This is a genomic window from Paenibacillus campi, assembly GCF_034659835.1.
GTDB classification, from domain to species: Bacteria; Bacillota; Bacilli; order Paenibacillales; family Paenibacillaceae; genus Saccharibacillus; species Saccharibacillus campi.
In genome coordinates this window covers 115,344-173,014 of the sequence record NZ_JAXSQZ010000002.1, presented here as the reverse complement: position 1 = coordinate 173,014, position 57,671 = coordinate 115,344, and the positions used below count along the sequence as shown (strand labels likewise).

Here is a 57,671-nt window from a genome sequence, read left to right as displayed (position 1 = left end):
AACGTTTGCGCTCTCGCTTTTCGAAGGATTCGATTGTAGCGACGACTCACATGCCGCTGATGAGGCACATTATGCGGCTGCAATCGCTCCATAGCGCGCAATCGCTCCATAGCGCGCAATCGCTCCATAGCGCGCAATCGCTCCATAGCGCGCAATCGCTCCATACAAAAACCCTCTTTCTTTTATAAAAAGAAAGAGGGTTTTTTCATACGATCATAAAGACATCCATTTGCTTCACTACCAAAATAGTAGCGTATGCCAGCAACAAACAGTCGTTTTAGTTGCTCAATGTTTAACAACGCGTGTATTGCTCACACTAGCTTCCGATAGCCCAATGTTTTGCTTCGTGGAAGCTGGAGTTGCCGTTACCGCAGACAGCTCGGTTGGCGCGGCTGTAGCGTCCATCGTATAACGAAACGCCAGGAAATAAGCCAAACCGACGAAAATCGCCCCGCCAACTACATTACCCAAAAATACAGGCACAAAGTTTTCAACATATTGCAGCCACGTAATGTCCGAACCGGCAAAAATCGCTGCCGGAATAACAAACATATTGGCGACAACGTGCTGAAAGCCGATCGCGACAAACGCCATAATCGGGAAAAAGATACCGGCATATTTGCCAAATGAATCTTTGCTACCATAAGCGATCCAGACCGCCAGACAGACGAGCCAGTTACAACCGATCGCTGATATAAACGCTTCGACAAAACTATCGTGTACTTTCGCATGCGCGATCGCCAGCGTTTTCGCCAGGAAATCGCCTTCTGTCAGTCCAACTACATGCCCGAAAAAGTAAGCGACCGCAACCGCACCGACAAAATTCGAGATCAGCACAAGCGCCCAGTTTTTCAGCAACTGCATAATCCCGATCTTTTTGGAAAATAAAGCCGCTGCCATCGTCATCATATTACCGGTCAACAGTTCAGCTCCTGCCAATAGGGTTAACATCAAGCCAACCGGGAAAATTGCCGCCCCAAAAAATCCAGCTAGCGATCCCATTTCCTTCGGCGCAGTGCCGATTACGCGGATATCCGCCAAAAATCCAAGTGAAATAAAGGCACCGCCCAGAAAACCAAGAATCAGTACCGTCCATACAGGCAGCTTCGACTTTTTGAAACCAACTTCAGCGGACATCTTCATAATTTCCTGCGGTGTATAATAAGCCATTGTAAATCCTCCATCCATATCATCTTCGTTGTTAGCATACGGTTGTGTGCAGACAGGAATTCGCTTGTTGTTATTACAGTTCCGGCGCCAGATTGCAATGTCGAACAGCGAATCATTACAACACAAAAAACCACCATAACAAGCCCTCATCCTGCTGACATAAGACATGTGTCACAACATGCAGAGGAACTGGTAATGCTGGTTAACTCCCTTACATTTCCCTATAAGGTCATCAATCAACGGTATTGCATTTACGCTTAAAGCACAAACATCACATGAGTATGCTCCAAGCCAGCTTAAGCTGCTTTCTAAGATTACTGGACAGCCTATTGTTTGTCAATCTTGTGACAAAAAAATAGAAGGCAGCTCGCCTTCTATTTCTATTTCTATTTCTATTTCTATTTCTACTTCTGTTGGCGTCTTATCTTATTTTATCTTCATTCTATCGCTGTACGCTTTTCTCGTCGTTTGCGCAGCAGCTTATATTTCCATTCACGCGCAGTCGTTAACTTTTAGGCTGGCAAAATTGCGCAAATTAACCGCCGATATGCGACATTTCCACTTTGGCACCAGTGTGCCGATCCGGCGCGGCTTCCGTACCACGATCAAGCGAATATCGATCATGACGACCGTTCCAAATGTCCGACACTTGTTGGGCAATTTCTCCATCGCTTTGATCAGAGCGCAGCAATGCCCGTAGATCATGCCCACGTGTCGCAAACAGACATGTATACAGCTTGCCTTCCGCCGACAAACGCGCCCGTGTACAAGAGCCGCAAAACGCTTCTGTCACCGATGAAATAAAGCCGATCTCCCCTTTACCATCGCTAAATCGATACCGTGTCGCCACTTCGCCATCATAGTTTGGCGCCACCGCTTCAAGCTGCCAATGCTCGCCAATTCGATCAAGCAGCTCCTGCTTGCTGACCACATGCTCACGGTTCCAGCCATTCGTATTGCCCACATCCATATATTCAACCAGGCGCAAAATATGTCCGCGCTCCCTGAAATAATCGACCATCGGTACGACCGCATCTTCATTGGCGCCGCGCTGTACGACCATATTCACCTTGACCGACAACCCTGCGGCTGCCGCTGCATCAATGCCTTCCAATACCGGTTTCACCCGGCTGCGCCCGCCATTCATTTGCAAAAATAGATCGTCTTCCAAACTGTCCAAACTTACCGTAATCCGGTGCAAACCGGCTGCTTTCAGCTCGGTTGCTTTGCGTGCGAGCAGACTGCCATTGGTCGTAAGCGACAGATCGTCCGCCCCAAGCGCAGACAGACGCTCAATAATGCTGGCAAGGTCTTTGCGCAATAATGGCTCACCACCGGTAATGCGTAGCTTTTGCGTCCCTAACCCGACAAAGATCGCGGCAATACGCCCTATCTCCGCTTCACTTAGTACATTGTCATTGGACAAAAACGCATAATCTTTGCCAAAAATCTCCTCCGGCATACAATACCGGCAGCGGAAATTGCAGCGGTCTGTGACGGAGATGCGTAAATCCCGCATAATACGGTTATGCTGATCATAGATAGCCATGCGTCTCTCCTCCAATCCTCGCTTCATAATCCAATATATAATAAGGCGCCTACCGTTCCCCCTACCCGCACGCGCCATTGCGCCGGACAAAAGAAACGGTATCGCCTGAAAGTGATTCCTTTTAGGATAGCACAGAGTTTTCGTGCTTGTCCGCATATTCTTTCATACGCTGTGGATGGGTATACACATTACAGCTTTCCCCACGAATAAAACCGACAGTCGTAATGCCCAGATGATCCGCCAAATCAAGCGCCAGTTCGGTTGGAGCGGACTTGGACAAAATAATTTCACAACCGATCTTCGACACTTTAGTCAAAATTTCCGATGAAATGCGCCCGCTAAAGGCGATGATTTTCCCTTGCAAATTCAGTTCGTTTTTCAGACACCAGCCATAGATTTTGTCGAGTGCATTATGACGACCGATATCGCTGCGCGCCAGCAGCACACCATCCGCATCGCATAATGCAGCCGTATGCACCCCACCGGTTTGTCGGAACAGCTCGCTTTGCTGCTGCACCTCATCCATCAGCTTAAAACATTGCTGAAACGTCAGCTGCACATGGATTTCATCCATTCGTTTTGCCGTCCGTGCATCATTAAAAAAAACGAACCCCTGGCGGCTTGTGCCACAACAGGACGTAATATAGCGCTTGGTAAACAGTTGCCGATGCTGCGGTTTCCAGCGCTCGGTACGCACATGTACAAAGCCTTCCTCCTCCTGTACCCATAACTCGCCAATATCGTCATACCGCTGAATAACCCCTTCTGAAGCGAGGAAACCGATCGTCATATCTTCCACATACTGGGGCGTACAAACAAGGGTCACAAATTCCTCGCCATTCACCTTTACAGTAATCGGTTGTTCGGACACGACCACATCTTGTTTTTCCTCCAGTTGTCCGCGTTCATAGCGGATCATCGTCCGTTGCTGTTTAAACTCCGCGTTCATCATATCATCCCTGTTCAATATTTTTGTCAAACACAAACACGGAGATGGCAAAGTCATCTTCCACTTTTATATCGGTAAACAGATGCTGCAGCTTTGAACCGCACAGCTCCTCCATTCCGTCCGGCACATGTTGCTCATACAGCTTTTGTACCATCTGCGTACGAGCGCGATGTACCATCTCTTTGCCCTCTGCCGTCCTGGCAATAAATTTCTCGGTTGGCGTAAAATTGCCCCACATTTTCGTAATCGCCATATTGTCAACAAAGGTCGTATGAATGCGTTCTGGTCCTTTGCCAAATGTATCTTTGCGCACTTTACGTACGATTTCGTTAAATGCTGCCTCTTTTTTCATCGTTATTCCTCCCTGCCTGTCGTTGCCTAGCGGTACGTTAATGATCATACACTTCATATTTTGAAATTCAAGTGCCGCTGTATTTCCCTTAAGTTTACAGATTACGCCATTCCTTGTCATGTTAAGTTTGAACAAGTTGTGTCTTGAATTTCCATTCAGGAGGAGTATAATGTGTTTAGTCACATGATTGTCAATCATTTCGGATTGATTGGTTAGTATGTCATTGCTAACGAATTACTCCACTTTAAACTTGCTGCCTGATCCAGGCGGCGACTTTAAGGTGGAGTTTTTTTATGCCCTGTTCCGTATGATCACAGTGTTCAGGATGACCGACCTATGCTGGCTCTGTACGCATCGGTGCGATCGATCCGTTTACAACAAAACGCTTGATTACATCAAATAAGCAAATTAATTACAAAGGAGTTTCCCTATGAATGAATCCTCATCCGTCCAATTAACGATTAATGGACAACATTACGAAGCACAGCCCGGCATGACCGTGCTGCAAGCGATTAATCTCGCCCAAATCGAGCATCCGCAAATATGTTATGTGCCGGAAGTCGATCCGATCCAAACCTGTGATACGTGTATCGTCGAAATTGACGGCAAGCTGACCCGTGCCTGCTCGACTCCAGTTACGGCAGGCATGAGCGTACAGACTGATTCGCTGTCCGCCAAAGCCGCACAGACCGAAGGCATGGATCGTCTGCTCGAAAATCATATGCTGTACTGCACGGTCTGTGACAATAATAACGGCAACTGTACATTGCACAATACCGTTGAAGCGATGGGCATCGAACATCAGAAATATCCGTACAAACCGAAAGCGCCAGCGACTGAGGTCGATATGTCGCATCCGTTTTACCGTTATGATCCGAACCAGTGTATCGCCTGCGGACAATGTGTAGAAGTGTGCCAAAATTTGCAAGTTAACGAAACATTGTCGATCGATTGGGAAGCGGATCGTCCGCGTGTCGTCTGGGATGACGGCGTCGCCATCAATGAATCATCCTGTGTCAGCTGCGGACAATGTGTCACGATTTGCCCATGTAATGCGCTGATGGAAAAATCGATGCTCGGTCAAGCTGGTTTTATGTCCGGTATCGGTGACAATATGCTCAACCCGATGATCGATGTGATCAAAGAAGTGGAGCCGGGTTATAGCGGCATTTTTGCCATTTCGGAAGTGGAAGCGGCGATGCGGCATACACGCACACGCAAAACGAAAACCGTCTGTACCTTTTGCGGCGTCGGTTGTTCATTTGAAGTATGGACAAAAGGACGCGAAATTCTTAAAGTACAGCCGACTCATGATGCACCGGTCAACGCCATTTCCACTTGTGTCAAAGGTAAATTCGGCTGGGATTTTGTAAATAGCGAGCAGCGTTTGACGACACCGCTTATTCGTCAAGGCGCGGAATTTGTAGAAGCAACATGGGATGAAGCATTAACGTATGTCGCTGACCGTATGCAGGCGATTCGCAATGAACATGGCAGCGACAAAATCGGCTTGATCTCCTCCTCCAAAATTACAAATGAAGAAAACTATGTGATCCAAAAGCTTGCGCGCCAAGTGTTCCAAACGAACAATGTCGATAACTGTTCCCGTTATTGCCAATCCCCGGCATCGGACGGTTTGATGTCGACAGTCGGTATTGGCGGTGATGCCGGTACGATCAAAGATATCGCGGCGGCTGGATTAGTCATCCTGATCGGCTGTGCACCAGCGGACGGTCACCCGGTACTTGCCACACGTATAAAACGTGCACATAAACTACATGGACAAAAGCTAATCGTTGCCGATCTGCGTAAACATGAAATGGCAGAACGTTCCGATCTGTTTATCCGTCCGCAGCAAGGCACCGACTTTGTGTGGATTACAGCGATCACTAACTATATGATCGAACAAGGTTGGCATCAGCCGGCATTTATCGAGCAACATGTCAATCAATACGACGATTATTTGAAGTTAATTGCGCCGTATACACTCGCTTATGCAGAACAAATCACCGGCATTTCCGAAACCGAACTGATTGCTATTGCAGAAATGATTCGGGATGCCGACGGCACAGCGATCTGCTGGGGCATGGGTGTAACACAAAATATCGCCGGTTCCCACACATCGGCAGCGATTTCCAATCTGCTGCTAGCAACCGGTAACTATATGCGTCCAGGTGCAGGTGCATATCCGCTGCGCGGACATAATAACGTACAAGGCGCTTGTGATATGGGTACATTGCCACCGTGGTTGCCGGGCTATCAGCACGTCTCCAATGACGAAGCGCGCGCCAAGTTTGAACAAGCGTACGGCGTACCGATTTCGCCGGTGCCAGGCAAAGACAATATCGCAATGGTCGATGGCATCGCTCGCGGCGAGACGAAGGCGATGTATCTCGTTGGTGAAGATATGGCATGGATCGATTCCAACGTTAACCATGTGCATGAAATGCTGTCACAGCTTGAATTTTTCGTCGTACAAGATGTGTTTCTGTCCAAAACAGCACAATTTGCCGATGTGATCCTACCTGCTGCACCATCGCTGGAAAAAGACGGTACATTTTCCAATACCGAACGCCGTGTACAGCGTTTGTATCAAGTGCTGGAACCGCTTGGCGATTCCAAACCGGACTGGTGGATCACTACCGAGCTGGCAAAAAAATTAGGCTTTGATTGGGGTTATACTCACCCAGCCGAAATTTTTGCGGAAATGGCTAGCCTGACACCATTTTTCGCGCAATGTGATTACGACGTACTGGAAGGCTGGGGTAGCTTCCATTGGGGCGCAGCAGATGGTGCCAACACGCCGCTGCTATATACGGATGGCTTCCATTTTCCGGACAAAAAAGCTCGTTTCTCGCTCGTCGACTATGTGCCACCGGTTGAATATCCTGCCGAATTTGATCTGACACTCAACAACGGTCGTCTGCTGGAACATTTCCATGAAGGCAATATGACGAACAAATCACAAGGCATTAATCGCAAACTGCCGGAAGTGTTCGTCGAAGTATCGCCTGAGCTTGCCGGCGAGCGTGGCGTTGAAGATGGCACACTCGTACGGCTAGAATCGCCATATGGCGCGATCAAGTTGCGCGCGGTCATTACAGATCGTGTACGCGGTCACGAAATTTATGTGCCGATGCATTCGACCAGTCACGAAACCGCCGTCAACTTGCTCACCGGTTCGGCAGTCGATGTGCGTACTCATACACCAGCGTACAAACAGACCAAAGTACGGATGCAAATTTTAAATGTAAAAGGCGTCAACCCATTGCCGGAAATTAACCCCCGCTACAAACAACGCCACCCGCAAAATGGTGTCGAAGTACAGCGTAAATGGGATCGCCCTGATTATGTATCACTTGTCGATCTGTAATTGAAATGCTTATTTTTATAAAAGAAAGGAAGCAACGCATATGGCTGCACCTATTACAGCAATCCGCAAACAGACGCTGACCGAACAGCAATTACAGCAACAAACGATCGAACGTCTGCAACAGCAACTAAGCGCATCAAACGCTGCCTTGGAACGCTCGCTGTCCATTTTATGCGAGTTGGAAAGCAGCGGTATGTTGGAAGCGGCGGAATCGATGCTCAAAGCGAAAGCCGATATCGCTGAAATCGTACTCGCTCAAGTATCGCGCAAAGAAATTACTAATCTAATCAACAATGGCATGGCAGCGGCAGGCGCATTAACTGCCGTCGACCCGGCACAGACCGCACAATTAATGAATAGTGTACAACAAGGACTACAAGAAGCAGCCCATCCACAAACCGAAAAAATCGGCATAATGACGATACTACGTGCCCTCAAAGACCCGGATATACAACGTGCGCTCGGCTTCGGGCTGCGTTTTATGAAAGGATTAGGTAAAGGGCTGAAAAAAGATACACCATCCGAGCATTAACAAATAGCTGACCAGGCATTATACAAGCCAGCACGATACAGTAACCCTGTATAGGTAACTGCGTCGTGCTGGCTTTCGTTTTGCATAAACGCACGCTTGAGTCGTCATGCATCAACTACTCATTCCAATCGCATACGAAAAGCTATCCTGATCACCATATCCCGCTAAAATCGCCATATACTCACACAGATCAAAGCGCCACAGCGGTAATTGACAATTATAGTCTATTTATGCAACTATGAAGTTATCTGACTTACTGCTTTTTACATACAACTAACAACATATTCTCTCTATGCGCTGCACATACTCCCTCATCGATGGCGCGCTTTGGCTCCAGTATCGTTGCTACTCTACGTTTTGGCAGCTAAGTCTGAATTCCAATCGTTTAAGGAGGAAAGATGATGATTAAAAAAGGAACTGTGCTTCTCATTACTGCTACATTGACGTTAGGCATTGGAACAGGGGCGATTGCTGCAACTGGCTTGCAACCAATTCGCGCGTATTTGAACAGTACGCTCTCGTTTAAAGTGAATGGTACTGCCGCCCAGCTTACCGATAGCAGCGGCAAAGCCGTTTTACCGATTACGTACAATGGCACCACGTATTTGCCGGTACGTGCGGTCGGTCAACTGATGGATATTCCGGTTAACTACGATAGCGCCAATGCTTCGATCAGTATCGGTAATGGCAGTACGACAGGCGGCACAGGTGGCGGTAGTTCCACGACGACACCATCGTCCAGCAAGCAATCGCTAAGCGAGCTCGGTTCATCGGCAATGGAAAGTTCTGCACTACGTACGAAAGACCCTGCCCAAACGGTTTACAAAGGCAAAGACTACAAAGAAGTATACCGGAACGATCAACCAGGATCGTATCGCGACTTCCAAGTGATGACCGACAACAAATACAGCACATTGCATCTGGAAATGGCTGTACTAAGCGGTAATCAGAAAATTACGATTTACGATGGCGATCGCACCGTACTCAAAACAGTATCACTCTCTGCCGACGCCGGAATGACTGGTGTTGATGTCGATGTAAAAGGCGTAAAAGCCGTCTTTGTTGAAAGTACCGATTATGATCCAGGTTCGGTATTGTTTGTTCCATTGACCACATCATATCTCGTTCGTTAATGATAAAGTTCTACATTAGTGCAGATCAGTTATCCTACCAAAATAAGCTTGCCCACGTGCAGATGCACTAGCTAGCGGCACACAAAAGGGATCATATACACCAGCATAGCTGCCCAAACGTCACAAAGATGAGCAACCGTTTCAACGATTGCGATCATGTACAACACCGCAAGCTGCCAAACCGATGAACAGATAACGATTATAATGTAGGCGCTTTATTTGATCCGATCCATCTGCAACTTTCACACAATCATATAAACGCAAAAAAAGCTGACGTTCAGGGGAGGACGTCAGCTTTTTATGTGAACTGTCTCATCGCATTTGGCAGAAGCAATGGACAAGGTGTTTTGGATGGGTGACCATGTGGAACAGATCACATCGAACAGCAAAACATGTTGTTTACTAGTTTTGTTTTATAAAAGGATAGGCTGCCATAGCAAGGGTACTCCGGTCAGCCTATGTTTAATGTCGTTTCGTGCTTATTACTTTTGTGGAATTTTCAATTCAAAACCAACCGGCAGCAAGTTGTTGGCAGCAACTAGCTCGTCTACAGTTACACCATATTGAGCAGCAAGTTGAGTCAGGCTGGCACCTTGTGGAACGACAACAGTGATCGTTTTGTTCGTTGCATTAGCGGCTGGCGCTTGGGAGTTGGCAGGCTCCTGTGTCGTCGTTGCACTGTCTTGTTGTTCTCCTGTACCGAACATCGCTTGGAATTGAGCTTCTTGTGCAGCTAAGAAAGCGGCATTGTTAGCGATCCGTTCTGCTTTGTCTTTATTTTTCTGATGGTTCGATTCGTCGGTTGCCGCGTACGCGTGGCCGCCTCCGATTGGGGCGATGGCAACGGCACCCAGACTTGCAGCTAAAGTGGCAGACAACAGGATTTTGTTAAATTTTGTGTTCATTTGTAATGGCTCCTCTTCACTTTTTATATTTGTAATAAACTTTAATTAGGTGACTTATAGTCATTTTGTAACATCATGACTATAATATACTACTAACTAAAGAATATTGCAATACTATCTAATAGAAATTTTGATTGATTTTGCAAAATCAATCTCTCCGATATATAGTTAACCAACCTATCTACATTTTAAACGCTGCCTATATGATTTGCAAAGTTGGTGGAGGATTGAGCAATGATCCAAATAGCGGCGCAAATTGTCCGTATACAACGAGATTTGGTACCAGGTGCCATATGACATAAAAAATGCTACAATAAGCGAGTATGGATAACGATAATTTCAAGCAACGGATTGATAGGAAAGCGAGGCATACTAGTTATGATTATTAAACCAAGAACACGCGGTTTCATCTGTACGACTGCGCATCCGGTTGGATGTGCGCGCCAGGTACAGGAACAGATCGAATATGTAAAATCACAACCAGCGATTAAAGGCCCACGCAATGTGCTCGTCATCGGCGCTTCAACCGGATATGGTCTGTCCGCACGGATAGTCGCGGCATTTGGTGCCGGTGCTAATACGATTGGCGTATACCGTGACGGTAGCTCGGTCAAAGGTCGCACCGCGTCTGCGGGCTGGTACAATTCGGCTGCTTTTGAACAGGCTGCTGAGGAAGCTGGCTTGAAATCGTATAGCGTAATCGGTGATGCGTTTACGAACGAGCTGAAAGCTAACACTGTAGCAGCGATCCGGCAGCAATTCGGCAAAGTCGATATGGTTATCTATAGTGTAGCTGCGCCACGTCGTACCGATCCGAATACTGGCGAAACGTACACTTCCACCTTGAAGCCGATTGGCGAAACGTACACAAACAAAACCGTAAACTTCCATACTGGTGAAGTAAGTGAGATTAGCATTGAACCGGCAACACCGGAAGAAATCGAAGCTACTGTACGTGTGATGGGCGGCGAGGATTGGAAAGCATGGATCGATGCCTTAAGCGCAGGCGATGTACTGACTGACGATGTTGTTACCGTTGCCTTTTCGTATATCGGTTCTACGATTACACAAGCGATTTACCGCCAAGGCTCCATCGGTCAAGCGAAAGACCACCTGGAAGCAACCGCTCGTGAGATGAACGAACAGCTTAGCGTCAAAGGCGGTCATGCGTATGTGGCGGTATGTAAAGCGCTCGTCACCCAATCTAGCTCAGCGATTCCAGTCGTACCGCTGTATATGTCGGCATTGTACAAAGTAATGAAAGCAAAAGACATTCACGAAGGCTGTATCGAGCAAATGTACCGTATGTTTGCCGATCGTCTGTACAATGGCGGGGATACACCTGTCGATGAGAAAGACCGCCTACGTCTGGACGACTGGGAAATGCGCGATGATGTACAGGCAGAGGTTGCGACGATCTGGAATCAACTGTCTACCGAAAATGTATACGAGCTGACTGATCTGGAAGGCTATCGCCAAGAGTTTTTCCAACTGTTTGGCTTTGAGACCGATGGTGTCGATTATGAAGCCGACGTCGATCCGGACGTGAAGATGCTACACACAAGCTAATCAATCTCCATCCGTTCTGGCGTACAATGCCTATGAATGAGCACAGCATGCCTTACCTATACTCATTGATCTTCATAGCCGAATGCTTAGCTGCCCACCTTGTACATGTGGCTAAGCGTTCGGCTTTATTCGTTTGTACCGCCAAATAAGCTGTATGCTTCGCAGCGGCAAAAACCTAAGCGGTTGATTTTATTTATTGCCATCTTTATTTGTGTTCATTGTAGATAGCACCAACGATCCGTTTGACATTGCAAAAACAACACATCGCATATTCACATACTTTTATATGAATCGCCATATATTCGTATAACAACGAAAAAACTCTATAATTAATCGCTTACAGGTTCAAAATATTGTAACTTTACTCCCCTCTCTAACAGCAACATTTACGATATATTTAAATTATACAAATTGTCATCCATTTACTTTATTCAGCAGTCGCTTTATGCAAGCAGAACCAAACGAAAGTTGCGCATTACTGCATATTAGCAGCCGATGCAAAATCGCAGTTTGCCAAACGGTTCATTGCTTGCCCAATCGGACTGTACAAAGGAGTTTTCAGATGGGAAATATGCTCAAAACACTTCGCACAGTAGGTCATGTCGAAGCGATCTCGTATTTGCTGCTCGTATTGGTGGCGATGCCGCTGAAATATTTGGCGAATCAGCCGCTGATGGTTACATATGTAGGTATGATGCATGGTGTATTGTTTGTTGCTTATGTAGCGGCAATCGCCGTTACGCTAATGATGCGCAAACTGACGTTTAAGCAGGCGGTACTCGCATTTATCGCGTCGCTATTGCCGTTTGGCCCGTTTCTGTTTGATCGTTATTTGCAGCGTCACACAACGCCAGAGCTGCCGGTGACCGAGGTACAAAAAGGTTAATATGTCGTATCCTGTACAGCGTGAAGCGACCCAAAATATTAATCTCTGCATTTGCGAACACCTTGCACCTTACATTGCCAGTTGACCTTTTGACTGTATTAGGGACTTGAGACAGCATAGTCGTCAATTCTAAAATGACATCCGTTGAAAGCTTGCTCTACATTGTGAAGCGCACGTCTACACGATAAGCTCCTTCCCGTCTTAGGGAAAGGGGCTTTTGGGCGTAAAGGATTGTTTGAAGCGGTTCGGCGCGGTAAAATGCAGTCAGTACATAATGATACGAAATAAGCGTGAACAACACTAATTAACATGCACAAGACATGTAAGGAGGCATTATGCAAAACGATAGCTACACCCGTACCGCTAACGAATTACCTGCCAGCTCTGCGCTGGCAAAGCTGATCTCCCCCATCCGGCAATCTAAAGCGTTTACGTATTTATGGCTTGGACAATGGATTGCGATGCTAGGTAGCTCGGTTACGATGGTTATTTTGCCACTCGTTATTTATAATCTGACCGGTTCGTCTACAATGATGGGTTTGGCGATGACGTTCTATATGCTGCCCAATGTGTTGATTTTGCCGATATCCGGCTGGATCGTCGATCGTACCGACCGGCTGCGGTTAATTTGGCTAACTAATACGATTCGTTTTTTGATTATGCTGACGGCGGCTGTGCTGATGTTTGCAGGCGAGCTAACATTGCCGCTTTTGTATATCGGGCTTGCTTTGTATGGGCTGATGGACGGCATTTTTGTACCGGCATATTCGGCGTTACGGGCGGAAATTTTCACCGCCGATATTCGCAATGCAGCCAACGCGCTCAGTCAGATGAGCATTCAAGCGGTTCGTCTACTTGGGCCTGCGCTAGGTGGATTGATCGTGACGTTCACTTCACCGGGAAATGGATTTGCACTCGACTCGCTTACTTATCTAATCTCGCTTTTCTGCTTTGTTATGCTCGGTAAATTTTATGTTTCTTCCCGGCGTAAGCAAGTGAAACAAGCACAGACTGAAGCTGCCTCTGCAAAAAGCTCTATCGCCGCCGATTTGTTAGAAGGCTTGCTCGTTTTAAAAGCACATCCGTGGCTCTGGATTACGATCGTCGTATTTTCACTGCTTAACATTTGTTATCAGGGCATTGTCGTTGTGCTTGTGCCGTGGTTGTTCAAAATCCATTACGGCTTCTCTCCCGTTGTATACGGGCTAGCGATGGCTGGCTCAGGTGCGGGGGCTGTGTTGGCGGCGCTGTTATTCGGTTCTCGCAGCCGCTGGCGGTATCGCGGCTGGATCGGTTATGGTGGCGCGCTGTTAAGCGGGGCGGCACTGCTGTTGCTCGCTTTTGTATCATGGGCACCAGGGCTTGTGCTCGTGATGGTACTGGAAGGCTTTGGCATTATGATGTTTGCACTTATTTGGGAAACGAGTTTGCAGGAGCTCGTTCCGATTGAAAGCTTTGGGCGTGTGGCAAGCCTTGATCTGCTCGGTTCATTTGCCTTATTGCCGCTCGGTTATTTGCTTGTCGGCTGGCTGGCAGATCATGCGGGCGGTATGTGGACAATCAGTTTGTTTGCGATCATCGGCATGCTGTTGCTCCTGGGCGGATTATGTACAAAAGGTGTGCGGCAATTTGATTAATACAGCTACTCGGTAAAAATAAACAATAAAAAAAGAAGCATCATCTCGTAGACTCCGCTTCTTATGTTTAAGCTTTTGCAGTTTTTCGTGTTTGTTAGGGGTGATGCGTGTGTGCTGGGATATTGCGCTATACGCATCATTCGTTTTACGACCAAAATCGGGGGCTAGCTTGCCACTACGCTGTGCTTTACGCACGGCTTTTTGCGTTCGGGTACGTGTCATAATTAATATGCTCCTGTCTATCGTGTAATCGATATTTATTTAAACTACGCAATCGTTTTATAAATTAACAGATCGTGTTAGCATTGCGCGTTATGTACAATATTTTACCATAATACGCTTGTTTTATCTAGTATTCTTCCTCTTATACTTAGCAATTAACGAACGATTTGTAATTAAATTTTACATGTCGTTCGTTATTTTTTTGTTTTTAGTTTCAATTTTTGCAATCTCAGTTGTGCATTGTATTAAAAGATGTTAAATGTTCTGTTATGCACATTGTAATCATGTTATAAAAAGCTACATAGGGTTTTGAATTTGTATCGATGTATAACAAACCTGCCTTACACAGTAAAAATTGTACTTGCGATTCACTATTACGGGCGATCATTCCGTTTAACTAGTGTCCATGATATAGCGTGCAGTCCATATGCTGTCATATACACGGTTTGGATGCTATCTCGTACCGACAATGATGATTGTTTGCAGCCAGCCAAGCTTTTTGTATGACCATTATGAAGGAGGTTGAATATGTCATTTTTCAAATCGTTATTTTTTCAAATTATCGTAGCGGTCATTATCGGGATCGGAGTCGGAATCATTTGGCCGAACTTTGGTGAGCTGTTACAGCCGCTCGGCACCGGCTTTATTAAGCTGATCAAAATGTTAATTGCACCGCTTATCTTCGTCGTTGTCGTCGCTGGCATCGCCAAAGCAGGCGATTTAAAGGCGGTTGGACGAATCGGACTGAAAGCGATCATCTGGTTTGAAATTGCCACCACGGTTGCGCTCGTACTTGGACTTGTCGCAGCACGCTGGATGCAGCCGGGCGTTGGCATGAACATTAATGCCGCTACACTCGATCCAAACGCCATCGCTGCCAAAACCGGCGGTGCTGAGTTGCCTGGCGCAGTACAGTTCATTTTGAATATTATCCCAACAAGCGCGATCGATGCGTTTGCGCAAAATGCACTGCTGCAAGTGCTGTTGCTAGCATGTCTATTCGGTACGGCACTGGCGGCAAGCCAAGGGGCAGCCAAACAAAATATATTAACCCTGATCGACAACATTATGGAGCTAATCTTCAAAGTGATCGGTTATATTATGAAACTGGCTCCAATCGGCGCTTTTGGTGCGATCGCTTATACGGTAGGCGCGTATGGAGCAGCTACGCTCGCTTCTTATGGGATGCTCATTATCGCCTGTTATGTGTCCGCACTCGTCTTTCTCGTCTGCCTCGGCTTGGCAGCATGGTGGATTACCGGCATGAATTTGTGGCAATTTGTACGTTATACCCGTGCCGAAGTGATGCTCGCCATCGGCACTGCTTCTTCTGAAGTCGTTATGCCGCGTATGATGGATAAGCTGACACGCGCCGGTTGCAATCGCGCAGTCGTCGGGCTAGTCGTGCCGACCGGGTATTCGTTTAATCTGGATGGCGCATCGATCTATTTGTCACTGTCCACCGTCTTTCTCGCCCAAGCGGTCGGCATTGAGCTGACATTGATGCAGGAAATTACGATTTTGGCAGTATTGATGCTTAGCTCAAAAGGGATGGCGGGTGTGCCAGGTTCAGCGTTCCTCGCCCTCTCTGCTACCGCTGCCGCGCTAAATGCATTCCCTGTTGCCGTCGTTGCGCTGCTGCTCGGAGCTGATCGTTTTATGGATACGATGCGTGTGTTCACCAACTTGATGGGGAACTGTGTCGCTACATTTGTCGTCGCCAAATGGGAAGGTATGCTCGATACCGAGCGCATGAAAGCGGTACTGTCCGGCGCGATCCGTGATGATGAAATGTTGCCTGATGCTGATCGTACAGAGCCACTGTTTGAATCCGCTGCTGATCATATTATGGCAACGACCGATGCGAAGACGGCGGTGTATCGTACGCCTGCGATTCATAAGTCTTAACTTGCCAAGCTAGACGTAGACGATAATCGTTGGAAAATAAATCTTAACATCGTCCCCTGCCTCCATTGCATTGATGATAGGTCATATGATGATCGCTTATGAATCAAATAAATAAACAGCCGCCAGGAATCGTACCTGTCGGCTGTTTTTATAATGCTGAAATAGGTGACAACTTATCATTCGTTTCCTTACACCGTTCAATCTTTACTTTATACCGAGATCGCCTTCGTGCCAAATGATACACGATACAGCGCTTCATTGCTGACATCGAGTTCGATCCCGTTCCATACTTGTATTGTCGCCAGCCAGTCACCGCTCAGCTTACAAATCGATCGTACGACCTTCCTCCTGCGAACGGAATGCTGCCAGGATGACAGCGAGCGAACGGCGGCCTTCTTCACCGGAAATGATTGGTGCTACATTGTTCTGGATACAGCTAATAAATTCATCCATCACACCGCTCGTTACTTGTTTGTCGTTCGTAGCGATGGCGCCGACTTGATAGCGCTCGATCGAACCGTTTGTCAGTTCAACGATCACTTGATCAACCGGATCGGTACCGATCTTCATTACGCCATGTTCACACCATAATACTGTACCGTTATCTTCGCCACGATACGACGTCCAGCTTGCTACGAGTGAGCCGATCGCACCGCTTGCCATACGCAGCAGGCAAATGGCGTTATCATCCACATCTGTATCTTTTTTATCAAGTGTTCCAATAAATGCGCTTACGCTAACTACTTCATCATCTAGCAGCCAGCGGATCATATCGGACTTATGTACGCCGAGATCGCCCATCGCGCCCATGACCGCTTCGCCCTTGCGGAAGAACCAGCTATTTTTACCGTCAATACTCCAACCTTCTGGTCCACTATGACCAAATGCGGTACGGAATGTAAGCACACGACCGAGATGACCTTGTTTCAAAATTTCTTTGGCTTTCACATGTGGAGGCATTAAACGTTGATTGTGAGCGACCATCAGAAACACATTGTTTTGCTCTGCTGCTGCAATCATTTGCAATGCTTCTTCATCTGAAACTGCCATCGGCTTCTCGACTAGCACATGAGCGCCCGCATTTGCCGCTGCAATCGCTACTTCAGCATGCAGCGCATTCGGTGTGCATACGCTTACAGCATCGAACCCACCAGCCGCCAGCAGCTCTTTATAATCGCTGTATGCTTTGGCGTTGTACAGCTTAGCATAACCTTCTGCACGCTCTACAATCGGATCGGCAAAAGCGACCAATTCTACATCCGGATGTGCTGCATATTCAGGAATGTGGCGACGCTCCGAAATACTGCCGCATCCCACTACTGCCACTCTAACTTTACCCATAAATCCCATTCCTCCCAAGATTGAAGTTGGTAAAAGCGATATGTTCCACAGTTATCTTAACGAAAATGAAACCAATTATCCAGCTTTTGTCTGCATAACGATAACAAGAAATGGATAATAAAGTGTGTCCAGACTACTTCAGTCTATAAAATTCAACCTATATATGGACAATTATTAATACAACCGACCTACATATAGGCTGAATCAGGCGAAATAAATGAACATTTTATTCAAAATAGTTCTATTATTTTTTTACAAAATGATGGGCGAAATCAATGCAAAGCTATATCCACCGTTGTAATTAAGCCGTAATTGACACGAAACATGCGAGATGGAAGCTAATATACGAATCCTTTCGACAAAAACGCTGCATAAGATTGGTAGTCCGCCTTCTATAAAAAAGGACAACCTTAAAGGTTGCCTTTTTTATAATTAAATATTGTTAGAAAAAGGGGCCTCTGTCCAGACCGCATTTCCTCTTTTATAAGTCGTTGTAATCGTTACTCCTAGTGCAGTACTCATCGCACCGCCAGCACCTGTATTGGCTACAGGTTTCCAATCACTAGGTAACGTATAATCAAACGAGGTTGCTGTTATGTCCCATGTTTGATTTTTGCTATATCCTATACCACCAAAAGTAGGTCCTGCTTGACCCGCAGTTATTTTACCGGAGATCGTTACGTTATTTTCCAAATCCCAATGTCCTTTTACACGCACTAACCGTAAATATTCTGCTCCTCTTGAATCGTAAGATTTATCTACATAAATCGTTGAATATACGACATTACCTAACGTTTTATCCACTTGTTTTTGTGTTTTTTCAATATCAGGGGCTACAGCAGTAACCGCTAGTCGTTCAACTTTAGTTCCATCTTTACTTTGAGAAGTTTGTAATAATTGAGCGGTTTTAAAAACAGGTGCCTTATGATTAACCGCATTCGTATCTTTTATTTGCAAGCTAGGCAGTTGATTCGTTTCAGCTTGACTTAGGTCGCTTACGCCTGCTTTGGCACGTTTGGCTAATTCTTTTACATCTGTTATTTCGTTGGCTTTATAAGTAACTACCATATCATCTTTATGCAAATTAGATTGTTGCTGACTTGGAGCAGCATTCAAACTAGCTGCATACGAACTAGGCAAGGTTGGAGAAACACCTAAAGATGCTAAACCTAGTGAAGTTACAATCGAGACTGCCGCAATTTTTTTCATCAAAGACATCAAATCATTCCTTTCTTTAGAGCTTAATTTTAAAACATGTAAAAGGTACCATATTTGATTTATTAATGTCAAATTAAGCGAATACAGCATTATTCCATTTTCTAATCAGCGGTTAATAATTTAGAAATGATATATGGAGGCGATCTTTTTGCTTGTCTGGATTACAATCGAGCATATTTTCCGTGGTGTCATTGCCGGTTTATGTGGCGCCATGATCGGTTATGAACGGCGAAGTCGGCATAAAGAAGCCGGTATTCGTACGCATTTTATCGTATCGGTCGGGGCAGCGCTTATGATGGTCATTTCCAAGTACGGTTTTATAGATATGAGCAATTGGGAAAATGTATCGCTCGACCCTTCCCGGATCGCGGCGCAGATTGTTAGCGGTGTCGGCTTCCTCGGTGCAGGCACGATCTTTATGAGCAAGCAGCGCATTAAAGGGCTGACGACCGCTGCTGGCATTTGGGCGACCGCAGGTGTTGGTATGGCAGTTGGTGCAGGGATGTATGCGGTCGGGATCGGTGTGGCGGCACTCATTCTGATCGTGCAATTTGCGATGCACGGACATTCCTCTCCGGTGATGAGCGCTCGTATGCACAAACTGACCGTGCATCTAGTCAATCATACCGATCCAGTCGAAAATTTGCTGGAAGTGCTGGATGAAAACTCCGTTCAGGTGCTTAGCATTCAGTCACGCACCGAACAGGCGACACAGAGTTATGACCATATTCATAGTGCTGAGCTACATTCCGAAATTGTAATTGTGCTTGATATTAAATTCCCGGCGGCGATGAAGATCGCTGACGTGCTGCTGATCGTACAAGCACAGCCGGATGTACGCCGTGTGCATCTGGAATGATTACACGCTTTGCTGTAAACGATGCTAACTGAAACATAATTGTGTTCGTTGGCAATAAGCTGGCAAGCGGACACAGTTATGTTTATGAACGGCATAGTAGTGAACATATCATTTTCGCATATGAATGCGTGAGCCGTTTTGTTCTTTATTTTTATATATCATCCCATATTTACTTATATTCCATAAACAGGAATAATTGATACAATAGTTCCATAGGAAGATGAATATGCTGCTTCTATAAACGGATTGTCGAGTTCAGGAGTTACATATTGCTACTTCCGCTTCAATTATGTAAGCGCTTTATATTATATGAACAGAGGTGTATGTATGATGAAGTCATTAATGAACAACAATTCTGTAACACGCATCGTTCATCATTTGAGCAAAGGCTTGATCGCTTTGCTGCTGCTGCAAATGATCGGCACTTTGTTGCTGCCCGCACAGCAGACGGCTGCCGCGCCAGTGACGATTACGAATGGCACGCAGTTTAAGGATACGAATGTCAATATTATTCATGCACATGGCGGCGGAATGATCAAAGTTGGGAATTTCTATTACTGGTTTGGCGAGAATCGCAATCAGGACGGCACGTTCAAAGCGGTCTCCGTGTATCGTTCTTCCGATTTGAAAAACTGGGAATTTCGCAATGATGTATTAACTAGCAATTCTGCTACCGAACTGAATATATCGAATATCGAACGCCCTAAAGTCATTTACAACAGCACGACGCAAAAATACGTGCTCTGGATGCACAAGGAAAATGGCAAAGATTACGGCGAAGCTCGTGTTGCTGTCGCCACCTCGGATACAGTGGACGGCAATTACGATTATCAAGGCAGTTTCCGACCGCTTGGTTACGATTCGCGTGATATGACGGTTTATAACGACAATGGCACTGCCTATCTAATCTCAGCGACACGCGTTAATGCCGATCTGAACATTTACAAGTTAACCCCTGACTTTCTCGGTGTCGACTCGCTCGTAACGACGCTATGGCCTGGTCAATATCGTGAAGCGCCGGCAATGTTCAAAAAGGATGGCGTCTACTTCCTCATCACCTCCGGTGCGACTGGCTGGAATCCGAACCAGGCGAAATACGCCACCGCAACGAGCATTACCGGGACATGGAGCGGTCTAAGCAATTTTGCTGACAATACAACGTACGGCTCACAATCCGCTTATGTCGTGCCTGTAGAAGGTACACAAGGCACATCTTATTTGTATATGGGCGATCGCTGGGCAGGTGCTTGGAATGGTCCTGTACAAGATTCCAAATATGTATGGCTTCCACTTGTTTTTCCAAGCGCAACGAGCTTGGCGATGAACTGGTATGATACGATTACGATCGATGCCGCAGCAGGCACCATTACCGGTACTACCAATACGAACAGTTGGGATGCAAACGCCTCGTATCAGCTAATTAGCCGTAAAAGCAATAAATTGCTTAGCGTAATCGACAATTCATCCGCGAATGGCGCTGATCTGGAACAACGTGCTGATGGCGGTACGACGAGCCAACAATGGCAAATCGTCGATGCAGGCAACGGATATGTGAAGATCGTGAACCGCGCATCCGGCAAGCCGATCGGCGTTGAAAATGGCAGCACCGCCGATGGTGCAACGATCGAGCAATGGAGTGACGGCGGCTGGACAAGCCAGCAATGGCAGCCGATTAGCGTAGGCGGTGGTTACTACAAATTAAAAAATCGTGAAACAGGCAAACTGATCGATATTTCCAGCCAATCACTCAGCGATGGAGCGAAAGCGATTCAGTGGACCGACAACGGCGGTACGAACCAGCATTTCCAAATCGTTAAGGTAGATTAAACGTTATCCAAATCAAATGAACCCCGTCGCTTGTTACAAGCTGCGGGGTTCAATGGTGTCGTTCATGATCGGCGGCAGATCGCCGCTGCCGATTGTATTCATTTAACGTTTGATCAAGCTGTTGCGACTTAATTAATACACGCGCATCGGAAAATCCGTACAATTCCACTAACAGATGCAATTCTTCACGCTCTTGTTCGATGCGGCGCAAGCACCAGACCATATCCAGACGCCATCCCTTCTTCATTGTAAATTTTTTCTATTTTAATATTATATACCCTGTTTGTACAGACGATGAATTCCAATTTCAGGGAGTTTGTAAAATATTTATTATAGCGACAATCAACTGTTGAACGATAATATTACGGTATCATCGTTCCTTTGTATGTCTTTTCTTCTATTTATTAGTATGTAAGTATATATATCGGTAGTAATTACGCTCATTATAAGCTTCAAAACAACTGATATCGAAGTGAAAAAGCAAAACGCTACTTATCAAACATATGTACACGGTATTTAAGTATGTTAACCACCTCCTACCTATATAATAAAAATTCCGGAGCGATCATCAGCATCTATTGCCTGACAATTGCCCCGGAAAAAGGATCGATTGTTGTTTCTTCCATCTATCTATTAGATTCGATCTGTAGCGCCCTAACTATACATATGGCAATATAACGCTCCCGCTGTTACTCCGTTACAGTTCCGTAGACGAGTGTCGGTGCATCAGCATGATCAGCGATACGAATATTTTCATACAGCTTTTCCATTACATCGTCCACATTTTTACGGTTCGCATGGATCGTAACGAGCGATTCGCCAGCTTTGACAGCATCGCCTACTTTTTTGTTCAGCATCAGACCGACTGCCAGATCGATCTCAGACTCTTTGGTTGCGCGGCCGGCACCGAGCAGCATCGCTGCCGTACCGATTTCGTCTGCAACCAGTTCAGCGACAACACCATCTTGCTTAGCAGGCAATTCAATTCGATATTGCGCTTGTGGCAAACGTTCGGGGTGATCAACAACCGAGGCATCGCCGCCTTGACTGGATAGGAATAATTTGAATTTTTCCAGTGCTTTACCGTTTTGGATCACTTCTTGCAGCTTGATTTTGGCGTCTTCAAGCGAATCGGCTTTCCCGGCAAGGTAAACCATCTGGCTGCCTAGTGCGTAACAAAGTTGTTCCAAATCTTTGGGTCCTTGTCCTTTCAACGTATCGATCGCTTCTTGAATTTCGAGCGAATTGCCGATTGCCAGACCAAGTGGCTGGCTCATATCAGAAATAACCGCCATCGTTTTGCGACCGACATTGTTACCGATGCTCACCATCGCATGTGCCAGTTCTTTGGCGGCTTCCGGTGTTTTCATAAATGCGCCTGCACCTGTTTTCACATCAAGTACGATCGCATCGGCACCGGCGGCGATCTTTTTGCTCATAATCGAGCTGGCGATCAATGGAATTGAGTTGACGGTTGCTGTGACATCGCGCAGTGCATACAGCTTTTTGTCGGCTGGCGTCAGATTGCCGCTTTGACCGATAACTGCGATTTTGTTTTCGTTAACGAGCTTAATAAATTCGTCTTTCGTAATTTCAACGTGAAAGCCGGCAACCGATTCCAGTTTATCCACTGTACCGCCAGTATGTCCAAGCCCGCGACCGGACATTTTCGCGACTGGAATATCCAGTGCAGCGACGAGCGGAGCCAGTACGAGTGTCGTCGTATCGCCCACACCACCGGTGGAGTGCTTGTCAACTTTTACACCTTCAATGGCGGACAGATCGATCGTTTCACCAGAGTTGACCATTGCCATCGTCAGATCGGCACGCTCACGATCGGTCATATCTTTGAAAAAGGTTGCCATTGCAAACGCACTGACTTGGTAATCCGGAATATCGCCATCGGTATAACCGCGAATAATAAAATTAATTTCAGCTGTGCTCAACTCTTTGCCATCCCGTTTTTTCTCAATTAAGTCGACCATTCTCATCTCGATCATCTCCCACGTTTAAATTTAACACAAACCTGACATGTACATTTGGCAGCACCCGTCTCCACTTCACTTGGCAGCAATTACAGCTTTGTCGGTTATGCCGTCTATGCTGCTCGTAAGTTGGAGATGGTAAGGGATAGGCTGTTAGGCAACAATGCGGTTACAGCCTATCCGGGTAGGCATGAATGGATGTGAATCACCTAATTTTAGCTTGACTAGTAGCTTGTCTCAAATTTATCCAGGGATTACATCTTCCTGAGACAAGTCACTAGCTTTCTTGTATAGAAATCGCTCCTAATTGTGGATGTGTCAGCAGGCGATTAACGAACAAGTCGGATCAGATTCACTTACAGCGAGATCGCTGCATCCAGCGCCACTTCCATCATATCGTTAAATGTCATTTGACGTTCCTCAGCAGTCGTTTCTTCACCTGTCAGCAGATGATCACTTACGGTCAAAATCGTCAGTGCATTCACGCCAAATTTAGCAGCAAGTGTGTACAATGCGCTCGTCTCCATCTCGACACCGAGCACGCCGTAGTCCATCAGACGACCGGTAATCGTTTTATCGTCACGATAGAACGAATCGGAGCTGAAAATATTACCAACATGCAAATTCAGACCTTTGTCCACACCGCGATCATAGGCTGCTTTGAGCAGCGGAAAGCTCGCAACTGGTGCAAATGTATAGCCGCCAAAAATATGGTTATTCATGCTGGAATCCGTACTCGCTGCCTGTGCCAAAATAACATCACGCACACGTACATGTTCCTGCATACCACCGCATGTACCGACACGAATCAAGTTTTTCACACCGTATTCGCTAATCAATTCGTTTACATAAATGCTGATCGAAGGCAGACCCATTCCTGTACCTTGCACAGAAATACGCTGTCCTTTGTACGTACCGGTAAAGCCGAGCATACCGCGTACTTCGTTATAACAAGTTACATTTTCCAGATACGTATCCGCAATGTATTTGGCACGCAGCGGATCACCTGGCAACAAAATCGTTTCGGCAATATCGCCGGGTTTGGCTCCAATATGAACACTCATGATCTAAACCTCCACAATATAGAAATTAAAGTAGCTACATGATCGATGTAGCATCTTCTGCTTATGTGTAACGCCCCATCTGCTGTTAATCCGACAGCAGATGGAACAATGCCTTTCTTTTGCCAGCTAGACTGCAATGTTCACGCCAGCGTTTACTTCAGTTCAGCTAGAAAGCTTGTGCCATATTTCGGCATCGTTACACCAAAGTTGTCGGCTACCGTTGCTGCAATATCGGCAAATGTAGTGCGCAGCGGCAATGGCTTGCCTCCATCAGCAAAACGTTTGGAGTAGACGAGCAGCGGTACATATTCACGTGTATGATCTGTACCGATGTAAGTCGGGTCATTGCCGTGATCGGCAGTGATGATCAACAGATCGTCATCGCCCAGCTGCTGCAACACTTCTGGCAGACGTGTATCATATTGTTCCAGCGCCTCCGCATAGCCTTGCGGATCGCGGCGGTGACCGTACAATGCGTCAAAGTCGACTAAGTTAAGGAAGCTTAAGCCGTGAAATGGCTTGGAAGCTACTTCAACGAGCTTGTCCATACCGTCCATATTGGACTTCGTGCGAATCGCTTCGGTTACACCTTCACCATCGTAAATGTCCGAAATTTTGCCGATGGCGATTACATCCAAACCGGCAGCTTGCAATGCGTTCATCGTCGTCGGTCCAAATGGCTTGAGCGCATAGTCATGGCGGTTGGGCGTACGGGAGAAATTGCCTGGCTCACCGACAAATGGACGCGCAATAATACGGCCCAGCATATACGGATCATCCAATGTGATCTCACGGCAAAACTCGCAAATTTCGTACAGTTCCTTCAGCGGTACGACTTCTTCATGCGCGGCAATTTGCAGCACCGAATCAGCCGATGTGTAGATGATTAGTGCGCCTGTGTTCACATGCTGCTCGCCTAACTCATCGATAATCTCCGTGCCACTAGCTGGCTTGTTACCGATCACTTTACGCCCGGTTTTGTCTTCAATACGCTGAATAAGCTCATCCGGGAACCCATCTGGAAAAACGCGGAACGGTGTATCAATATACAGCCCCATCATTTCCCAGTGACCTGTCATCGTGTCTTTGCCACGGGAAGCTTCCTGCATTTTTGTATAATAGGCAAGCGGTTTGTCCGCTACCGGCACGCCCTCGATCTCACGGATGTTGGACAGTCCCAGCTTCGCCATATTCGGCATATGTAACCCGCCATGTTCACGGGCGATATGACCGAATGTATCCACATTCACATCTCCAAATTCCGCCGCATCAGGCGCTTCACCGATACCGACCGAATCCATTACAACTAAGTGTACACGTTTAAATGCTGTCATTGATGTATAGCTCCTTCCATTCGAGCAACCGTCTGCACAGTCGCCCGGCAAAATAATGCAAAAACCTATTTTACAACAAATCGGCACAGCTTGGAAATAAAGCTGCTCCGCCTTATTTTACAGGAACAAACCAGCGATCGTTGCGGACAATACGCTAACTAATGTCGCACCATACAACAAGCGCAGACCGAACTTGGCAACTTCGTTCCCTTTCTTTTCATGCAAACCTTTCACCGCACCGGAAATAATACCGATCGATGAGAAGTTGGCAAACGACACGAGGAATACGGATACGATACCGATCGCACGCGCGCTTAGCTCAGGATGTTTGCCCAGCTCTAACATCGCTACAAATTCGTTCGATACGAGCTTTGTTGCCATCAGGCTACCCGCTGTAACCGCATCTGCCCACGGCACACCCATCATAAATGCAAATGGAGCAAACGCATAACCAAGCACATCTTGGAATGTAATACCAAAGATCAGATCAAACAAACCGTTAATCATCGCAATCAAAGCGACAAAACCGATCAGCATCGCTGCGACGGTAATCGCCACTTTAAAGCCGTCCATAATGTACTCGCCCAACATTTCGAAAAAGCTTTGCTTTTCTTCTTCTTGCACTTCCAATATATCTTCTTCCGCGGTCACGCGGTACGGATTAATAATCGACGCAATAATAAAACCACCAAACAAGTTCAGCACAAGTGCAGTAACGACATAACGCGGTTCCAGCATTTGCATATACGAGCCGACAATCGACATCGATACCGTTGACATCGCTGATGCACATAGCGTATATAGACGATGTTTAGGTAGCAGACCGATCTGCTTTTTCACCGAAATGAACACTTCAGATTGACCGAGTACCGCCGACGCCACCGCATTATACGATTCCAGCTTACCCATACCGTTCACTTTGCTCAGTATCAAGCCAATAATACGAATAATAAACGGCAATACTTTAATATATTGCAAAATACCGATCAATGCTGAAATAAATACGATTGGCATTAATACGTTAAAGAAAAACGGAATCGAGCCTTCACCATTAACGAGACCGCCAAATACAAAATCGGTACCAACTTTGGCATAGCCAAGCAAATGCTCAAATATAGCTGAAAATCCGCCAACGAGCGTTGAACCGACAGTCGTATACAAAAGAATAAAAGTGAGCACAATCTGAATGATGACCATCGTAATTAGTGGACGATAGCGAATATTTTTACGGTCATTGCTGGCGAGATAAGCCAGACCGAAGACGATCAAAATGCCGATAATAGCGATAATATACTTCATACGTGTTTAGCTCCTGTTCTGTTTTGCCGTCTGAACGCTTTGCACTCCATCCTTCCTGTCCACACGATCATGCCAAACGTGCAAACGGCAGCAAAAATAGTCATGAAAATGTACGAGTGATATCCATAAAGCGCTTACAATATTTTCTTAAAATGATTAATAATGCTAATTCACATTTTAAAAACGGAGTTTATGTTTCATAGCACGGAAGATGTGTACTATGATTTTGTCTCCGGCTCTCGTTTGTGACGACTGCACCACATTCGGGTTTGCATTAGCCCTTGTCCATATCTTTTGCTTGAAAATAACCCGGCAAAATTTCGGACATGCTCCATTCACTAACATCGCCCTTCAAGTTAGTCAAATAGATGCGTGTATGCTCATCGCTAAATTCGGCAATAACTTGTCGACATGCTCCACATGGTGATACCGGCCCTTCAGTGTCAGCGACGATCGCAATCGCTTCGATCCGGCGCACCCCTTCCGAAGCCGCTTTAAAGATCGCTGTCCGTTCTGCACAATTGGTCAGCCCGTACGATGCGTTCTCGATGTTGGCGCCACCATAGATGTTACCGTCATCAGCGAGCAGCGCAGCGCCCACCTGAAAATGGGAATATGGCACATAGGCATGGCGTCTCGCTTCGATCGCCGCCTGAATTAATTGTTGTTTCATACTATATATGCCTCCCTTGATAATCATACTTGCCATCTATAATGTGGATAATTTGAAAAGCGCACCTATCGTTTGTGTATAATGGGGTCGCATGTATTCGTGTTACATGTATTGGCGTTGCCTTTATTTACGTAACGTATAGATGCAGAAGCACAAAGCGTATCGACTGTCTTGCCTGCACTTCCGCAACCGATGCAACGATCATCCTCAGTAAGAGGATGACGATTGTCCACCTTCCATAATCTTCACACCGGAGCTTGCGCCAATGCGCGTGGCACCCGCAGCGACCATTGCGTTTAAGTCTGCTTCACTGCGCACACCGCCAGAAGCTTTGACGCCGATGTCAGGACCTACCGTTTTGCGCATAAGTGCTACATCTTCAGCCGTTGCGCCACCAGTGGAAAAGCCGGTCGATGTTTTTACGAAATCCGCACCTGCTTGTACCGCTAGCTTGGATGCACGCACCTTCTCCTCGTCAGTTAGCAGACATGTTTCGATAATGACTTTAACGAGTGCTTTGCCTTTAGCTGCATCGACAACCGCTTGCATGTCGCGCAATACAAGCTCGTCGTCGCCATCTTTTAAGGCGCCGATATTAATGACCATATCGACCTCGGTTGCACCGTTGGCGATCGCATTGGAAGCTTCAAATGCTTTCACTTCAGGCGTGTTTGCGCCGAGCGGGAAACCGATTACCGTACATACATCTACACCCGTACCTTTTAACTGTTCCGCGCAAAAGGACACCCAGGTCGGATTCACACAAACCGACGCAAATTCATATTTCTTCGCTTCGTCTACCAGCTTCGCAACTTCAGCTTGGGTCGCATCTGCTTTCAGCAGCGTATGATCGATCAGCTTTGCTACATTCATCTATGCTCGCTCCTTTTATATGCATTCATGCTACACTTTTGTATTACCCTGACGGCGATCAACAGAACTAAGTAGACACTGCCTGCTCAGCTCGAATCGATCAAGGCGAGTCAGTCTGTAAACTTATCATAGCACCCGTTTGAACAAATGTAAAATCGTTTTTGAACTTTTGTTCATGAATATTCATATGAAAAAGTAGACAGCAAAAAGTGGAAAACGAATCCATATTATCATAAACCGTGCTCATTGTAACATCCTACTTCTTCATATAATATAAAATAGTGGAAAATATAACGAAGGAGCACGATTCATGAACAAAATTGCCCTCATTTCAGGCGCGAGTCAAGGCATCGGCAAAGCTGCCGCGCTCGCTCTAGCCAAACAAGGAGTTACATTATGTTTAAATGCACGCAGACCGGATCAACTACAACATGTATTGGAAGAAGTACGACAGATTGTCCCTGGTGATCACAGTTTGTTTATCGGTGATCTGACCGAGCCGCATCTGCGTGAGCAATGTTTTGACCAGATCGAACAGCGATACGGTCGGTTGGACATATTGGTCAACAATATTCCTGGTGGCGTACCGGATACATTTGATTCATTTGACACCGAACAGGCGGTTTCCATTTTCACCGGCAAAACGGTCACTTATGTGCACTGTATGCAGCGTGCGGTTACTTTAATGAAACAAAACCAATGGGGTCGCATCGTCAATGTGGTCGGCAACTTTTGGAAAGAACCGGGAGCGACGATGTTTACGAACGGGATGATGAATGCAGCGATCGTTAATGCTAGCAAAAATATTTCGATCCAGCTGGCGGCTGCGCAAATTACGGTCAATTGCCTAAACCCCGGTACGATTGTAACCGATCGCTATGAGCAGTACATAAACAATTTGCAAAAAAACAAACAAATCAGCAAAGCCGAAGCGATTCAATCGGTCAATGCCTCCATTCCTGCCCAACGTCCGGGTACAGCGCAAGAAGCCGCTTCTTTGATCGCTTATTTATGTAGCGAAGATGCGGGCTATGTGACCGGACAGCAAATATCGGTGGACGGAGGCGCATTGCGCAGTCTATAAAACGTTCGTCTGTGCCGCATTTATATTTTTATTTTAACGCCAAATAGCCCGTCATTGCCAAGTTATGGCATGACGGGTCAGTTGGCGTTTAAAATGCTCGTTTGGCTGTAGCTATACTAGCTTCCCGCTTAAAGCGAACCGAACGATGATTTATTCCACTGTGACCGATTTCGCCAGATTACGCGGTTTATCGATATCGCAACCTCTTGCCAGCGCAGCATAATAAGAAATGATCTGCATCGGAATGACCGACAATAACGGGGTTAATTGTTCATGTACCGCCGGAATGAGCAATTGATCATCATGCCGTGCTAAGCCTTCCATCGCAATCGTACACACATGCGCGCCACGTGCGGCAACTTCTTTGGCATTGCTGCGAATGCCCAGATTCGTACCCGACTGTGTCGTTAATACGATAACCGGCGTATCGGTTTCGATCAATGCGATCGTGCCGTGTTTAAGCTCACCGCCGGCAAATCCTTCCGCCTGAATATACGAAATTTCCTTTAACTTTAATGCGCCTTCCAAAATCACGTAATAATCCATATGTCTGCCGATAAAAAACGCATTTCTGGAATGACGCAAATAGTGTTCAGCGATGTGCTGCATTTCCGGCTTACGCTCACATACGAGCTCCATCGCATTGGCGACTACACTTAGCTCTTGCATGAGGTCAAACGCTAACGAAATCTGTTTATGCTCTGCCGTTACGGCTGCCAAAATCGCCAGCACTGTAATCTGAGCGGTATACGCTTTAGTCGAAGCGACTGCAATTTCCGGCCCGGCATGCAAAAATAGGCTGTAATCCGCTTCACGCGACAATGTTGAACCAACCACATTCGTAATCGTCAGCGCAGCATAGCCGAGTTGCTTGATCTTTTTTAATACCGCCCGGCTATCCGCCGTTTCACCGCTTTGCGAAATAAAAATAAACAATGCCCGTTTAGCGAGCAGCGGTGTATTGTACGAAAATTCGCTAGCAATATGCACTTCAACCGGCACCTGCGCCCAATTTTCCATATACTGTTTGCCGATTAATCCGGCATGATAGCTTGTGCCACACGCGATAACGTAAATGCGTTCACAGTCAGCGACCGCTTGCACGATGTCAGCATCGATGGCAAGCCGCTGATTGGCATCTTGATAGTGCTGTATAATTTTGCGTACGATAAAGGGCTGCTCATCGATTTCTTTTAACATATAGTGGTCATACGTTCCTTTTTGAATATCGTCCAGATCAAGCTCCATCTCGAACGAATCGCGTACAATCGTTTCGCCTTTCAAATTTTTAATTGTAATTTTGTCGCGCTCCACAATGACCATTTCTTCGTCCAATAACTGCACAAATGTTTTCGTCACATGAATCATCGGTAACGCATCCGAGCCAAACACATTAAATGTACCGTCGCCCAGTCCTACAAGCAGTGGACTTTTGTTTTTGCAAATATAAATTCGCTCCTGATCTTCATTATCGAGCATCGCGATCGCATACGAACCTTTGAGCACATTCAGCACGCGCAGCAATGCTTCCGCTACAGCCAGCCCTTCATTTACGAATGTTTCCACCAACTGCACGATAATTTCCGTATCTGTATCGCTTTGCAGCGGAACATTAGCAAGATAGGTGTCATACAATGACTCATAATTTTCGATAACACCGTTATGTACTAATGTAAATCGCCGCGACGCGCTTTGATGAGGATGAGCATTTATTTTGTTCGGTGCACCATGTGTCGCCCAGCGAGTTTGTCCGATGCCTTGAGTGGCTGGAATCGATGCCTGGATCGTATTGCGCAAATCGCTTATTCTGCCTTTTTCTTTAAATACATGTACCCCTTCATCGTTTAACAACGCGATTCCTGCCGAGTCGTATCCACGGTACTCCAATTTTTCCAGACCGCTAAGCAAAAAATGCTCCGTATCCAGTTGCTGTCCAATATAACCGACAATTCCACACATCTGCATTCCTCCAATGGATTATAAAATCATGTCACTTTTGGTGAGCAAAAAAGCATCTTTTCCGGTGAAAAACCCGCTTATTTAAACGGTGTATACAGCTTTTAATGTCAATGCTTTTAAAATATTACCATATTTTCTAAAAAATTTTCAATTCTTCTTTTCATTACGAAATTACTTTAAACGTCAAAAAAGATCACATATTATCGAATCAGCACGATTCAAACTATAACTCAATCTGCTACAGTCTAATACAATGACAGCTTAAGCTACACGTCAATTGATTAAGCTACCAAAACAGCCAAAATTTGATTGACAATTTTTAGCATCTTAAATTATATTAAATGAGTAATATGTAAATTTATGTATCCAAATCAATTCATATCCTTACTGAAAGGTGATGATGTATTCTATAATCGTTTGCATGGTCGTGTCGGTATTCCAAAAAATCGAAACATGGTGATGACATTGATGACATTAACTGATTTTATGAAAATCCAGAATGGTCAGCAAGCTTCTGTTGCCAGAATCGGAACACTGGGGCCCAGCGGAACAAGCAGCGAATATGCTGCCAGCTTATTTTCGCTCCATTACTTGTCCAATCAGGGCATCCGCAGCGAATTAACGCTGTTTGCCACCTTTGAACAATGTATAGATGATCTGGAAGCCGGTAGGCTAGATTATGTGGTCGTTCCGCATGCGTATGGAGGAATCAATGACTTTTACATGCGCAAACATATTAATTTGATTCAGCTTTTTCGCTGTGATACTCCGCTGTATGGGCTTGCTGTACGCCCGGATTATGAGTTTCAGTTTGCTGCACTTGCCAGTGAACCGGTCGTTTCTCATCCGGCTCCGATCAATTTGTTAAAGTATTTTCTAGGAACTTCAGCGATGATCGAAACGGTCACTTCCACCAGTGTAGCAGCCAGACTAGTAGCTGAAGGGGTATACAATATCGCAATTACGAATCAAATTGCGATGCAGCAATACGGGCTGCATTTTGTGCACGAGTTCAAAGCGATTCCGATGAGCTGGTCTGTGTTTAAAAATACCCAATATTAAGGAGCAGAGGCATGGGCACTATACATCATACTTCTAACAACGAAAAAACGTACTTTCCTGAACCGACCGTTAAACAATGGGACAATGGCATCAAGCAATATTGCACACGTCGCGGCAGCACCGAAATTCTGATTTCTTATATTCCGCCTGGTTTACATATGGACATGCACGCCCATCAAGAAGCACAGCTCGGTATGGTCATTTCCGGTGAGCTAGTCATGCAGGTCGGAGAGCATCAACGACATATGAAAGCATTGGAGTGCGCGTATATTGCGCCCCCTCATATTCCACACGGAGCGATCAACCCGACCGATCAGGAAGTGATCGCGATCGATATTAAACGCCTGAAAGAAGATGAAAATTACACCGCACCGGAAGGTTATTTTCTGGATATTTACAAAACAAGAGATTTGTTGCCTGGCATGGAAGTGACCTTTTTTGTGGCAGACTGGATTGAAATTATGTTGGCTGAAATTCCCGGCAATGGCGGCGCGATGCCGGAGCATAAACATCGCAACGAACAGCTTGGCATTTGCATTGGCGGCGGCTATGAAATGACGATTGAAGACTGCACACGCACGATGGAATTCGGTGTAACTTATTTTTGCGAGGCGCGCGAGCAGCATAGTGCGATTAACCGATCAGAGCATCAATCCCGCTCTATCAACGTATTTATGCCACCACGCTACAATCCGAGCAAACATCGCTAATTTGAAGTAAAGGATGATTTCATTGATGGACATAAACGATAAAGTTGTTGTTATTACAGGCGGCGCTTCCGGAATCGGTCTGCAAACCGCCAAAGCGTTTTGGCTCGCCGGTGCCCGGGTCGTCATCGCCGATATTAGTCTGGAGCAAGGACGACATATTCAGCAACAGATGAACAGTGACCGCTTTCTGTTCATCCCTACCGATGTCACATGTGAAGATGATTGTAGTCGGTTAGTAGAGCAAACGATTGCATTATATGGTGCGATCGATGTGTTGATTAACAATGCTGGCATCGAGATTAGCACACCGCTACATGAGATGGAGTTAAGCGAGTGGAATCGACTGATGAATGTGAATGTGACCGGTGTTTTTTTGTGTAGCAAACATGTGTTGAAATATATGATGGCAATCAACAAAGGCACGATTATTAACACCTGCTCGGTCAGCGGACTAGTTGCCTGGCCCGGTATCCCTGCTTACAATGCCAGCAAAGGCGCGGTATTGCAGCTAACCAAGTCGCTCGCGATCGAATATGCCCCTTACAACATACGGGTCAATTGCATCTGTCCAGGCATTATCGATACACCGCTGAACGAGCAATCATTTACCGCCAATCATGAAGGCACACTCGCCACCATCAAAAAAGAAAAATCCAAGTTAAGCCCACTCGGCCGCCTCGGAACGACACAGGATATCGCAAATGCGATGCTGTTTCTAGCATCCGATCTGTCCAGCTATATGACAGGTGCCGCTTTGACTGTGGATGGCGGTTATACTGCCAGATAAGGACGAATGGAGGAACTACGAATGACTCGCCAAAAAATACTAGTAATCGCTGATTTGGGCGGCTGTCCGCCGCATATGTTTTACGAAAGTGTAGCCGAAAAGTACAATATTATCAGCTATATTCCGCGTCCGTTTGCGATTACGCAAACCCATGCCCGGCTGATCGAAACGTATTCGGTCGCCATCATTAAAGATATGGACTATTTCCAACATATTCGTGATTTTGAACATCCGGAATCGATCTACTGGGCGCATGAGGAATATGCCAAATCGGAAGCCGAAGTGGTGGAAGATATCGTACGTATCGCTAAACAATTTGACGTGAGCGCCATTACAACGAACAACGAATTGTTTATTGCGCCGATGGCAAAAGCATGCGAACGATTAGGATTGCGCGGTGCAGGCGCAGAAGCGGCAGTCAAAGCACGTGACAAAAACAGAATGCGTGAGTCGTTCAACCGTTCCGGCGTAAAAGCGATCCGCAGCTACCGGGTCACTACGCTGGACGATTTCCAGGCGGCGATTGCCGAAGTCGGCTTTCCGCTAGTGCTTAAACCGACTTATCTTGCCAGCTCGATCGGTGTTACTTTTATGTATGACGCTGACGATGCCGAACAGCTATTTTTGCAAGCTCAAGCTTATTTGCAAGGCATCAATGTACCTAAAGCGGTTACGTATGAGGCACCGTTTATCGTAGAGCAGTTTTTGCAAGGAGAATATGATGATTGGTACACCGTACCTGGCTACTCCGATTATGTCAGTGTTGAAGGTTTGATGATTGACGGGCATTATTATCCGCTCGCCATCCATGACAAAACACCGCAAATCGGCTTTACCGAAACAGCGCATATTACATCCACCATTTTGGATTATGATGCACAGCAGCGCATTATCGAAGCGGTGAAAAAAGCAAATGAAGGTTTAGGCTTGCAATACTGCGCTACCCACACCGAAGTCAAACTGATGAAAAATAGAGAAGTGGGCATTATTGAAACCGCCGCCCGGTTTGCTGGCTGGAATATGATTCCGAATATTAAAAAGGCGTTTGGCATTGATGCCGCACAGCTGCTTGCCGATATTTTGTGTGATGGTTATTCACAGCAATTGCCTGCCGGCTTGCTGACCGCTCCGGCTACGTATGTGGCGGACTTCCACCTGTATCCGCATGATTTTATCGTGAACGGTCAACTAGCACAACATGCGGAGCAGCTTTTATTTGAACGAATAGAGCTGGGCGATGAGGTGCTTGCCGGCGATACCGTTATTACGTCATACCACACCATCGCTGCCGGCACACTCGTCGATTTGAGCTTGTTTGAAGCTTTTAACGGGCTCGCTTATTTGGAACTGCAAGCTTCCCGCTCCGAACATATCGTGCAAACGATTCAAAACATGAAACAAAACGCACGCCTGGTGAGCGGCAAAGACCCGGTTTCCGTATGAACAAAATGAATTTCAATTCGCGTATGCTGCTGATCGGGCAGGCGCTGTCTTATATGGGCGATTATTGCGTACTGCCTGCACTGCTTATTTTGTCGACGTATTACGCGGATTACTGGGTCACATCCGGCGTTATTATCGTACGCAGCTTGCCGACGATTTTGCAACCATTTCTCGGTCCGCTTATCGACCGCTGGGATCGCTTGAAAATTATGATCTGGACGGATATAATTCGCGGCTGTATGTTTGCCGGGATCGCTTTTTTGCCGGAAGGACAATATGCTTCGCTGTTTTTGATTTTGCTATTATGCTGCTACGGTAGTGGTGTATTTTTTAACCCTGCCCGGTTGGCGGTTATGTCTTCGCTTGGAGACGATATTAAATATGTGAATACGATTTTTGCCAAAGCGACCACATTGTTTATTGTGGCGGGAGCATGTGTAGGTGCATTGTTTTTGGTCAGTGGCTCGGTCAAATGGGCAGTGCTGTTTAATGCGCTTACTTATTTTGCGTCCGCTCTGTTTTTGCGCAAAATGAAGCTGCCGGTACAAGTTCATACGGCACCAAAGGCAAATGTACATACTGCCGCCGCTTCACTGCGCGCCGGTCTGCATGAGATTATTCGCAATCCATTTGTATTAAACGGCGTGCTAACGATGATGACGATGGCGCTGTTATGGGGCATTATGTACAGTTATTTCCCGGTGGTGAGCCACGATATCGGAGACGGAGAAGTCGGTAATTTTATTTTGACGATCTGTATCGGGGTCGGTGGTTTTATCGGTGCGCATCTCGTTGGACGCTGGGGCTTTAACAATACGAAAGGATTGGCTTATTTTGTGCTGTTAAGTCTAGTTTCTCTGTCGCTGTTTACTTTTTCCGGCAGCTTTTGGATCGCCTTGATCGCAGCGAATGGATTTTTCATTGCGATGGAGTATGGTGAAGTGCTTGCCAAAGTTAAAGTACAGGAGCATTCTTCCAATGCTATGCAAGGGCGCATATTCGCCGTATCGGAAGCGATGATCGGCTTATTTATTTCGTTTGGCTCGATTTTGATCAACTTGATGCATACAACATGGATCGTAATCGTGGTCGCTCTTGTACTGACCGCATTGTTCGTCCATACGTCGATGGTGAACCGATTGCATATGCAGCAATCCAAGCAAATAGGCGTGTAATGTCAATAAAGGAGCTGAATTATGGTTGTGATCTCTCCCTCGATTCGTGTACAGCAATTACCGGATCAGGAATTTTCCGTTATTATCAATGAAGTCAATCATATGGTGCAGCAAGGCATTGATATTATTAATGTCAGTCAGGGCAATCCGGATCGTCCGACACCACCGCATATCGTACACTCGCTGCAACAGGCGGCAGCCGATCCGTTGCTGCATAAATATGCTCCATTTCGTGGGTATACTTTTTTTAAGGAAGCGATCAGCGCTTTTTATAAACGGGACTATGGCGTCACGATTGATCCGCACGAGGAAATCGCCATTTTCAATGGCGGCAAAGCGGCGTTATATGCGGTCAGTCAAGCGCTGCTTAATCAGGGTGATACGGTGCTGCTGCCCAATCCCGGTTATCCTGAATATTTGTCCGGCTTGCTGATGGCGCAGGCGCTTCCGCACTATATGAAGTTGTCGCCAGATAACGGCTACTTACCCGACTATACCGCTTTGGATGACAAGCTGTTACAACAAACAAAGCTGATGTATTTAAATTATCCGAGCAATCCGACAGGTGCGATTGCGACACGTTCTTTTTTTGATGACACCGTTCGGCTGGCAGAGCAGTACAATATCGGAATTGTGCATGATTTTGCTTATGCCGGTCTCGGCTTAAACGGGCACAAACCGCTTAGCTTTCTGTCATCGCCAGGTGCCAAACAAACCGGTATCGAAATTTACACATTGTCCAAAACGTACAATATGGCAGGTTGGCGTGTCGCTTTTGCCGTCGGCAATCGCCAGATGATTCAAGCGATCAATGCGTTTCAAGACCATGTGTTTGTCAGTTTGTTTGGTGCGATTCAGCAAGCATCCGCATCCGCGCTGCTGGACGATCAGCACTGTGTACAGCAATTGGCGGAGCTGTATGAACAGCGTACCGATTATTTTATCGAACGCTGCCGCACCGTGCTGAACTGGTCTATTGCTAAACCTGGTGGAACGTTTTACGTATGGGCACCTGTGCCACCAGGCTGGGATTCATTTTCTTTTACCAAACTGCTGCTGGACAAAGCACATATCGCTGTTACACCGGGCGCTATTTTTGGCACGGAGGCACGACAATATGTACGTTTCTCGATGATTGTTGACCATGAGCGCTTGCAGGAGCTTATCGATCGACTGGCGGCATTAAAAATCGACTTTGCCGGTGCGATATAATTTATCGATCCATCTTACCAAACAAGCGCTTGTATCCGTATGCGATACAGGCGCTTGTTTGGTGCTGTGCGCTGTCACTATGCGGGTGGGATGCTTTTGCGCAACAAAAGACTATATCGATTGGAGCATAGGAATCTACCATCTCCTTCCCTTGCATAGATGCCCGTACGAGCTAGGCGTCCGTTCCCTTATCCATACCGTAGTGATGACTGCCCCAACACGCCAAGTTTGCATATACGCCCTGATTCGATTCACTATGCGCGGATGATGATTGCTCTGCAACTGTGCAAGCGCACTGCTACACTGACGGTTGTGCAATCTGCACCATAATTCGTACTAAATACTCATCCGGATTTTGCAGTGATACTTCATCCTGTACATATTCTTCATAAGCATGACCTATAATCGTATAACGCTGCTGCTCGATATGATCGAAAATACGCGGATAAATTTTGTCCGTATCACCATAATCCGCCCGCGTATACGAGACTAGATAATAACCTGCTGGCATATAGTGCTGTTGCTCTACTTGCGTTTCCATCCGACTGAACATATATGACATCCGATCGCCATCCCGGTTTAACATATCTTCCCGCTCAACGATAATGCCCCCCGGATAGCCGATTGGTGCATGCTCATTTTGCAACCGTACTTGAAAATCCTCCCACAAACTTTCCGGAAAATCCACTTTTGGCAAACGAATGCGTTTGCTTATTAGCAGCGGTATGTCCGGCTGCCAGATCACTTGCATCTCGTTAATGTCCACCTGCATCGAAAGCTCAATATTGTCAGCCTGCATACGGATCATTTGCCGGGTTCGTTCTAGCTTGGCGATCTGTTGCTGGATCATCTGCTCCTGCTTACGCAACAATTCGAGCGTGCTTGCGGGAGTGCGCTGATGCAAATGTGCGCGTATATCATGAAGCGACATTCCTTGTGCTTTCAAAATCGTAATTACCGCGACCGTATCCAATTGCCCTGGATGATAGTAACGGTAACCATTGTCATGAACAAATACCGGCTTTAATAACCCCATCCGATCGTAATAAATTAACGTTTGACGCGAAATCTGTGCCATTTTAGAAAAAGCGCTAATCGATATGAATTCGCTCTGATGCACATAAACTCCCCCATCCTAAAAACAATGTTGACTGTATAGTTACTATACAGTTTATGATAACACCGATTCAGTACGTTTACTCGGTAAACTGCACAACTATCCGACATGTTCACGTGCAAAAGGAGAATATTCGATGTTCAAAATATGGCTACAAAACGTCCGCCCATATCGCAAACATGCGTGGCTGACGATTCTGTTTCTGTTAGGCGAGGTGGCGATGGAAGTGGCAATTCCGCTCTTTATCGCACAACTGATCGATCAAGGCATCAGCGGTGGACAGATGAACCAAATTGCCAAATACGGCTTGATCCTAGTGTTATATGCGCTCGTCTCATTAGTATTCGGCGTATTTGCAGCCCGCTATTCCGCGATCGCGATGGCGGGATTCGGCAAAAATTTGCGTGACCATCTGTTTCGCCATGTACAGCAGCTTTCGTATGCCAACCTGGATCAATTTTCGACTTCAAGTATCGTCACCCGACTGACGACCGATGTGACGCATGTGCAAAATGCATTTGTTATGGTGCTGCTGATCGCCGTTCGCAGTCCGATTATGATCATCTTCGCGACGGTGATGGTGTTTCGCATCAGTCCGACGATTGCGTTATCATTTCTAGTCATCATTCCGATTATGGCGGCAGGTGTGCTAGCCATTATGAAATATGCGTTCCCGATCTTTGAACGTGCCTTTGCCGGTTATGATGAGCTGAACAAAGTCGTTCAGGAAAATGTACGCGGTATCCGTGTCGTCAAATCGTACGTACGCGAGCAGCATGAGACGAGTAAATTTCAACGCGTCTCGCATAAAATCTTCACCGAAATGGTGAAAGCGGAGCGGCTACTGTCGTATGAACTGCCATTTATGCAAATCATACTGTATACGGTGATGCTACTTATTTCGTGGATCGGCGCGCAGCTTGTCGTCAGTCAGGCGATGACAACCGGCGAACTGACGAGCATATTCGCCTATTCGATGCAAATTTTGATGAGCTTGATGACGCTAGGCATCGTGTTCATTATGATCGCGATTGCCCGCGCTTCAGCCGGAAGGATTTACGATTTATTGCAGACAAAGCCAGACATCGTAAACCCACTTGAGCCTGTAACCGCATTGCCTAGCGGTGAGATTGAATTTCGCAATGTATCTTTTCGTTATGCGGAACATAGCGATAAATATGCCTTGTCCGGCATCGATCTCCATATTCGTGCCGGACAGACGATCGGTATCATCGGCAGCTCCGGCAGTGCCAAATCATCGCTCGTGCAGCTCATTCCACGACTGTATGATGCAAGCGCTGGCGAAGTGCTCGTCGGCGGCATCAATGTTAAACACTATGAGTTACATGTACTGCGCAGCGAAGTCGCGATGGTGTTGCAAAAAAATGTATTGTTTGCAGGCTCAATCAAAGAAAATTTACGTTGGGGCAACGAAGCGGCAACCGAGGCGGAATTGATCGCAGCATGTAAAACAGCGCAGGCGCATGAATTTATTATGTCCTTTCCCGACGGATACGATACACAGCTTGCCCAAGGCGGCAATAACGTATCCGGTGGGCAAAAGCAGCGGCTCTGTATCGCACGCGCATTATTGAAAAAACCTAAAATTCTCATTCTCGATGATTCCACTAGTGCGGTCGATACACGCACCGATCTGTTGATTCGTCAAGCATTACAACAATACATGCCGACTACGACCAAAATCATTATCGCGCAGCGCATCGCCTCGGTGGAAGCTGCCGATCAAATTATCGTGCTGGACGAAGGTAAGCTCGTCGATATCGGTACTCATATCGAATTGCTGCAACGCAGTTCCATTTATCAGGAAGCGTATTATACCCAAACGAAAGGAGAGGAACAAGATGCCGAACAGCATCAGTTACAGTAACACGATACTGCGTCTGCTCTCGCATTTTAAACCGTTCAAATTCAAGCTGTTGCTCGTGCTGTTGCTCGTACTTGCCAGCTCTGCGGTGTCGGTCGTATCGGCGGCATTTTTACGCTTGCTGATCGATGATTTTATCGTACCTTTAATCGGCAATCGCAATCCCGTCTTTGACGCATTGTTGCAAGCATTAATCATACTTGCGGTCATCTATCTCGCTGGCATCATCAGCGCATTTGTCTCCAAACGACTGATGATTACGATCTCACAGCAAATTATGAAAAATATTCGTGACGAGTTGTTCCGCCGTATGCAAAAACTGCCGCTACGTTATTTTGACCGTAAAGCACATGGGGATGTGATGAGTCATTATACGAATGATGTGGACACACTCAATATGATGCTGACCGACAGTGTGCCGCAAATTTTGTCTACGGTTGTGACGCTGCTCGTCGTGCTCGGTACGATGCTGTATCTTAACGTGCCGTTAACGATCATCGTCGTACTCGGTGCACTGCTTATGCTCTTGACGACCAAAAAGGTAGGCACAAAGGCAACCGATCACTTTTTCCAACAACAGGAAGCGATCGGTGTCGTAGATGGCTATATTGAAGAAATGATTCACGGGCAAAAGGTCATCCAGACGTTCAGCCGTGAGCAACAGGTCACCCGGCAATTTGCCCGTCTGAATGATGAGCTGTTTCAGCGTTCCTCCACCGCTAACCAATATGCCAACATTTTGATGCCGCTCAATGAAAATATGGCGACATTGATCTATGTCGCCGTCGCCATTATCGGTGGTGGGCTGGCGATTTCCGGCTGGGACGCAGGCTTGACATTAGGCAGCATCGCCGCTTTTCTAAGCCTGTCGAGAAACTTTACGATGCCGATCGCTGAAATTTCTTCTCAGGTGAACATGTTTGTCGTTGCGCTGGCAGGCGCCAAGCGCATTTTCAGCTTAATGGATGAGCAGCCGGAACCGGATCAAGGACAGGTTACATTGGAACGAGACGGACAAGATAGCGGATGGTGTTGGCGGTTGGAAGATGGCTCTACCGTTCCTTTACAAGGCAAAGTCGAGTTCCTTAACGTCTCCTTCTCTTATGATGGCAACAAACAGGTGCTGCACGATATGACACTGTGCGCGCAACCGGGGCAAAAGCTCGCTTTTGTCGGCGCTACCGGGGCAGGCAAAACGACGGTAACGAATTTGCTCAACCGCTTTTATGAAATTGATGAAGGCGACATTGTATACGATGGCATCTCGATCCAGCGCATACGCAAAGCCGATTTGCGTCGTTCGCTTAGTATCGTATTGCAAGATACGCATCTGTTCACCGGTACAGTAGCAGACAATATTCGGTATGGTCGTCTGGAAGCGAGCGATGAACAAGTGATCGAGGCAGCCAAGCTGTCTCATGCCGCAAGCTTTATCGAGCGCTTGCCACAAGGCTATAACACGATGCTGGACGGCAGCAGCAATAGTTTGTCGCAAGGGCAAAGCCAGTTGCTCGCCATCGCCAGAGCCGCGATCGCCAATCCGCCAGTTATGATTTTGGATGAAGCGACATCTTCCATCGATACGCGCACTGAAGCACTCGTACAATCCGGCATGGACAATCTGATGCAAAACCGCACCGTATTCGTGATCGCGCACCGCCTGTCTACGGTGCGCAACGCCGACGCCATTATGGTCATGGAAAAAGGCAAAATTATCGAGCGCGGCAACCATCATCAATTGATTCGATTGAAGGGCAATTATTATCGGTTGTATACCGGGGTGTTAGAGTGGCAATAAAAAGCACACCGGATAGAACAATATAAAAGCACACGCATATACACTATTCAGCCAAAGGAGCAATTAACAATGACAATGCAAGTAAAAGAGCAGTCGGTTCCAATCGCTGCCCGTGATCGACTCCACTTTTTGGATATCGTACGCGGCTTTGCGATGCTCGGTATTATTATGGTCAATTATTTTATTATCGCAACTTCAAGCTCGCTTATGACCGATTCATCGGAAAGCTTTACTCAACTGCTTGTTCAATGGTTTGCCGAAGGAAAATTTTATACGTTATTCTCGTTCTTGTTTGGAATCGGGTTTATTATTTTTATGAATCGGGCTGAAACGAGGTTTGATGCCCCAAGGATCATATTTATGCGTCGACTTGTCGTATTGTTTGGATTTGGATTGCTTCATATCACATTGATATGGTCTGGCGATATTTTAACGTATTATGCTGTGACCGGCTTGCTATTGCTCGCTTTTTACAAATGTCGTCCTCGCACATTGCTGATCTGGTCAGCTGTACTGATGGTGCTGTCCAGTCTGTTGCCGTTAAGCTGGATATTGCAGCCACAATCCGTTTCAGGTACAGAATTATTTGCTGATAACGGAACTAACTCGTCTTATCTCGCTTCTATCGGCGCACGCTTTGCCGAAGCTGGCAGCTTTATTAGCACAGCTCCAACGATGATTATTCCGATGTTAATGATGTTTTTGCTCGGTATGTATTTTGTGAAACAAGGTCTATTTCACCAGATGGAAACGAAAAAGAAACTTTGGTACCGTATTTGGATTGTATGTGCTTGCTGCTTTTTGTTTGTGGAAACGAGTACTATTATTAGCACATTAAATGGTTCCGGCATGGCGATGCAAAGCTTTGGCATCACGACGATGATCAATCAGCTGGGCGGGGTCATCGGCAGCTTGTTTTATATGAGTTCACTAGCGATGCTATTTTTACACGTTAGCCGCTTACGTCCGTTATTGATGCTGATGGGCAATGTCGGTCGGATGTCGCTAACTTGTTATTTACTGCATTCGACGATCGGTACATGGCTGTTTTTCGATTATGGTTTGGGACTGGGCAAGCTCGTCCAACCAGTCGGTGTAGCTGCGATTGGCTTCGGTGTATTTCTGTTCTTGATTACGTTTAGCTCGCTCTGGTTGAAGCGTTTCAAATATGGCCCAGTGGAGTGGGTATGGCGCAAATTGACATATGGCAAGATGACAAATGCTAAAAATGAACGCACGACGAGATCACAGGCAGTTTAAAACGTGGAAGATGACTTTGCTATCTCCGTGTTTGTGTTGGACAAAAATTTTTACCAAGTGAATTATGATGAAATAGAGAGGGCAATCGCAGGATTGTGCTCTCTATTTTCATTTGCACATCACTATCTTCTAATTGCTGCTCATAGCCAACTTCTACTATAACTATGAACCGTGTTTCGTACTGCATAATGTACACTCATAAAAAGCTTCCCGCCCAATCGACCGCAAGCTTATCCAAATCAAACACTATACATACGTTTCAACCGAGCTACATTTATAATCGTCACTCTGTTCCAGCACACGTTTACTGTTTTCACCTTACACGTACACCGGTAATTCGTAAAAAGCGATCGTTTTCGCCCATCACACTTTTACCGCCCTCACCCTACTCCGCCAACAACGCCTGTGCCGTAAACTGATCGGTCACTAAAATATTCGCATATTTGCCGACCAATGCGGCGCGGATGGCGTCGATTTTGCGCTGGCTGCCGGCGACAAGGATCGATTTCTCTTTTTTGCGCAAATCAGGCAGGTCAATGCCGACGGTACGTTCGTTGATAGCAGGGCTGCAAATGTTGCCATTGACATCAAAAAAACGGGAGCAAATATCACCGGCACCAGTACGTTGCAGCAGACGCTGTTCTTCCTCGTTAAAATAACCGAGCTGAAACAGCAACGCATCTTGCTTGACCGTCCCGACGGTAAACATCGCAATATTCGCCTGTCTACCAAGTTCGATAATACGCTGGATATGACGGTCTGCTTCAACCATACGCTTCACTTCAATACTGTCGAAAATGACTGGCAATGGCAAATAACGAGCACTTGTATGAAAAGCTTCAGCAAACAAATTGACCGTTTCCGCCGCATATGTATTAATATGCGAGTGACTAACACCGCCTTTAAGCTGTACCACTTCCACACCACGCACTTGCTTTTGTTCCAGTTGGCGGGCGATCGAGTACATCGTACGTCCCCAGGTGACACCGATAATGTCCGAATCCTGAACGATGTCGTACAAATATTCAGCCGCACGTTTGCTAATATGTTTTTGGATTTCTTTATATTCATTGGCAGGTGAATAACAGACATGTACCGCTTCCAAGCTGTATTGCTGGCGCAACTGCTCACCAAGCGCGTCCAAATCTTCCAACGGATCGACGATATCGATTCGTACATAGCCTTTCTCCTTGGCGAGTTGCAGCAGCCGTGATACGGTTGGACGCGAAACGCCCAGTCGTGTCGCAATTTCCTGCTGGCTATAATCCGACAAATAATACAGCCGTGCCGCCTCTATACTCAACCGTTGTTTATCATTATCCATACGTCTCATCCCACATCTCTATTTATATAATCTGCCTGTAGCGTAGCCGATGCTGCAGGAACAGTTGTACACTAGCCCATCTGCTTGTACTGCCGATTTATGTTTCAGATCGATATCGCTTACATATTATACATCGTTCCGGTCACAATTTCGATGCAATTACGCGTAAGTTGCCGCCCAAAAAGCACGATCGTCTACGATACGTCACTGGAATCGAAAATAGATCATACCACTATTGCCCAACCGCATTACCTGTTTAACCAGGTTAGCAATTGGAAAACAAAGCTAGTTAATGTTCATTATTGTCAATTAGGGGTATTGGTTGTTTAGGTTCGTGTATATACAGACTGACCCGGTTTTTAAGATAGCTGGCAGTCCGAATCACCTGCCGATGTCACCTGTCACCTTTGCCGGTACAACTTATTTGAAAGACATGGAGGGATATTTATGTTTACACGTCTTGACCAGATTATGATTCAAATTCCAGATGTGGATCGTCCTGATCCGAATGCGGCAGCAGCTGTACAAGAGTTGCTGGGCGGTAAGTTTGGTGAAATGTCGACGCTGAACAATTATTTATTCCAATCGTTTAACTTCCGTAACAAAACAAAGCTCAAACCGTTTTACGATCTTGTCACCAGCATTACGGCGGAAGAATTAGGACATGTGGAGCTCGTTGCACATGGCATTAACAAAATCCAGGCAGGTTCGACTACTTACAAACAGCCGGACGATACACCGCTGGGATCGGTTAAAGATATGCGGCTTAGTTACCCTTATCTGGCAGGCGCGCAAGGGGCGATGCCACGCGATTCGATGGGGCGTCCGTGGACAGGTGACAATGTGTTTAACAGCGGCAATCTGGTCGAAGACTTGCTGCACAATTTCTTTCTGGAATGCGGTGCGCGTACACACAAAATGAAAGTGTATGAAATGACCGATCATCCTGCCGCACGCGAAGTGGTCGGCTTTCTGCTTGTGCGTGGCGGTGTGCACGTTGTCGCTTATGCGAAGGCGCTGGAAATGGCGACCGGGGTCAATATTACGAAGCTGGTGCCTGTGCCGTCGCTAAGTAACAAATCGTTTAATGAAGCACACAAATACGAGGAAAAAGGCGTACACACTCGTCTGTATACGCACAGTACCGAAGATTTCAAAGCGATTGATCAGATTTGGAAAGGTACGCATCCTGAAGATGGCATGCCGCTTGAAGTCATTCATGGCTTCCCTGAAGGCGTTCCTGTACCTGAATATCCAGAGGTGGAGGAAGAATTTGCACCTGGCATTTCGCAAGCGGAATTTGCTGAAATCGCCAAACGGTTAAAAGAAAACGGTAATATTAAATAATTCCTGTCTGTAAAAGAGCCTGTTTTCGGATCGTGGAGCTATACATTTGATCCTACTTCAAGTCATATTTATGTACAGGAAGTGATGGATCGCTATCAAAAAACAACAATAGCAAACGTTTATTTTGTTTGTCATAGGGAGTGACATCCCTTCCAAACATTTTTTTACTCGTATCATAAAAATAAATGATTGACAGATAAACAGGTGCGTTTAATTGATGTTATCACCTGTTTGTCTGTCGTTTCCAACGTTAGAAATTCGCTTGCAGTAAGCGAATGGCAAGCAATTTATTTATCGAATTTTTAACATAATGTTTAAATTGGTTATGGTTGGTTAATTAATATTCGACGACAGATTGTTGAGTGAGTTGAGCAGCATATCCATTCTAGTATACGATGGCCATCGGGATATGCGGTGAATCCATTCAATGATCATAATTCAAGCTATTAACTTCATCGAGGAGGCGAATGATATGTTAGGATGGTTATGGGCATTAATCGTTGGGGGTATTATCGGTTGGATCGCAGGTATGATTGTCGGTCGCGATATTCCAGGCGGTGTGATCGGTAATATTATCGCCGGCTTCATCGGCGGTTGGCTGGGTGACAGTTTGCTGGGCTCTTGGGGTCCGGAGCTGGGTGGTTTCCACTTAATTCAGGCGATTATCGGTGCGGTAGTTCTCGTCTTCGTAGTCAGTCTCGTTATGCGTTCGATGCGTCGTACACGTAGTTAATGACACTGCATTTCGTACACAAATGATGGGACAGCCACACTCCCAACTAGCATTCATTTTAATGTGATGATCTACTTCATTCAATCCAATACGTGGCTGTACAGTATAAAGACCTGTTCCTTAATGGAGCAGGTCTTTTTGTTGATGATACAAAGTATGAGTGCTGGATATCATCCCTTTTTGATCAGAGGAACTTATTGGTAAATTCCCATTTAATATATCGCTAACATGAGGATTGGGTAATAATATAAAGCAGGCTAGGAGCTGGAATATGCCTTGCCTGCTATCATTTAAACGATATATAAAGGATGGGATGTATGCGCGTCGATTCGCTAATTCAATGGTATTACAATATACGCTGGATCGATCTGTTCGTATCGATCGGAATTTTGCTGCTGTTTCTCGCTTTTCGTAAACTGTTTACCCGGTATTTATTTGCGTTTGTAATTGGACGATTTAAAGAACATGCGGCGCTAATTCGTTGGGCGCAGGCGTTTGAGAAACCGTTGCAATACTTTTTTATTCTGATTGGTACATATTTTGCACTGCGTTATTTTATGCATGAGCAGTGGAGCTTTGTGATCGATGTGAACAAAATATATCGCAGCATTAGCATCGCGCTGCTCGGCTGGGGTTTGTACAATGTGTCTGCCGCGTCCTCGATTTTGCTGGAAGGCGCAGGCAAGCGGTTCGGGCTGGATGCGTCGAGTATGATTATTCCTTTTCTGTCCAAAGTGGTGCGTTTTATTATTATTTTGCTCGTCATCACAATCGTCGGTGCAGAATGGGGGTTTAGTATTAACGGCGTCGTTGCCGGTATGGGGCTTGGCAGTTTGGCGATTGCGCTTGCCGCGCAGGAATCGCTTAGCAATATTATCGCCGGTATTATTATTATTTTGGAGAAGCCTTTTTCAAAAGGGGATTGGATTTCCACACCGGACATTGAAGGCATTGTAGAAGATATTACGTTTCGCAGCTCGAAAATCCGTACGTTTACCGATGCGCTAGTGATCGTGCCTAATTCTAAGCTTGCCGCGTCAGCGATTACAAACGGCAGTCAGATGGGCAAACGGAAAATCTTTTTTAATATTAAAGTATCACTGCATACGCCTGGCGATCGGATTAAACGGGTCGTTACGCGGCTGAGCGAGCATTTGGAGCACGATGAAGCGGTCGCGCCGGGCACGGTGATGGTAAAGTTTAATGAGTTTTATGAGAGCAGCCTAGGCATTATGGTGCAGTGTTTTACGCGTTCACCAGGCTGGGGTGACAATTTGGAGTACCGTCAGCAACTGAATTTGTATGTGATGCAGATTTTGGAGGAGGAACATGTACAGCTGGCGTATCCGACGCAGCGTGTGCTTGTACAGGAGCCTGGAATTAATGTTTAACCCATTTCACTCGGTACAGTTGCTTCATTCATCCACTTACATGCATACAAATAGCCGGAGCTGTTTGAATGATCAACCAACTCCGGCTTTATCTGATTAAAGATGGATCATTCCAACCCGATTGTTATCTAGTCAGACGATTGGGATTCCTCTTTTGTGTTCACTTCAAGTTTGGCGGCTAATTCTTCTTCGTTTACTTCTCCATGAGGCGGCAAATATAAACCTGCCAGAAAAATATTTTCTGGATTAATTACAATATTGGTCTCCAAAGCAAGAATATGATCATGCTCGCCTTGTTCACCTTTACCATTTAGAGCTAATTTATTAGGAGGAACTCCGTCTATTCTTCTATGGTTTTCTCCGCCACGTTCTCTACGCCAAAAAAAATCTTTTTCCCCATCCCGTTCGCTAAATGCTGCATCCAATGCAGATCGGGCAACACGAACGACTAAAAAAGCACCTATAGCTCCTTGTTCAGCAGGTGCTTTAGCGTAAATCATCGCAATATTCGGATCGGTAGCATATTTCATCAAATCTTTTGCATCTTTGCTAACAACTTGCTCATATTGACGTGCGCCCCGATCACTTCCACCATAAGCCGGGTCTAAGCCCCCTTTACCAATACCGTCCAAATTTGTAGCAAATGTACCGTGAAAAAGATAATAATGATCTTCATCCTGTGTGAGAATATAAGGCACAAGCGGAAAAAACTTAACTTCCCCTGTTTCGTTTTTTACACGTTGTATCATTTTAGCATGTTGTCCACCATATATGAGTGCGTTTTCATTTTTTCTTTTCCACGCAGAACTAGACGATCGATTCATCAGTTGCAGCGTTTTTTGATTACCTAGCGCTTGTTGCATTTGCAGTATAGCAACAGACGATGCCGAAAGCGACGGTACAAACGGTTGACTCGTATGGCTAGGCACCATTTGCGCTGTATGCGCTGGAGAAGGGGTCACTTTACCATTTGCAAAAAGAAAAGAATTCGACACAGGCATCATTCCTTTTATTTACTAGTCAAAGGCTTAGATAACGGCAACCACTCCAACACACGCTGAATTTTCATATCCCAATATCCCCACTCATGCATCCCTGGTTCTTCCTCATACGTCAGTTCCAGTCCGAGCTTGCGCACATGATCGCGGAAATGGATATTGCCCTCATATAGGAAATCCTCGGTGCCACAGCACTGATACAGCTTAGGGATCGCCGCCGATTTCAATTTGGACAGCTCGGCAGCAAGCTGGAAAAGATCGTTTTTGCTCCCTTTCATCTCCTCATATGATCCGAATATACGTTTTACTTCTTCTTCCCAGATCGGATCATTTTTGGCGCGTACGGTGTACATTCCGTCCAGTTCCGTCGCCCCCGACAAACTGGCAGCGGCAGCATACCGATCCGGCAAACTCATCCCGATCTTCAGTGCGCCATAGCCGCCCATCGACAACCCAGCTACAAAACGATCCTCTCGGCGCGAAGACAATGGGAAAAACGATTCCGCCAATCGCGGCAGTTCTTCTGTCATAAATGTAAAATAGTCGCCGCCTGCCTTCATATCGGTATAAAAGCTACGGTGCGCATTCGGCATCACGACCGCAATGCCATATGCTGCCGCATAACGCTCAATCGATGTACGACGCAGCCAAATCGAATGATCGTCTGACAGACCGTGTAGCAAATAAAGCGTTGGATGCTTGCCTGTATTTGCTTTGCCTTCCATCCCGATCTGGGTTTGCGTTTGTTGCGGCAAAATCACATTCATCGATGTGGACAAGCCTAATACTTCGGAGTAAAAATCACACTGCATCAATGCCATTATGTAACCTCCCTGAATTTGGATTCCATTCTATCATAATAAAATGGACAGCTTACCGCAAAGGTAGCTGTCCCTATGTAACCAGAAATATGTTTAAATGTTATAAAATAGATTCGATTAACGTTTACGTGAAGTCGTAATCGTCGTACTGCCAGCCATCTGTGCATTCAGCAATTCTTCAAAGCTATTGCCGCCTTGAGTATGAGTTGCTTTATTTTCGACAGTTGTCGTCTGCGGTCTGAATTGCTGGTGATTGTATGGTGTCATTTGATGTACGCTCAAGTTGATAATCATATCGGTCACCCTCCTATTCGCGCGTGCGCAGTTTAATTGCAGTTTGTATGTGGTTTGCTTTACAATTGATATGATGGATTTCCTAGGAATTCCTATTTTATAGTACTGACTGTCATTTAAGTTACTATAGTTATACCCCCAAAACTTCCTATTGAAAATAGAAATAATACATATTCTGGGGTAATTTCTATAAATGAATCATTAGGCCCAGCTTACAGGGTCCTAGCTTCGTTGCTCTCGTCTTATCCTTAGACATAATTCGTCAAACATTCTATGCCAAAGTACTATTTAGTAAACTAGCAGACGGTATGTCTATCGTCTGATTCGTATTTTTACATTTTCTTGTTAAAAGTATCAAACGAGTGCAACAATCAGTCGTAGTTAAGCGTTTATAAAGTAAGCAGGAAGAATAAGGAAGATTATTGTATAAGAGAGGGGAATACAAATGAAATACAAATGGGCTTCTTTAGCCGCTGCATCGGTACTTACATTATCGATTGGCGCAAATGCATGGGCTGCCAGCCAATTTGGCGATATCGGCAAAATCGAGGGCAAAGAAAAGATCGAATCGTTACAACAACGCGGCTTTATTAGCGGTGTGACCGCAACACAGTTCAAACCGGAGCAGACGCTAAATGCCGCACAAGGCGTGCAAATGCTCGTCAAAAGTTTCCAGCTAAGCTTGGCACAATTCCAATTTATTAAAGCGCCTCAGGCAAGCGACTCCTATACTAAAGTTAAAGATGGCGTCTGGTATTCGGATGCGTTCATTATTGCAACGCTAAATGGGATTGAAGTGCCGCGTGATATCGATCCAGCAGTTAAATTAACCCGTGAGCAGTTTACCGACTATTTAATGGCGGCGATGCAAAAATCCGGCAATCTACCGATGTTCAAAATCGATCCGCTGAAAATTGCTGATGACTCCAACATTACAGCCGCCTATCAAGGCGCGATCCAGCGCTCGCTTGCGCTGCATATTAACAAGCTGGATGAGAGCGGTAAATTCAATCCTAAACAACCGATCACACGTGCAGATGCCGCTATTATGATCTACAATGCACTCGATTATTTGCAAAAACATCCCGAACTGCAAAATCAGGCACAATCTAGCGGCGGTATGTTTGAACCGAACGATACAACCGGCGAAAGTAACTAATTGATTCTACAGTTGTAATGAAACATACTAAAAACCGCTTGCCAGGTAATCTGTACGGATACTTGACAAGCGGTTTTTGGCATGGCATGTTAGCATACTGAATCATGTTCTAGTCACGCTGTGCTTGTAGATGCTGTTCCCATTCCTCACGCAATATGCCCATCCGAATCGAATCATAATAGACGCCTTGATACAATCTGCATTTGCGCAGACGAGCTTCCATCGTCATCCCCAGCTTATACCCAACCTGAATCATACGTTCATTCCCTGACCATGTAGTGTAACCGACCCGTACGAGCGGCATCGTGCGAAACAGATGCGCAATCCACAGCTTCAATGCGCGTGTGCCATAACCGCCATTCCAATACGCCGGTTGGAAAATAACGATGCCCATTTCTAGCCATAATGATTCCTCATGCTCCCAGTAGTAGCTAATCATACCGATCAGCTCGCCATTCGTTTCGATTACCCAGCGGGCAGGATTGCCGATCATATATCGTTTTTCCTGTTGTACAAACTGTTCGTATGTTAACGCCCCATGTGGGTAATATGGTGCATCCCATTGTTTCCAAGGTGGGCTTTCATCGCGAAATGCCAGTTCCCATAATCGCTCTGCATCCGCTTCTATCGTCTGCCGAATCATTACGTTTCCATCCGTATATTGCCGAATCTCATCCATATATCGCTCGCCCCTCCTTAGCTTTAACTATTATTATAATATGCGCGCTGGCGGGTATCCAATCAGGTGAAGCGGAGGCGTGCGGGCACAACCATAAATTGATTATGACAGCATCGTTGACTAATCTAGTCGCCTACAGTAGATTTGTAGCCGCGCCGGAACGTTTTATATATGTATTTTGCCTGTACGCTACGCTTTAATTACTGCACAGCGATCATTATAAAATTTTCCGTATTGCTTAGCTGGATAGTTGTATACCTTTACTTACTGCAAGGCGATCATTATAGCCCGTGCTATAGTGATTGCCGACATGGATTGCTGTTCGTATACAGCCGCTTGCTGTGCAAAAGTGTACTGCAAACAGTCACCATGTATACAAAATGGTGACTGTTTCGCCTACGTATCGGACGACTTACACAAACACTTTGCGAATATTAACCTGTCTTTGTTTTGCCAGATCGATAAATTGCTCATCGATTTGAACGAGTGGACGGAATAGGTCGGTCTGATTGGCAAGTACAATCGTGCCGTGTTGCCCATTGTCCAGTTCCACCTGTTTGCCGACTAGATTGGGCGACATATGATAGATCAGTGCTTGCACCGGTTGCTCATGTAATTTGGAAAAACCAAGTTCATACAAATTTTGCAAAATCCGAATGAATCCTTGCTTGCTGCCGTCTTCATTAACGACAGCCATATTTGTAAACTCATCGGCTACCGCTACGATATGGGTATACGTATGAATACCGTTTTTGTACAAGCGCTGCGGATAACCGCTTCCATCTCCGCGTTCATGATGTTGCAGCGCTACGAGTGCTGTCGCTTTATCATTAAGCGAATTCATAATCAGCTCATAACCATACTGTGTATGTTTGCGATATTCTTTGAGCTGGGATAGGTTCATAGATGTTCTGCCGTTACGAATAATGGACGGTAGCCTACTTTTGCCGATATCGTGCAAATATCCGGCACGGCTAATCCGATAGCATTCTGCCTCATTATGACCGAGCCAGCTGGCGATATAATAGCTTAGTAAGCCGACTTTAAGCGAATGACTGTAAATATGATCATCTTCTGCTTCCAACATAAGCAGCAAGGAAACGACATCTTTTTTGTGATTCAGATCAAGCAGTAACGGATCGAGCAAACGATCGGTCAGTTCAGCGCTAAAACGTCCACGGGTCAGCGACTCCAAAAACAGAGACTGGTACGTTTGCAATGACATTTCGATACTTTGCCGCAGCACATCCGGGAGCGAGCTCGAATTAGTTATTGCGGTTGTCATATTGCCTGTCGGGAGCATGATGTGCTCAATATCGATATATTCCAGACGATGACGCATAAGCAATGTAATATCTTCCAGTGATAAAATAGTGCCTTGTTTGAGCAGCGGAACACCAAACCGGTTAAATGCATCGGTAATAAGACGATCCCCCTGCTGTACTTCATCAATATGTATAAGCACATTCATCCCTCCATAATTCCATTATTATGCTAGATCGGATGCAGCTTTTATCGTGCAAATGATACAGCTAAAGCGCTAACTATGTCATTATTCGGCATCTATCGATGCTTGCTAAATAATACTTTATCGGGTGCAGTATCCTAATTTGTTATAGCACTTCTCGCTTAATCATCGCTATGAAATATACATATTTATGCATATCGTATTCCCTTTGGAACTATAACGAACAAGACAGGAGCAGAACCGGTAGGCTCCACTCCTGTCTTGTTCGTTATTGCGTAGTACAGTTCGCTAAAGGGAACGAATGTTAAATTGCCGCCCATTTCAACATATGACAGTTCAGTGATGCTGCCATCACCTAGCTTTGCTTAGTCACCGATCAGAGCAAGGCGCTTTTCCCGATCCGGATCATGTACAAGTTCGAGCTGACGATTAAAAATAATCGTTGTGCGATCTTTTTTATTGTAATCCGTCCACGGAATTTCGAGCGTCGTTGGGGTAGACGTATGAGCAAACGTAATCCATGCCTGCTGCATTCGGTGCGCCAAATTGGCGGTCAGTTCATCCAGTTTGACGCCAGAGCGTTCCAGCATGACCGCATTGTTAAATACAAACGGAATTTCGGTCGCATGGGTAGCGGTGCCATAAAATGCATGACCCGGCTGATTCCAGTCAAACCGATACATCCATACCGGCGCATACGGAAGCTGTGCTTCAGCATATTGAATCGCAGCACGCCAGAAAAATAAATCGGTCAAAATTTGCGCCTGTCCTTCCACCGTTTCCGGGTAACGTTCCAGCAGCAGTGCGATATCTTGCCCGGTCATCGCTTCCAATGCCTGCGCTGCCTGCTGCTTGTTCATCATATGTTTCGAGTCGTTAATAAACAAGCGACCTTCATCCTGATTCGTTCCGATCATAAGTGCAATGCCTTTGGCGGCGCCTTCACGAATCGCACGCACCGGCTCTACCGGCAATGTTTGTGCATGTAGCACCGGTTGAAACGGTAGCGTCAGCAGGCTCGCTTCACCGTCTTCATGCAATCTGGATGCCGCTTGCAGCAATTGCTGCGATGATGCTTCCATCAGCACAGACGGATCACCAGCTTGACCGCCAAGCAATCGGATCATCGCTTCGGTAATGCCGCGCGCAGTGCTAGGCGGCAGCACTTGAGAAGCGCCGCTTTGCATAATGGCGGAACGGAACAATCCTTTGGCAGCAGGCATCGTGAGCAGCGCCCCTACACTCATCGCTCCCGCCGATTCACCAAATATCGTAATTCGCTCCGGATCACCACCAAACGCCGCAATGTTGGAACGTACCCAGTTTAGCGCGGCGATCTGATCTTGTAAGCCCAGATTAGCGGATTCCGGCATATTGTATGATGACAGATCAAGAAAACCGAACGGACCCAGCCGATAATTAATCGTCACAATAATCATATCGCCATTGACCGCAAACGATGTGCCATCATAAAAAGGCAAACTGCCTGCTCCGGTAACAAAAGCTCCACCATGAATCCAGACCATGACCGGACGATTCGGAGTCGATCGGTCTGATGCCCAAATATTCAAGTACAAACAATCTTCCGATTTGACCGGACGTACATGCGCGGGAAACGATTGTTCCAGCTCACTGTCCGGCTGCTCGCATACCGGCCCAAATTGCGTCGCATCGCGCGGCTCCTGCCACGGCTGCGGTGGACGTGGCGGCTGAAAGCGCAAATCTCCAACTGGTGGTTCGGCAAATGGAATACCGCGCCAAATGACAGCACCATCTTGACGGACACCTTGAACTTCTCCATATTGTGTGCGAATGAGCGTATTTTCCATGACTGATCTCCATCCTTCCGGTTTGTAAGTACGCAAGCCTATATATTCATTTAAACATATCAAGCTAAAGCATCACAATTTATGTCGGTAGCTTTACAAACAGATACTGTTTGCTCCTTTCTACTATACTCATAGCGAACACATTTTAACGATAAATATGATATAATCAAAAGCGATGTTTGTTCCAACATAGCAACACATTCACATTACGGCATGTCGATAAACTAAAGTGAACTACGCTATCGTATCGCCGCAGTTTATGTTCATTTACAGCCGCTGATCAAATCCACGATAACATTATGCAAGCGGAGAAAGTGAGTTTGTCTACATGCTTTATGAATATGCGCAGCAATATACAGGAGGAAATCCAATGCGAAAAGCTACACCTGAAGATGCAGCAGCCGTCATTCCACTGATCAGCTCCGCGATCGGTGAGATTGGTTATGTGCTCACTGGCACGCAACAGCAATCCGCTATGCTGGAAGCACTGGAATCTTTTTTTCGGCAAAAGGGAAATCGGCTAAGTCATGACCATGTGTATGTGCTGGAGCGTAACGGTGAAATTGCCGGATTTGCACTTGCTTATCACGGTCAAGAAATCGAAGCGCTTGACGCACCGCTCAAGCAACATTTGCGCCAGCGCGGATTGTCGGGTGATAACATTATTCCAGAAGCAAAAGCAGATGAATATTACCTTGATTCAGTGGCGGTTCATCCTGCTTTTCAAGGGCAAGGCGTCGGTACACTGCTAATCCGTGAATTTGAACAAAAGGCGCTCCAGCTTGGACATCATAAAGTGCTATTGATCGTTGATGTCGATAATATACGTGCCAAAGCGCTGTATGAGCGGCTTGGCTACAAGTCGGATGGCATCATTGAAATTGGCGGTCGCGCCTATACACGTATGACGAAACAACCGGAGCGTATGTAAGCTCCGGTTGTTTGCCGTTTATGATAGCGTTTTGGACATATGATAATCGGTAATATGATAGCCTGCCTTATAATACACATGCAGTGCGCGATCATTATGCCCGAATACATGCAGATCAATACGATGTACTTGTTGCTGCCTCATCGCTCGTTCTAACACATACATCGTCTGCGTACCATAGCCTCTGTTTTGGTACACTTCATGAATTTGGATATCGTAAATGAAAGCCAGCTTGCCGCGCGGCGTCTCGTTCACTTGTACCCATACATAGCCTACATCTTCATGGCGCTCACCATCATGCACATTGTAAATATAAGCGCCTTCCGTCTCTAATCCATCCGGCAAATATTTAGAAAACGATTGCAGCGCTTGCTGAAGCGCCTCTGTTTCCGCCCATTCGCCAGCCGCTACTTTTTCAGCGGCAAATTCGTGCATCGATTGCTCACGAAATCGAATAAATTGCTGTGTGTTCATCGGTATTAACTCAATCATCGATTATAACTCCTCTGAAAGTGCATGATGTATACCTATGCTTAATTGTATAGGC

49 protein-coding genes are annotated in these 57,671 nt (G+C 46.1%); 25 read left to right on the top strand and 24 right to left on the bottom strand.

The window, feature by feature from the left end:
- Positions 1 to 285: 285 nt before the first annotated feature.
- The 4 genes from U1I11_RS06105 to U1I11_RS06090 form a co-directional block, all read right to left on the bottom strand.
- Positions 286 to 1,170 (bottom strand): formate/nitrite transporter family protein, encoded by an 885-nt coding sequence (locus U1I11_RS06105; protein WP_322904719.1) that lies wholly within the window; start codon positions 1,168 to 1,170, stop codon positions 286 to 288.
- A 535-nt stretch (positions 1,171 to 1,705) separates the two neighbouring features.
- Positions 1,706 to 2,719 carry a GTP 3',8-cyclase MoaA gene (moaA, locus tag U1I11_RS06100; RefSeq protein ID WP_322904717.1) on the bottom strand — a complete coding sequence of 338 codons (1,014 nt, stop codon included), beginning with the start codon at positions 2,717 to 2,719 and terminating at the stop codon, positions 1,706 to 1,708.
- A 121-nt stretch (positions 2,720 to 2,840) separates the two neighbouring features.
- The gene (gene fdhD / locus U1I11_RS06095) at positions 2,841 to 3,668 is read right to left on the bottom strand and encodes a formate dehydrogenase accessory sulfurtransferase FdhD (RefSeq protein ID WP_322905733.1); all 828 of its coding nucleotides are present in this window, start codon (positions 3,666 to 3,668) and stop codon (positions 2,841 to 2,843) included.
- 4 nt (positions 3,669 to 3,672) lie between these two features.
- Positions 3,673 to 4,020 carry a Na-translocating system protein MpsC family protein gene (locus U1I11_RS06090; protein WP_322904715.1) on the bottom strand — a complete coding sequence of 116 codons (348 nt, stop codon included), beginning with the start codon at positions 4,018 to 4,020 and terminating at the stop codon, positions 3,673 to 3,675.
- 430 nt (positions 4,021 to 4,450) lie between these two features.
- On the opposite strand from U1I11_RS06090, the gene fdhF reads away from it, so the two are divergent.
- From fdhF to U1I11_RS06075, 3 genes are all read left to right on the top strand, one after another.
- On the top strand, positions 4,451 to 7,393 hold the full coding sequence (gene fdhF / locus U1I11_RS06085) for a formate dehydrogenase subunit alpha (RefSeq protein WP_322904713.1): 2,943 nt from the start codon (positions 4,451 to 4,453) through the stop codon (positions 7,391 to 7,393).
- Positions 7,394 to 7,433: 40 nt separating this feature from the next.
- Complete coding sequence (locus U1I11_RS06080) at positions 7,434 to 7,925, top strand: helical membrane plugin domain-containing protein (RefSeq protein ID WP_322904712.1); 492 nt, start codon at positions 7,434 to 7,436, stop codon at positions 7,923 to 7,925.
- A gap of 398 nt (positions 7,926 to 8,323) precedes the next feature.
- Positions 8,324 to 9,058: a hypothetical protein gene (locus U1I11_RS06075; protein WP_322904711.1), complete on the top strand. Its 735-nt coding sequence runs from the start codon at positions 8,324 to 8,326 to the stop codon at positions 9,056 to 9,058.
- A 482-nt stretch (positions 9,059 to 9,540) separates the two neighbouring features.
- Here U1I11_RS06075 and U1I11_RS06070 read toward each other — a convergent pair whose 3' ends face one another.
- A complete protein-coding gene (locus tag U1I11_RS06070) occupies positions 9,541 to 9,963 on the bottom strand; it encodes a LysM peptidoglycan-binding domain-containing protein (RefSeq protein WP_322904710.1) in 423 nt (140 codons plus the stop codon).
- A 378-nt stretch (positions 9,964 to 10,341) separates the two neighbouring features.
- Between U1I11_RS06070 and fabV the strand changes: the two genes are divergently transcribed.
- The 4 genes from fabV (at position 10,342) to dctA (ending at position 16,185) form a co-directional block, all read left to right on the top strand.
- Positions 10,342 to 11,532 (top strand): enoyl-ACP reductase FabV, encoded by a 1,191-nt coding sequence (fabV, locus tag U1I11_RS06065; protein ID WP_322904709.1) that lies wholly within the window; start codon positions 10,342 to 10,344, stop codon positions 11,530 to 11,532.
- A gap of 562 nt (positions 11,533 to 12,094) precedes the next feature.
- The gene (locus U1I11_RS06060) at positions 12,095 to 12,418 is read left to right on the top strand and encodes a DUF3817 domain-containing protein (protein WP_322904707.1); all 324 of its coding nucleotides are present in this window, start codon (positions 12,095 to 12,097) and stop codon (positions 12,416 to 12,418) included.
- Positions 12,419 to 12,753: 335 nt separating this feature from the next.
- Positions 12,754 to 14,055 carry an MFS transporter gene (locus U1I11_RS06055; RefSeq protein WP_322904706.1) on the top strand — a complete coding sequence of 434 codons (1,302 nt, stop codon included), beginning with the start codon at positions 12,754 to 12,756 and terminating at the stop codon, positions 14,053 to 14,055.
- A 750-nt stretch (positions 14,056 to 14,805) separates the two neighbouring features.
- Positions 14,806 to 16,185: a C4-dicarboxylate transporter DctA gene (dctA, locus tag U1I11_RS06050; protein ID WP_322904705.1), complete on the top strand. Its 1,380-nt coding sequence runs from the start codon at positions 14,806 to 14,808 to the stop codon at positions 16,183 to 16,185.
- A gap of 321 nt (positions 16,186 to 16,506) precedes the next feature.
- Here dctA and U1I11_RS06045 read toward each other — a convergent pair whose 3' ends face one another.
- Together U1I11_RS06045 and U1I11_RS06040 are read right to left on the bottom strand one after the other, a co-directional pair.
- Positions 16,507 to 17,526: a Gfo/Idh/MocA family protein gene (locus U1I11_RS06045; RefSeq protein WP_322904704.1), complete on the bottom strand. Its 1,020-nt coding sequence runs from the start codon at positions 17,524 to 17,526 to the stop codon at positions 16,507 to 16,509.
- Between the two features lie 432 nt (positions 17,527 to 17,958).
- The gene (locus U1I11_RS06040) at positions 17,959 to 18,744 is read right to left on the bottom strand and encodes a hypothetical protein (RefSeq protein ID WP_322904703.1); all 786 of its coding nucleotides are present in this window, start codon (positions 18,742 to 18,744) and stop codon (positions 17,959 to 17,961) included.
- Positions 18,745 to 18,955: 211 nt separating this feature from the next.
- Here U1I11_RS06040 and U1I11_RS06035 point away from each other — a divergent pair, with 211 nt between their 5' ends.
- Entirely contained in the window at positions 18,956 to 19,603 is a 648-nt protein-coding gene (locus U1I11_RS06035; protein WP_416235604.1) for an MgtC/SapB family protein, read from the top strand.
- A 414-nt stretch (positions 19,604 to 20,017) separates the two neighbouring features.
- Positions 20,018 to 21,430: an RICIN domain-containing protein gene (locus tag U1I11_RS06030; protein ID WP_322905732.1), complete on the top strand. Its 1,413-nt coding sequence runs from the start codon at positions 20,018 to 20,020 to the stop codon at positions 21,428 to 21,430.
- Positions 21,431 to 21,479: 49 nt separating this feature from the next.
- On the opposite strand, the gene U1I11_RS06025 is transcribed toward U1I11_RS06030, so the two are convergent.
- Together U1I11_RS06025 and U1I11_RS06020 are read right to left on the bottom strand one after the other, a co-directional pair.
- A complete protein-coding gene (locus tag U1I11_RS06025; protein WP_322904701.1) occupies positions 21,480 to 21,677 on the bottom strand; it encodes an aspartyl-phosphate phosphatase Spo0E family protein in 198 nt (65 codons plus the stop codon).
- A 442-nt stretch (positions 21,678 to 22,119) separates the two neighbouring features.
- On the bottom strand, positions 22,120 to 23,421 hold the full coding sequence (locus U1I11_RS06020) for a pyrimidine-nucleoside phosphorylase (RefSeq protein WP_322904700.1): 1,302 nt from the start codon (positions 23,419 to 23,421) through the stop codon (positions 22,120 to 22,122).
- 48 nt (positions 23,422 to 23,469) lie between these two features.
- Here U1I11_RS06020 and U1I11_RS06015 point away from each other — a divergent pair, with 48 nt between their 5' ends.
- Positions 23,470 to 23,619, top strand: a complete 150-nt coding sequence (locus U1I11_RS06015) for a hypothetical protein (RefSeq protein WP_322904698.1) — start codon at positions 23,470 to 23,472, stop codon at positions 23,617 to 23,619.
- Between the two features lie 152 nt (positions 23,620 to 23,771).
- Here the strand turns inward: U1I11_RS06015 and deoD are convergent, their stop codons facing one another.
- The 5 genes from deoD to deoC all read right to left on the bottom strand — a co-directional run bounded on the left by deoD (position 23,772) and on the right by deoC (position 28,658).
- The gene (gene deoD / locus U1I11_RS06010; protein ID WP_322904696.1) at positions 23,772 to 24,479 is read right to left on the bottom strand and encodes a purine-nucleoside phosphorylase; all 708 of its coding nucleotides are present in this window, start codon (positions 24,477 to 24,479) and stop codon (positions 23,772 to 23,774) included.
- Between the two features lie 152 nt (positions 24,480 to 24,631).
- A complete protein-coding gene (gene deoB, locus U1I11_RS06005) occupies positions 24,632 to 25,813 on the bottom strand; it encodes a phosphopentomutase (protein WP_322904695.1) in 1,182 nt (393 codons plus the stop codon).
- Positions 25,814 to 25,930: 117 nt separating this feature from the next.
- Positions 25,931 to 27,112, bottom strand: a complete 1,182-nt coding sequence (locus U1I11_RS06000) for a NupC/NupG family nucleoside CNT transporter (RefSeq protein ID WP_322904694.1) — start codon at positions 27,110 to 27,112, stop codon at positions 25,931 to 25,933.
- 274 nt (positions 27,113 to 27,386) lie between these two features.
- Positions 27,387 to 27,785 (bottom strand): cytidine deaminase, encoded by a 399-nt coding sequence (locus U1I11_RS05995; protein ID WP_322904693.1) that lies wholly within the window; start codon positions 27,783 to 27,785, stop codon positions 27,387 to 27,389.
- A 207-nt stretch (positions 27,786 to 27,992) separates the two neighbouring features.
- A complete protein-coding gene (gene deoC, locus U1I11_RS05990) occupies positions 27,993 to 28,658 on the bottom strand; it encodes a deoxyribose-phosphate aldolase (RefSeq protein WP_322904691.1) in 666 nt (221 codons plus the stop codon).
- Between the two features lie 310 nt (positions 28,659 to 28,968).
- Here deoC and U1I11_RS05985 point away from each other — a divergent pair, with 310 nt between their 5' ends.
- Positions 28,969 to 29,742: an SDR family oxidoreductase gene (locus U1I11_RS05985; protein WP_322904690.1), complete on the top strand. Its 774-nt coding sequence runs from the start codon at positions 28,969 to 28,971 to the stop codon at positions 29,740 to 29,742.
- Between the two features lie 150 nt (positions 29,743 to 29,892).
- On the opposite strand, the gene glmS is transcribed toward U1I11_RS05985, so the two are convergent.
- On the bottom strand, positions 29,893 to 31,701 hold the full coding sequence (glmS, locus tag U1I11_RS05980; protein ID WP_322904689.1) for a glutamine--fructose-6-phosphate transaminase (isomerizing): 1,809 nt from the start codon (positions 31,699 to 31,701) through the stop codon (positions 29,893 to 29,895).
- Positions 31,702 to 32,160: 459 nt separating this feature from the next.
- Here glmS and U1I11_RS05975 point away from each other — a divergent pair, with 459 nt between their 5' ends.
- From U1I11_RS05975 to U1I11_RS05950, 6 genes are read left to right on the top strand one after another with little or no spacing between them, the layout of a single operon-like run.
- Positions 32,161 to 32,763, top strand: coding sequence for a type 2 periplasmic-binding domain-containing protein (locus tag U1I11_RS05975; protein ID WP_416235488.1), 603 nt, complete (start codon positions 32,161 to 32,163; stop codon positions 32,761 to 32,763).
- 11 nt (positions 32,764 to 32,774) lie between these two features.
- A complete protein-coding gene (locus U1I11_RS05970) occupies positions 32,775 to 33,473 on the top strand; it encodes a cupin domain-containing protein (RefSeq protein ID WP_322904686.1) in 699 nt (232 codons plus the stop codon).
- Between the two features lie 25 nt (positions 33,474 to 33,498).
- Positions 33,499 to 34,260: a glucose 1-dehydrogenase gene (locus U1I11_RS05965; protein WP_322904685.1), complete on the top strand. Its 762-nt coding sequence runs from the start codon at positions 33,499 to 33,501 to the stop codon at positions 34,258 to 34,260.
- Between the two features lie 21 nt (positions 34,261 to 34,281).
- Positions 34,282 to 35,703 carry an alanine--anticapsin ligase gene (locus U1I11_RS05960; protein WP_322904684.1) on the top strand — a complete coding sequence of 474 codons (1,422 nt, stop codon included), beginning with the start codon at positions 34,282 to 34,284 and terminating at the stop codon, positions 35,701 to 35,703.
- A complete protein-coding gene (locus U1I11_RS05955) occupies positions 35,700 to 36,878 on the top strand; it encodes an MFS transporter (RefSeq protein ID WP_322904683.1) in 1,179 nt (392 codons plus the stop codon). The genes U1I11_RS05960 and U1I11_RS05955 overlap by 4 nt, the downstream gene beginning before the upstream one ends.
- Positions 36,879 to 36,899: 21 nt before the next feature.
- Entirely contained in the window at positions 36,900 to 38,090 is a 1,191-nt protein-coding gene (locus U1I11_RS05950; RefSeq protein WP_322904681.1) for an aminotransferase class I/II-fold pyridoxal phosphate-dependent enzyme, read from the top strand.
- Between the two features lie 298 nt (positions 38,091 to 38,388).
- Here U1I11_RS05950 and U1I11_RS05945 read toward each other — a convergent pair whose 3' ends face one another.
- Positions 38,389 to 39,210 (bottom strand): MerR family transcriptional regulator, encoded by an 822-nt coding sequence (locus tag U1I11_RS05945; protein WP_322904680.1) that lies wholly within the window; start codon positions 39,208 to 39,210, stop codon positions 38,389 to 38,391.
- Positions 39,211 to 39,343: 133 nt separating this feature from the next.
- Between U1I11_RS05945 and U1I11_RS05940 the strand changes: the two genes are divergently transcribed.
- From U1I11_RS05940 to U1I11_RS05930, 3 genes are all read left to right on the top strand, one after another.
- Positions 39,344 to 41,095, top strand: a complete 1,752-nt coding sequence (locus tag U1I11_RS05940; protein WP_322904679.1) for an ABC transporter ATP-binding protein — start codon at positions 39,344 to 39,346, stop codon at positions 41,093 to 41,095.
- Positions 41,070 to 42,890, top strand: a complete 1,821-nt coding sequence (locus U1I11_RS05935; protein ID WP_322904678.1) for an ABC transporter ATP-binding protein — start codon at positions 41,070 to 41,072, stop codon at positions 42,888 to 42,890. Before U1I11_RS05940 ends, U1I11_RS05935 begins: the two co-directional genes overlap by 26 nt.
- A gap of 69 nt (positions 42,891 to 42,959) precedes the next feature.
- Positions 42,960 to 44,150 carry a DUF418 domain-containing protein gene (locus U1I11_RS05930; protein WP_322904677.1) on the top strand — a complete coding sequence of 397 codons (1,191 nt, stop codon included), beginning with the start codon at positions 42,960 to 42,962 and terminating at the stop codon, positions 44,148 to 44,150.
- A gap of 385 nt (positions 44,151 to 44,535) precedes the next feature.
- Here the strand turns inward: U1I11_RS05930 and U1I11_RS05925 are convergent, their stop codons facing one another.
- Complete coding sequence (locus U1I11_RS05925) at positions 44,536 to 45,474, bottom strand: sugar-binding transcriptional regulator (RefSeq protein WP_322904676.1); 939 nt, start codon at positions 45,472 to 45,474, stop codon at positions 44,536 to 44,538.
- A gap of 447 nt (positions 45,475 to 45,921) precedes the next feature.
- Here U1I11_RS05925 and U1I11_RS05920 point away from each other — a divergent pair, with 447 nt between their 5' ends.
- The 3 genes from U1I11_RS05920 to U1I11_RS05910 all read left to right on the top strand — a co-directional run bounded on the left by U1I11_RS05920 (position 45,922) and on the right by U1I11_RS05910 (position 48,945).
- Positions 45,922 to 46,821 (top strand): manganese catalase family protein, encoded by a 900-nt coding sequence (locus U1I11_RS05920; RefSeq protein WP_322904675.1) that lies wholly within the window; start codon positions 45,922 to 45,924, stop codon positions 46,819 to 46,821.
- Positions 46,822 to 47,293: 472 nt separating this feature from the next.
- A complete protein-coding gene (locus U1I11_RS05915; protein WP_322904674.1) occupies positions 47,294 to 47,554 on the top strand; it encodes a GlsB/YeaQ/YmgE family stress response membrane protein in 261 nt (86 codons plus the stop codon).
- Positions 47,555 to 47,871: 317 nt separating this feature from the next.
- The gene (locus U1I11_RS05910) at positions 47,872 to 48,945 is read left to right on the top strand and encodes a mechanosensitive ion channel family protein (RefSeq protein WP_322904673.1); all 1,074 of its coding nucleotides are present in this window, start codon (positions 47,872 to 47,874) and stop codon (positions 48,943 to 48,945) included.
- Between the two features lie 128 nt (positions 48,946 to 49,073).
- Here U1I11_RS05910 and U1I11_RS05905 read toward each other — a convergent pair whose 3' ends face one another.
- The 3 genes from U1I11_RS05905 to U1I11_RS05895 all read right to left on the bottom strand — a co-directional run bounded on the left by U1I11_RS05905 (position 49,074) and on the right by U1I11_RS05895 (position 51,058).
- Positions 49,074 to 49,940 carry a hypothetical protein gene (locus tag U1I11_RS05905; protein WP_322904671.1) on the bottom strand — a complete coding sequence of 289 codons (867 nt, stop codon included), beginning with the start codon at positions 49,938 to 49,940 and terminating at the stop codon, positions 49,074 to 49,076.
- A gap of 14 nt (positions 49,941 to 49,954) precedes the next feature.
- Entirely contained in the window at positions 49,955 to 50,764 is an 810-nt protein-coding gene (locus U1I11_RS05900) for an alpha/beta hydrolase (RefSeq protein ID WP_322904670.1), read from the bottom strand.
- A 117-nt stretch (positions 50,765 to 50,881) separates the two neighbouring features.
- The gene (locus U1I11_RS05895; RefSeq protein ID WP_322904668.1) at positions 50,882 to 51,058 is read right to left on the bottom strand and encodes a hypothetical protein; all 177 of its coding nucleotides are present in this window, start codon (positions 51,056 to 51,058) and stop codon (positions 50,882 to 50,884) included.
- Positions 51,059 to 51,503: 445 nt separating this feature from the next.
- Here U1I11_RS05895 and U1I11_RS05890 point away from each other — a divergent pair, with 445 nt between their 5' ends.
- Positions 51,504 to 52,217: an S-layer homology domain-containing protein gene (locus U1I11_RS05890; protein WP_322904667.1), complete on the top strand. Its 714-nt coding sequence runs from the start codon at positions 51,504 to 51,506 to the stop codon at positions 52,215 to 52,217.
- A 109-nt stretch (positions 52,218 to 52,326) separates the two neighbouring features.
- On the opposite strand, the gene U1I11_RS05885 is transcribed toward U1I11_RS05890, so the two are convergent.
- The 3 genes from U1I11_RS05885 to U1I11_RS05875 all read right to left on the bottom strand — a co-directional run bounded on the left by U1I11_RS05885 (position 52,327) and on the right by U1I11_RS05875 (position 56,193).
- On the bottom strand, positions 52,327 to 52,896 hold the full coding sequence (locus U1I11_RS05885; RefSeq protein WP_322904666.1) for a GNAT family N-acetyltransferase: 570 nt from the start codon (positions 52,894 to 52,896) through the stop codon (positions 52,327 to 52,329).
- A 412-nt stretch (positions 52,897 to 53,308) separates the two neighbouring features.
- On the bottom strand, positions 53,309 to 54,367 hold the full coding sequence (locus U1I11_RS05880) for an HD-GYP domain-containing protein (RefSeq protein WP_322904665.1): 1,059 nt from the start codon (positions 54,365 to 54,367) through the stop codon (positions 53,309 to 53,311).
- Between the two features lie 362 nt (positions 54,368 to 54,729).
- Entirely contained in the window at positions 54,730 to 56,193 is a 1,464-nt protein-coding gene (locus U1I11_RS05875; RefSeq protein ID WP_322904663.1) for a carboxylesterase/lipase family protein, read from the bottom strand.
- A 370-nt stretch (positions 56,194 to 56,563) separates the two neighbouring features.
- Between U1I11_RS05875 and U1I11_RS05870 the strand changes: the two genes are divergently transcribed.
- Positions 56,564 to 57,124 carry a GNAT family N-acetyltransferase gene (locus U1I11_RS05870; protein WP_322904662.1) on the top strand — a complete coding sequence of 187 codons (561 nt, stop codon included), beginning with the start codon at positions 56,564 to 56,566 and terminating at the stop codon, positions 57,122 to 57,124.
- Positions 57,125 to 57,142: 18 nt separating this feature from the next.
- Here the strand turns inward: U1I11_RS05870 and U1I11_RS05865 are convergent, their stop codons facing one another.
- A complete protein-coding gene (locus U1I11_RS05865; RefSeq protein ID WP_322904660.1) occupies positions 57,143 to 57,616 on the bottom strand; it encodes a GNAT family N-acetyltransferase in 474 nt (157 codons plus the stop codon).
- Between the last annotated feature and the right edge of the window lie 55 nt (positions 57,617 to 57,671).

Coding starts and splice junctions, on each gene's coding strand:
- U1I11_RS06105 (WP_322904719.1), bottom strand. CDS start 1,170: ATGGCTTATTATACACCGCAGGAAATTATGAAGATGTCCGCTGAAGTT.
- moaA (WP_322904717.1), bottom strand. CDS start 2,719: ATGGCTATCTATGATCAGCATAACCGTATTATGCGGGATTTACGCATC.
- fdhD (WP_322905733.1), bottom strand. CDS start 3,668: ATGAACGCGGAGTTTAAACAGCAACGGACGATGATCCGCTATGAACGC.
- U1I11_RS06090 (WP_322904715.1), bottom strand. CDS start 4,020: ATGAAAAAAGAGGCAGCATTTAACGAAATCGTACGTAAAGTGCGCAAA.
- fdhF (WP_322904713.1), top strand. CDS start 4,451: ATGAATGAATCCTCATCCGTCCAATTAACGATTAATGGACAACATTAC.
- U1I11_RS06080 (WP_322904712.1), top strand. CDS start 7,434: ATGGCTGCACCTATTACAGCAATCCGCAAACAGACGCTGACCGAACAG.
- U1I11_RS06075 (WP_322904711.1), top strand. CDS start 8,324: ATGATGATTAAAAAAGGAACTGTGCTTCTCATTACTGCTACATTGACG.
- U1I11_RS06070 (WP_322904710.1), bottom strand. CDS start 9,963: ATGAACACAAAATTTAACAAAATCCTGTTGTCTGCCACTTTAGCTGCA.
- fabV (WP_322904709.1), top strand. CDS start 10,342: ATGATTATTAAACCAAGAACACGCGGTTTCATCTGTACGACTGCGCAT.
- U1I11_RS06060 (WP_322904707.1), top strand. CDS start 12,095: ATGGGAAATATGCTCAAAACACTTCGCACAGTAGGTCATGTCGAAGCG.
- U1I11_RS06055 (WP_322904706.1), top strand. CDS start 12,754: ATGCAAAACGATAGCTACACCCGTACCGCTAACGAATTACCTGCCAGC.
- dctA (WP_322904705.1), top strand. CDS start 14,806: ATGTCATTTTTCAAATCGTTATTTTTTCAAATTATCGTAGCGGTCATT.
- U1I11_RS06045 (WP_322904704.1), bottom strand. CDS start 17,526: ATGGGTAAAGTTAGAGTGGCAGTAGTGGGATGCGGCAGTATTTCGGAG.
- U1I11_RS06040 (WP_322904703.1), bottom strand. CDS start 18,744: ATGTCTTTGATGAAAAAAATTGCGGCAGTCTCGATTGTAACTTCACTA.
- U1I11_RS06035 (WP_416235604.1), top strand. CDS start 18,956: ATGATCGGTTATGAACGGCGAAGTCGGCATAAAGAAGCCGGTATTCGT.
- U1I11_RS06030 (WP_322905732.1), top strand. CDS start 20,018: ATGATCGGCACTTTGTTGCTGCCCGCACAGCAGACGGCTGCCGCGCCA.
- U1I11_RS06025 (WP_322904701.1), bottom strand. CDS start 21,677: ATGAAGAAGGGATGGCGTCTGGATATGGTCTGGTGCTTGCGCCGCATC.
- U1I11_RS06020 (WP_322904700.1), bottom strand. CDS start 23,421: ATGAGAATGGTCGACTTAATTGAGAAAAAACGGGATGGCAAAGAGTTG.
- deoD (WP_322904696.1), bottom strand. CDS start 24,479: ATGAGTGTTCATATTGGAGCCAAACCCGGCGATATTGCCGAAACGATT.
- deoB (WP_322904695.1), bottom strand. CDS start 25,813: ATGACAGCATTTAAACGTGTACACTTAGTTGTAATGGATTCGGTCGGT.
- U1I11_RS06000 (WP_322904694.1), bottom strand. CDS start 27,112: ATGAAGTATATTATCGCTATTATCGGCATTTTGATCGTCTTCGGTCTG.
- U1I11_RS05995 (WP_322904693.1), bottom strand. CDS start 27,785: ATGAAACAACAATTAATTCAGGCGGCGATCGAAGCGAGACGCCATGCC.
- deoC (WP_322904691.1), bottom strand. CDS start 28,658: ATGAATGTAGCAAAGCTGATCGATCATACGCTGCTGAAAGCAGATGCG.
- U1I11_RS05985 (WP_322904690.1), top strand. CDS start 28,969: ATGAACAAAATTGCCCTCATTTCAGGCGCGAGTCAAGGCATCGGCAAA.
- glmS (WP_322904689.1), bottom strand. CDS start 31,701: ATGTGTGGAATTGTCGGTTATATTGGACAGCAACTGGATACGGAGCAT.
- U1I11_RS05975 (WP_416235488.1), top strand. CDS start 32,161: ATGACATTGATGACATTAACTGATTTTATGAAAATCCAGAATGGTCAG.
- U1I11_RS05970 (WP_322904686.1), top strand. CDS start 32,775: ATGGGCACTATACATCATACTTCTAACAACGAAAAAACGTACTTTCCT.
- U1I11_RS05965 (WP_322904685.1), top strand. CDS start 33,499: ATGGACATAAACGATAAAGTTGTTGTTATTACAGGCGGCGCTTCCGGA.
- U1I11_RS05960 (WP_322904684.1), top strand. CDS start 34,282: ATGACTCGCCAAAAAATACTAGTAATCGCTGATTTGGGCGGCTGTCCG.
- U1I11_RS05955 (WP_322904683.1), top strand. CDS start 35,700: ATGAACAAAATGAATTTCAATTCGCGTATGCTGCTGATCGGGCAGGCG.
- U1I11_RS05950 (WP_322904681.1), top strand. CDS start 36,900: ATGGTTGTGATCTCTCCCTCGATTCGTGTACAGCAATTACCGGATCAG.
- U1I11_RS05940 (WP_322904679.1), top strand. CDS start 39,344: ATGTTCAAAATATGGCTACAAAACGTCCGCCCATATCGCAAACATGCG.
- U1I11_RS05935 (WP_322904678.1), top strand. CDS start 41,070: ATGCCGAACAGCATCAGTTACAGTAACACGATACTGCGTCTGCTCTCG.
- U1I11_RS05930 (WP_322904677.1), top strand. CDS start 42,960: ATGACAATGCAAGTAAAAGAGCAGTCGGTTCCAATCGCTGCCCGTGAT.
- U1I11_RS05925 (WP_322904676.1), bottom strand. CDS start 45,474: ATGGATAATGATAAACAACGGTTGAGTATAGAGGCGGCACGGCTGTAT.
- U1I11_RS05920 (WP_322904675.1), top strand. CDS start 45,922: ATGTTTACACGTCTTGACCAGATTATGATTCAAATTCCAGATGTGGAT.
- U1I11_RS05915 (WP_322904674.1), top strand. CDS start 47,294: ATGTTAGGATGGTTATGGGCATTAATCGTTGGGGGTATTATCGGTTGG.
- U1I11_RS05910 (WP_322904673.1), top strand. CDS start 47,872: ATGCGCGTCGATTCGCTAATTCAATGGTATTACAATATACGCTGGATC.
- U1I11_RS05900 (WP_322904670.1), bottom strand. CDS start 50,764: ATGGCATTGATGCAGTGTGATTTTTACTCCGAAGTATTAGGCTTGTCC.
- U1I11_RS05895 (WP_322904668.1), bottom strand. CDS start 51,058: ATGATTATCAACTTGAGCGTACATCAAATGACACCATACAATCACCAG.
- U1I11_RS05890 (WP_322904667.1), top strand. CDS start 51,504: ATGAAATACAAATGGGCTTCTTTAGCCGCTGCATCGGTACTTACATTA.
- U1I11_RS05885 (WP_322904666.1), bottom strand. CDS start 52,896: ATGGATGAGATTCGGCAATATACGGATGGAAACGTAATGATTCGGCAG.
- U1I11_RS05880 (WP_322904665.1), bottom strand. CDS start 54,367: ATGAATGTGCTTATACATATTGATGAAGTACAGCAGGGGGATCGTCTT.
- U1I11_RS05875 (WP_322904663.1), bottom strand. CDS start 56,193: ATGGAAAATACGCTCATTCGCACACAATATGGAGAAGTTCAAGGTGTC.
- U1I11_RS05870 (WP_322904662.1), top strand. CDS start 56,564: ATGCGAAAAGCTACACCTGAAGATGCAGCAGCCGTCATTCCACTGATC.
- U1I11_RS05865 (WP_322904660.1), bottom strand. CDS start 57,616: ATGATTGAGTTAATACCGATGAACACACAGCAATTTATTCGATTTCGT.